At 41.1% G+C, this 57,671-nt stretch carries 59 protein-coding genes and 1 tRNA gene; 36 read left to right on the top strand and 24 right to left on the bottom strand.

Annotated features, from left to right (window positions below; all coding sequences use genetic code 11):
• The first annotated feature begins 159 nt into the window (after window positions 1-159).
• The 4 genes from NCWK1_RS03110 to NCWK1_RS03095 all read left to right on the top strand — a co-directional run bounded on the left by NCWK1_RS03110 (window position 160) and on the right by NCWK1_RS03095 (window position 4,140).
• The gene (locus NCWK1_RS03110; protein ID WP_103123682.1) at window positions 160-1,185 is read left to right on the top strand and encodes a multicopper oxidase domain-containing protein; all 1,026 of its coding nucleotides are present in this window, start codon (window positions 160-162) and stop codon (window positions 1,183-1,185) included.
• 191 nt (window positions 1,186-1,376) lie between these two features.
• Window positions 1,377-2,417 (top strand): ComEA family DNA-binding protein, encoded by a 1,041-nt coding sequence (locus NCWK1_RS03105; protein ID WP_103123681.1) that lies wholly within the window; start codon window positions 1,377-1,379, stop codon window positions 2,415-2,417.
• 223 nt (window positions 2,418-2,640) lie between these two features.
• Window positions 2,641-3,075, top strand: a complete 435-nt coding sequence (locus NCWK1_RS03100) for a ferritin-like domain-containing protein (protein ID WP_096580276.1) — start codon at window positions 2,641-2,643, stop codon at window positions 3,073-3,075.
• Between the two features lie 117 nt (window positions 3,076-3,192).
• Complete coding sequence (locus NCWK1_RS03095; RefSeq protein WP_103123680.1) at window positions 3,193-4,140, top strand: FTR1 family iron permease; 948 nt, start codon at window positions 3,193-3,195, stop codon at window positions 4,138-4,140.
• Window positions 4,141-4,256: 116 nt separating this feature from the next.
• On the opposite strand, the gene NCWK1_RS03090 is transcribed toward NCWK1_RS03095, so the two are convergent.
• The 5 genes from NCWK1_RS03090 to NCWK1_RS29335 all read right to left on the bottom strand — a co-directional run bounded on the left by NCWK1_RS03090 (window position 4,257) and on the right by NCWK1_RS29335 (window position 9,182).
• Window positions 4,257-4,895, bottom strand: a complete 639-nt coding sequence (locus NCWK1_RS03090; RefSeq protein ID WP_096580280.1) for an SMI1/KNR4 family protein — start codon at window positions 4,893-4,895, stop codon at window positions 4,257-4,259.
• Between the two features lie 6 nt (window positions 4,896-4,901).
• Window positions 4,902-5,813, bottom strand: coding sequence for an ABC transporter substrate-binding protein (locus NCWK1_RS03085; protein WP_103123679.1), 912 nt, complete (start codon window positions 5,811-5,813; stop codon window positions 4,902-4,904).
• A gap of 278 nt (window positions 5,814-6,091) precedes the next feature.
• Entirely contained in the window at window positions 6,092-6,697 is a 606-nt protein-coding gene (locus NCWK1_RS03080; RefSeq protein ID WP_103123678.1) for a molybdenum cofactor guanylyltransferase, read from the bottom strand.
• Window positions 6,698-6,763: 66 nt separating this feature from the next.
• Window positions 6,764-8,821 (bottom strand): thioredoxin domain-containing protein, encoded by a 2,058-nt coding sequence (locus NCWK1_RS03075; protein WP_103123677.1) that lies wholly within the window; start codon window positions 8,819-8,821, stop codon window positions 6,764-6,766.
• 205 nt (window positions 8,822-9,026) lie between these two features.
• Entirely contained in the window at window positions 9,027-9,182 is a 156-nt protein-coding gene (locus NCWK1_RS29335; RefSeq protein WP_187308035.1) for a hypothetical protein, read from the bottom strand.
• Window positions 9,183-9,559: 377 nt separating this feature from the next.
• On the opposite strand from NCWK1_RS29335, the gene clpP reads away from it, so the two are divergent.
• A complete protein-coding gene (gene clpP / locus NCWK1_RS03070) occupies window positions 9,560-10,165 on the top strand; it encodes an ATP-dependent Clp endopeptidase proteolytic subunit ClpP (RefSeq protein ID WP_103123676.1) in 606 nt (201 codons plus the stop codon).
• A gap of 65 nt (window positions 10,166-10,230) precedes the next feature.
• Here clpP and NCWK1_RS29330 read toward each other — a convergent pair whose 3' ends face one another.
• Together NCWK1_RS29330 and NCWK1_RS03060 are read right to left on the bottom strand one after the other, a co-directional pair.
• Window positions 10,231-10,947: a hypothetical protein gene (locus NCWK1_RS29330; RefSeq protein WP_187308052.1), complete on the bottom strand. Its 717-nt coding sequence runs from the start codon at window positions 10,945-10,947 to the stop codon at window positions 10,231-10,233.
• A gap of 52 nt (window positions 10,948-10,999) precedes the next feature.
• The gene (locus tag NCWK1_RS03060; protein WP_103123675.1) at window positions 11,000-11,842 is read right to left on the bottom strand and encodes a hypothetical protein; all 843 of its coding nucleotides are present in this window, start codon (window positions 11,840-11,842) and stop codon (window positions 11,000-11,002) included.
• Between the two features lie 1,100 nt (window positions 11,843-12,942).
• On the opposite strand from NCWK1_RS03060, the gene NCWK1_RS03055 reads away from it, so the two are divergent.
• The 3 genes from NCWK1_RS03055 (at window position 12,943) to NCWK1_RS03045 (ending at window position 16,758) form a co-directional block, all read left to right on the top strand.
• Window positions 12,943-15,294, top strand: a complete 2,352-nt coding sequence (locus tag NCWK1_RS03055; protein ID WP_103123674.1) for a ribonuclease R family protein — start codon at window positions 12,943-12,945, stop codon at window positions 15,292-15,294.
• A 19-nt stretch (window positions 15,295-15,313) separates the two neighbouring features.
• The gene (locus NCWK1_RS03050) at window positions 15,314-15,934 is read left to right on the top strand and encodes a flavin prenyltransferase UbiX (RefSeq protein ID WP_096580306.1); all 621 of its coding nucleotides are present in this window, start codon (window positions 15,314-15,316) and stop codon (window positions 15,932-15,934) included.
• Window positions 15,935-16,053: 119 nt separating this feature from the next.
• Window positions 16,054-16,758, top strand: coding sequence for a LapA family protein (locus NCWK1_RS03045; protein WP_103123673.1), 705 nt, complete (start codon window positions 16,054-16,056; stop codon window positions 16,756-16,758).
• Window positions 16,759-16,928: 170 nt separating this feature from the next.
• Here NCWK1_RS03045 and NCWK1_RS03040 read toward each other — a convergent pair whose 3' ends face one another.
• Window positions 16,929-17,138, bottom strand: a complete 210-nt coding sequence (locus NCWK1_RS03040) for a hypothetical protein (RefSeq protein ID WP_096580310.1) — start codon at window positions 17,136-17,138, stop codon at window positions 16,929-16,931.
• Between the two features lie 459 nt (window positions 17,139-17,597).
• Here NCWK1_RS03040 and NCWK1_RS03035 point away from each other — a divergent pair, with 459 nt between their 5' ends.
• The 3 genes from NCWK1_RS03035 (at window position 17,598) to argB (ending at window position 20,855) form a co-directional block, all read left to right on the top strand.
• Complete coding sequence (locus NCWK1_RS03035; RefSeq protein ID WP_103123672.1) at window positions 17,598-19,217, top strand: NB-ARC domain-containing protein; 1,620 nt, start codon at window positions 17,598-17,600, stop codon at window positions 19,215-19,217.
• 42 nt (window positions 19,218-19,259) lie between these two features.
• The gene (locus NCWK1_RS03030) at window positions 19,260-19,820 is read left to right on the top strand and encodes a shikimate kinase (protein WP_103123671.1); all 561 of its coding nucleotides are present in this window, start codon (window positions 19,260-19,262) and stop codon (window positions 19,818-19,820) included.
• 144 nt (window positions 19,821-19,964) lie between these two features.
• Window positions 19,965-20,855 carry an acetylglutamate kinase gene (argB, locus tag NCWK1_RS03025; protein WP_096580316.1) on the top strand — a complete coding sequence of 297 codons (891 nt, stop codon included), beginning with the start codon at window positions 19,965-19,967 and terminating at the stop codon, window positions 20,853-20,855.
• A 195-nt stretch (window positions 20,856-21,050) separates the two neighbouring features.
• Here the strand turns inward: argB and NCWK1_RS03020 are convergent, their stop codons facing one another.
• Window positions 21,051-21,506, bottom strand: coding sequence for a hypothetical protein (locus NCWK1_RS03020; protein WP_096580318.1), 456 nt, complete (start codon window positions 21,504-21,506; stop codon window positions 21,051-21,053).
• A gap of 151 nt (window positions 21,507-21,657) precedes the next feature.
• Between NCWK1_RS03020 and NCWK1_RS03015 the strand changes: the two genes are divergently transcribed.
• From NCWK1_RS03015 to NCWK1_RS29990, 6 genes are all read left to right on the top strand, one after another.
• On the top strand, window positions 21,658-22,188 hold the full coding sequence (locus NCWK1_RS03015; protein ID WP_187308034.1) for a tetratricopeptide repeat protein: 531 nt from the start codon (window positions 21,658-21,660) through the stop codon (window positions 22,186-22,188).
• Between the two features lie 161 nt (window positions 22,189-22,349).
• Window positions 22,350-23,228: a DUF3153 domain-containing protein gene (locus NCWK1_RS03010; RefSeq protein WP_103123670.1), complete on the top strand. Its 879-nt coding sequence runs from the start codon at window positions 22,350-22,352 to the stop codon at window positions 23,226-23,228.
• Between the two features lie 319 nt (window positions 23,229-23,547).
• Window positions 23,548-23,814, top strand: coding sequence for a cation-transporting P-type ATPase (locus NCWK1_RS03005; protein ID WP_103123669.1), 267 nt, complete (start codon window positions 23,548-23,550; stop codon window positions 23,812-23,814).
• Complete coding sequence (locus NCWK1_RS03000; RefSeq protein WP_103123668.1) at window positions 23,811-25,121, top strand: IS701 family transposase; 1,311 nt, start codon at window positions 23,811-23,813, stop codon at window positions 25,119-25,121. The genes NCWK1_RS03005 and NCWK1_RS03000 overlap by 4 nt, the downstream gene beginning before the upstream one ends.
• A 17-nt stretch (window positions 25,122-25,138) precedes the next feature.
• Window positions 25,139-26,950 (top strand): cation-translocating P-type ATPase, encoded by a 1,812-nt coding sequence (locus NCWK1_RS02995; protein WP_245894811.1) that lies wholly within the window; start codon window positions 25,139-25,141, stop codon window positions 26,948-26,950.
• Window positions 26,941-27,159, top strand: a complete 219-nt coding sequence (locus NCWK1_RS29990) for a cation transporting ATPase C-terminal domain-containing protein (protein WP_245894810.1) — start codon at window positions 26,941-26,943, stop codon at window positions 27,157-27,159. Before NCWK1_RS02995 ends, NCWK1_RS29990 begins: the two co-directional genes overlap by 10 nt.
• A 42-nt stretch (window positions 27,160-27,201) precedes the next feature.
• On the opposite strand, the gene NCWK1_RS02990 is transcribed toward NCWK1_RS29990, so the two are convergent.
• The 3 genes from NCWK1_RS02990 to NCWK1_RS02980 form a co-directional block, all read right to left on the bottom strand.
• Window positions 27,202-28,386, bottom strand: a complete 1,185-nt coding sequence (locus NCWK1_RS02990) for a pyridoxal phosphate-dependent aminotransferase (RefSeq protein ID WP_103123667.1) — start codon at window positions 28,384-28,386, stop codon at window positions 27,202-27,204.
• 53 nt (window positions 28,387-28,439) lie between these two features.
• Window positions 28,440-28,775: a hypothetical protein gene (locus NCWK1_RS02985; RefSeq protein WP_103123666.1), complete on the bottom strand. Its 336-nt coding sequence runs from the start codon at window positions 28,773-28,775 to the stop codon at window positions 28,440-28,442.
• A 296-nt stretch (window positions 28,776-29,071) separates the two neighbouring features.
• Window positions 29,072-29,473 (bottom strand): fasciclin domain-containing protein, encoded by a 402-nt coding sequence (locus tag NCWK1_RS02980; protein WP_103123665.1) that lies wholly within the window; start codon window positions 29,471-29,473, stop codon window positions 29,072-29,074.
• A gap of 160 nt (window positions 29,474-29,633) precedes the next feature.
• On the opposite strand from NCWK1_RS02980, the gene NCWK1_RS02975 reads away from it, so the two are divergent.
• The gene (locus NCWK1_RS02975) at window positions 29,634-30,572 is read left to right on the top strand and encodes a putative 2-dehydropantoate 2-reductase (RefSeq protein WP_103123664.1); all 939 of its coding nucleotides are present in this window, start codon (window positions 29,634-29,636) and stop codon (window positions 30,570-30,572) included.
• A 216-nt stretch (window positions 30,573-30,788) separates the two neighbouring features.
• Here the strand turns inward: NCWK1_RS02975 and NCWK1_RS02970 are convergent, their stop codons facing one another.
• From NCWK1_RS02970 to NCWK1_RS02960, 3 genes are all read right to left on the bottom strand, one after another.
• The gene (locus NCWK1_RS02970; RefSeq protein WP_096580332.1) at window positions 30,789-31,283 is read right to left on the bottom strand and encodes a hypothetical protein; all 495 of its coding nucleotides are present in this window, start codon (window positions 31,281-31,283) and stop codon (window positions 30,789-30,791) included.
• 97 nt (window positions 31,284-31,380) lie between these two features.
• The gene (locus NCWK1_RS02965; RefSeq protein ID WP_103123663.1) at window positions 31,381-33,516 is read right to left on the bottom strand and encodes a pentapeptide repeat-containing protein; all 2,136 of its coding nucleotides are present in this window, start codon (window positions 33,514-33,516) and stop codon (window positions 31,381-31,383) included.
• A 59-nt stretch (window positions 33,517-33,575) separates the two neighbouring features.
• Window positions 33,576-33,920 (bottom strand): hypothetical protein, encoded by a 345-nt coding sequence (locus tag NCWK1_RS02960; protein ID WP_096580336.1) that lies wholly within the window; start codon window positions 33,918-33,920, stop codon window positions 33,576-33,578.
• A 377-nt stretch (window positions 33,921-34,297) separates the two neighbouring features.
• Here NCWK1_RS02960 and NCWK1_RS02955 point away from each other — a divergent pair, with 377 nt between their 5' ends.
• Window positions 34,298-34,735: a hypothetical protein gene (locus tag NCWK1_RS02955; protein WP_103123662.1), complete on the top strand. Its 438-nt coding sequence runs from the start codon at window positions 34,298-34,300 to the stop codon at window positions 34,733-34,735.
• A gap of 152 nt (window positions 34,736-34,887) precedes the next feature.
• On the opposite strand, the gene NCWK1_RS02950 is transcribed toward NCWK1_RS02955, so the two are convergent.
• Window positions 34,888-35,325, bottom strand: coding sequence for an RrF2 family transcriptional regulator (locus NCWK1_RS02950; protein WP_096580340.1), 438 nt, complete (start codon window positions 35,323-35,325; stop codon window positions 34,888-34,890).
• Window positions 35,326-35,740: 415 nt separating this feature from the next.
• Here NCWK1_RS02950 and NCWK1_RS02945 point away from each other — a divergent pair, with 415 nt between their 5' ends.
• Complete coding sequence (locus tag NCWK1_RS02945) at window positions 35,741-36,832, top strand: Arm DNA-binding domain-containing protein (protein ID WP_103123661.1); 1,092 nt, start codon at window positions 35,741-35,743, stop codon at window positions 36,830-36,832.
• Here NCWK1_RS02945 and NCWK1_RS02940 read toward each other — a convergent pair.
• Window positions 36,780-37,888 (bottom strand): IS630 family transposase gene (locus NCWK1_RS02940; RefSeq protein ID WP_103123660.1). Its coding sequence is split into 2 segments (ribosomal slippage): window positions 36,780-37,477 and window positions 37,477-37,888, totalling 1,110 coding nucleotides; the frame shifts between segments, so codons are not numbered across the junction. The genes NCWK1_RS02945 and NCWK1_RS02940 overlap by 53 nt on opposite strands.
• Window positions 37,889-38,142: 254 nt before the next feature.
• Here NCWK1_RS02940 and NCWK1_RS02935 point away from each other — a divergent pair.
• Entirely contained in the window at window positions 38,143-38,391 is a 249-nt protein-coding gene (locus NCWK1_RS02935) for a hypothetical protein (protein ID WP_146033935.1), read from the top strand.
• 581 nt (window positions 38,392-38,972) lie between these two features.
• Here the strand turns inward: NCWK1_RS02935 and NCWK1_RS02930 are convergent.
• Window positions 38,973-39,650 (bottom strand): recombinase family protein, encoded by a 678-nt coding sequence (locus NCWK1_RS02930; RefSeq protein WP_103123658.1) that lies wholly within the window; start codon window positions 39,648-39,650, stop codon window positions 38,973-38,975.
• 128 nt (window positions 39,651-39,778) lie between these two features.
• Window positions 39,779-39,937, bottom strand: a complete 159-nt coding sequence (locus NCWK1_RS29325) for a hypothetical protein (protein ID WP_187308033.1) — start codon at window positions 39,935-39,937, stop codon at window positions 39,779-39,781.
• Window positions 39,938-39,988: 51 nt separating this feature from the next.
• Between NCWK1_RS29325 and NCWK1_RS02925 the strand changes: the two genes are divergently transcribed.
• The 14 genes from NCWK1_RS02925 (at window position 39,989) to NCWK1_RS02870 (ending at window position 50,943) form a co-directional block, all read left to right on the top strand.
• Window positions 39,989-40,231, top strand: coding sequence for a hypothetical protein (locus NCWK1_RS02925; protein WP_103123657.1), 243 nt, complete (start codon window positions 39,989-39,991; stop codon window positions 40,229-40,231).
• 29 nt (window positions 40,232-40,260) lie between these two features.
• Complete coding sequence (locus NCWK1_RS02920) at window positions 40,261-40,578, top strand: hypothetical protein (protein WP_103123656.1); 318 nt, start codon at window positions 40,261-40,263, stop codon at window positions 40,576-40,578.
• Window positions 40,579-40,591: 13 nt separating this feature from the next.
• The gene (locus tag NCWK1_RS29040) at window positions 40,592-40,816 is read left to right on the top strand and encodes a hypothetical protein (protein WP_146033934.1); all 225 of its coding nucleotides are present in this window, start codon (window positions 40,592-40,594) and stop codon (window positions 40,814-40,816) included.
• Window positions 40,817-40,982: 166 nt separating this feature from the next.
• Window positions 40,983-41,333 carry a hypothetical protein gene (locus tag NCWK1_RS02915; RefSeq protein ID WP_103123655.1) on the top strand — a complete coding sequence of 117 codons (351 nt, stop codon included), beginning with the start codon at window positions 40,983-40,985 and terminating at the stop codon, window positions 41,331-41,333.
• Window positions 41,334-41,551: 218 nt separating this feature from the next.
• Complete coding sequence (locus NCWK1_RS02910) at window positions 41,552-42,847, top strand: P-loop NTPase family protein (protein WP_146033933.1); 1,296 nt, start codon at window positions 41,552-41,554, stop codon at window positions 42,845-42,847.
• Between the two features lie 48 nt (window positions 42,848-42,895).
• Entirely contained in the window at window positions 42,896-43,162 is a 267-nt protein-coding gene (locus NCWK1_RS02905) for a hypothetical protein (protein ID WP_103123653.1), read from the top strand.
• An 18-nt stretch (window positions 43,163-43,180) separates the two neighbouring features.
• Window positions 43,181-43,390, top strand: coding sequence for a ribbon-helix-helix domain-containing protein (locus NCWK1_RS30565; protein ID WP_146033932.1), 210 nt, complete (start codon window positions 43,181-43,183; stop codon window positions 43,388-43,390).
• The gene (locus NCWK1_RS02895; protein WP_103123651.1) at window positions 43,390-46,440 is read left to right on the top strand and encodes a hypothetical protein; all 3,051 of its coding nucleotides are present in this window, start codon (window positions 43,390-43,392) and stop codon (window positions 46,438-46,440) included. The genes NCWK1_RS30565 and NCWK1_RS02895 overlap by 1 nt, the downstream gene beginning before the upstream one ends.
• A gap of 88 nt (window positions 46,441-46,528) precedes the next feature.
• Entirely contained in the window at window positions 46,529-47,203 is a 675-nt protein-coding gene (locus NCWK1_RS02890) for a hypothetical protein (RefSeq protein WP_103123650.1), read from the top strand.
• Window positions 47,197-47,418 carry a hypothetical protein gene (locus NCWK1_RS02885; protein ID WP_103123649.1) on the top strand — a complete coding sequence of 74 codons (222 nt, stop codon included), beginning with the start codon at window positions 47,197-47,199 and terminating at the stop codon, window positions 47,416-47,418. Before NCWK1_RS02890 ends, NCWK1_RS02885 begins: the two co-directional genes overlap by 7 nt.
• Before the next feature lie 157 nt (window positions 47,419-47,575).
• A complete protein-coding gene (locus NCWK1_RS29320) occupies window positions 47,576-47,734 on the top strand; it encodes a hypothetical protein (protein ID WP_187308032.1) in 159 nt (52 codons plus the stop codon).
• A 181-nt stretch (window positions 47,735-47,915) separates the two neighbouring features.
• Window positions 47,916-50,006, top strand: a complete 2,091-nt coding sequence (locus tag NCWK1_RS02880) for a virulence-associated E family protein (protein ID WP_103123648.1) — start codon at window positions 47,916-47,918, stop codon at window positions 50,004-50,006.
• A 455-nt stretch (window positions 50,007-50,461) separates the two neighbouring features.
• Window positions 50,462-50,746 carry a hypothetical protein gene (locus NCWK1_RS02875; protein WP_103123647.1) on the top strand — a complete coding sequence of 95 codons (285 nt, stop codon included), beginning with the start codon at window positions 50,462-50,464 and terminating at the stop codon, window positions 50,744-50,746.
• A 125-nt stretch (window positions 50,747-50,871) separates the two neighbouring features.
• Window positions 50,872-50,943: transfer RNA gene (locus NCWK1_RS02870), tRNA-Cys, on the top strand.
• A 252-nt stretch (window positions 50,944-51,195) separates the two neighbouring features.
• Here NCWK1_RS02870 and NCWK1_RS02865 read toward each other — a convergent pair.
• The 5 genes from NCWK1_RS02865 to NCWK1_RS02845 all read right to left on the bottom strand — a co-directional run bounded on the left by NCWK1_RS02865 (window position 51,196) and on the right by NCWK1_RS02845 (window position 56,206).
• A complete protein-coding gene (locus NCWK1_RS02865; RefSeq protein WP_103123646.1) occupies window positions 51,196-52,038 on the bottom strand; it encodes a tetratricopeptide repeat protein in 843 nt (280 codons plus the stop codon).
• Window positions 52,039-52,283: 245 nt separating this feature from the next.
• Entirely contained in the window at window positions 52,284-53,204 is a 921-nt protein-coding gene (locus tag NCWK1_RS02860; RefSeq protein ID WP_103123645.1) for a ribonuclease D, read from the bottom strand.
• A 198-nt stretch (window positions 53,205-53,402) separates the two neighbouring features.
• A complete protein-coding gene (locus NCWK1_RS02855) occupies window positions 53,403-53,876 on the bottom strand; it encodes a TspO/MBR family protein (RefSeq protein ID WP_096580347.1) in 474 nt (157 codons plus the stop codon).
• Window positions 53,877-54,218: 342 nt separating this feature from the next.
• Window positions 54,219-55,157: a DUF6174 domain-containing protein gene (locus NCWK1_RS29835; protein WP_222838759.1), complete on the bottom strand. Its 939-nt coding sequence runs from the start codon at window positions 55,155-55,157 to the stop codon at window positions 54,219-54,221.
• 314 nt (window positions 55,158-55,471) lie between these two features.
• Complete coding sequence (locus NCWK1_RS02845; RefSeq protein WP_103123644.1) at window positions 55,472-56,206, bottom strand: phosphoadenylyl-sulfate reductase; 735 nt, start codon at window positions 56,204-56,206, stop codon at window positions 55,472-55,474.
• A 344-nt stretch (window positions 56,207-56,550) separates the two neighbouring features.
• Here NCWK1_RS02845 and NCWK1_RS02840 point away from each other — a divergent pair, with 344 nt between their 5' ends.
• On the top strand, window positions 56,551-57,660 hold the full coding sequence (locus NCWK1_RS02840) for a DNA cytosine methyltransferase (RefSeq protein WP_103123643.1): 1,110 nt from the start codon (window positions 56,551-56,553) through the stop codon (window positions 57,658-57,660).
• Window positions 57,661-57,671: the final 11 nt, after the last annotated feature.

Raw genomic sequence — 57,671 nt, 5'->3', positions numbered from 1 at the left:
TCGATAAACAAGCGATCGCTTGTTATATTTCCTAGCAGCAATAGATGCGATAGATTTTTTAGAAATTATTGACAATAATTCTTACTTATTATATTATCTAAAATGATAGTTGCAAAATATTTGCAACTTTTTTTGTGCTAATTTTTGATTTTTAAGGTGATGCCCAACAACTTCGTTCTGGGTAAAGAGCAACTCTTCAGTCGTCGTCAACTACTGAAACTAGGAATATGGGGTGCTGGATTTGCAGGTACAGCTGCACTTTGGCATACTCTGAATGCACACAGTAAATCGATAGTCAAAGTTCCGCCATTGGAAATAGCAGCAACAAACCAAGCTGTTAAACCTATGCAGATGCTACGAAATTTTGATTACGGTGTAGTTAAACAGGAAAATGGCCGGACTGTCAGAGAATTCCAACTAACGGCGGGGACTTCTGTCATTCAACTCAACAGTGCTGTTTCTTATAACGTTTGGGATTTAAACGGTCGTATACCAGGGCCAACGCTACGAGCAAAGCAAGGCGAACACGTACGGATACTATTTCTCAATAACGCAGGACATTCCCATTCTCTACATTTTCATGGTGTTCATCCCGCAGAGATGGATGGGATTCGTCCCGTCAGCAATGGTAGCGCCACAATCTATGAATTTGATGCAGAACCTTATGGTGTTCATCTGTATCACTGTCATATTGAACCTGTCACCCGCCATATTGCTAAAGGGTTGTATGGAATGTTTATTATCGACCCTCCCACACCCCGTCCCCCAGCGGATGAGATTGTGTTAGTGATGGCTGGATATGACGTAAATGACGACAGCCACAACGAATATTACGCTTTTAACGGATTACCGCATTACTTCATGGATAATCCCATCCCGATATATCAAAATCAATTGGTTCGCTTGTATGTTCTCAACATCATTGAATACGATACGGCTGTGACTTTTCACTTACACGCCAACTTCTTTGATGTTTATCGCAGCGGAATGACCATGACTCCCACGGAGAAAACTGATGTGATCACAATGGGTATAGCAGAACGGCATATTTTAGAATTTGCTTTCCGCTATCCAGGTAAGTATATGTTCCATCCGCATCAAGATGCGATCGCAGAAAACGGTTGTATGGGTCAATTTGAAGTAATTACTGATAAGTCTTCTCAAACCCAGCTCAAAAATTCTTAGCTTCATTAAGCCAGTAAATCTACGTTAAATGAGGCATGAACAGTAATGTTAATAGCCTTGTATCTCAACTATATTGAAAAAAATATTAAAATAAATTCAAAAATTTCATGAGTAGTTGCAAAAGTATCGCATTACCTGCAAAATGAGCATAGCCAAATCTACGACACTGAGTCATACCAACTGTTAAAAACATGAAAAAATTTAAATACTTTTGTTTAACCATTGCAACTGCTGCAATTGTCAGCTTGAGTGCTTGTAACAACACCCCAACCGCAGAAAAGCCATCTGCACCAGATACTAACTCAACATCCACAGCCCAAGTCACAGAAACCACAAATCACAGTGGTCATGGTAGCAAGGACAAAATTAATATAAATACGGCGATATTGTCAGAATTAGATAAATTTGAAGCGAAATTAGGTGTACCAGCTTTATCGAACAAAATTCAGGCCAGCCGTCCCTATGCAAATCCCGAAGATTTAGTTAACAAAAAAGTAATTACGCAAGAACAGTTTGACCAAATTAAAGACCAAGTAACTGTTCAAGAAGTTGTTCTTACAGGTGAAGCCAAAGATGTTGATTACATGACAAAGTTAGGCTTGATGAAAGGCCATCTTTTAGTAGCACAAGAACTATTAGATAAAAATTTACCAAAACAAGCAGAACCACATATTGGACACCCAGTTGAGGAAATCTACGTTGATGTAGAAGAACAATTAAATGAACGCAAAGTGAAAGAATTTAAGACAACTTTGGTAGGTTTGCAAGATTTAGTCAAATCTAATCCTAAGAACGCCAAAGTTAAAACAGATTTTACTGCTTCTGTGCAGTCTGTAGATGGCGCGATCGCAGTTTTACCAGAAGCGCAACGTACAAAACCGGGGTTTGTACTACAAGTAATTAATGAATTGTTAGATTCAGCGAATTCCGAGTATGGAGCAGCGATCGCTGATGGTAAAATAGCCGCAGCCATTGAATATCAAGACTCTCGTGGCTTCGTCCTTTATGCCAACGACTTATACAAAGGTATTTCTAGCCAAGTAGCACAAGATAGTCCAGACGCACACAAAGCCATTGAAACTAGTCTTAGTGAACTCACCAAAGTATGGCCTAGCGCCATTCCACCTGCGAAACCAGTTAAAACACCTGTTGAAGTAACCCAGTTAATCAAAACCATTGAGCAAAATTCTCAAAAAGTTATTGATAAATCAAGTACACAAGCACAACGATAGACTCTAAACTAACAGAAAAGTAGAGAGTCAAAAGCTTAAAATGAGTGAGCTATGAGCAAATAATTAGATGTGAAACACGAAAAAGTTATCAGAAGAGAATTCAGTATGAATTATGTGCTATTTATTGATTCTGAATTCTCGCTTCTGAAGTCCTCTTCAAGTGATTCATACCTAATTTATTACTCATCAGGCTCAATTTGTATATTGCTGAACTTAACAACTGATGCAAGAACTTGACCAAACAAAGACTATTGAACTCCTCAATACCATCATGGAATTTGAGTTAGCAGGAGTAGTACGTTATACACATTATTCCTTGATGGTGACAGGCCCTAATCGTATTCCTATTGTGGGTTTTTTTAAAGCACAAGCCAGTGAATCTTTACTTCATGCCCAACAAGTTGGGGAAATTCTTACAGGCTTAGATGGCCATCCTACCCTGAGAATTGCCCCAATGGAAGAAACTTATAAGCATTCCGTCAAAGACATTTTGGCAGAAAGCTTATCTCATGAAAAGAAAGCATTGGAATTGTACAAAACTCTCCTAGATACTGTCAGCAATGCTAGTGTCTATTTAGAAGAATTTGCCCGTGGCATGATTGGACAAGAAGAACTACATAATCTCGAATTGAAAAAAATGCTGCGAGATTTTAGCTAATAGTCATTAAGTCAATGGTCAATTGTCAATGGTCAAAAATATAGACTTTCAACTATTGACTTTAGACTATTGACTTTAGACTATTGACTTTAGACTATTGACTCTGGACTAAGAAAAATGAATTTTAGTACTGCCTTACCTACTTTTGTAATTACACTCCGAGAAGGAGTAGAAGCCGCCTTAGTTGTGGGTATAGTGTTGGCTTTATTAAAAAAAGCCAAACAATCTCGACTTAATTCCTGGGTGTATGCTGGTGTCGGCGTTGGTATTGCTATCAGCGCATTGATAGGTGTGCTGTTTAGTATTGTCATTCAAGCACTAGGAAAAATAAATCCGCAATATACATCTGTAGTCGAACCAGGACTAGAAGGTATTTTTAGTGTGCTGGCGATCGCTATGCTCAGTTGGATGCTAATCTGGATGACGAAACAAGCCAGATTTATGAAAGCCCAAGTAGAAGGCGCTGTCACAGAAGCACTCACGCAAAATAGCAATGCTGGTTGGGGCGTTTTTAGTTTAATTTTAATCGCCGTAGTCCGCGAAGGTTTTGAAACCGTGTTGTTCATTGCGGCTAACTTTCAGCAAGGTTTAATTCCCACCATTGGCGCTCTTGGTGGTTTATTAGTAGCAGCCACAATTGGCGTATTGTTATTTAAATTAGGGGTCAAAATCAACATCCGCCAATTCTTTCAAGTTATGGGCGTTTTATTGGTGTTGATTGTTGCTGGGTTAGTTGTTTCTGCATTAAAACATTTTGATGATGCTGTCGCTAACTTAGCCCTCAGCAGTCGCGCGACAGAAAGCCTGTGTTTTTACTATGAACACTTTACTAAAGTTCACTCTTGCATATTAGGGCCGATAGTGTGGAATACTTCTAATATTTTGCCTGATGATCAATTCCCAGGGATTATTTTTAAATCTTTATTTGGCTATAGAGAAAATCTCTATATTGTACAAGCTGTAGGATACGTTATATTTTTGCTAACTGTTGGCGGTTTATATTTCCGCAGTTTAGGCGGCGAAGTTCCAAAACCTAATAAAACTGTTTCTCTTTTCCAGAAATAAACTGATAAGTAAATCTATTTTAGGGTGGGTATGACTATACCCACCCTACTATTTATCTGTGGTTAATTCTTCCTTGGTTTACCCAACTAATCTGGTAACTGCTATAAAAATATTTTCTACACATATTTACTTTTAACAATTGCCTTTAAAGCATCTGATAAATGTGTGTTATCAAGTGCAAACATTTCTACCCCATCATCGTTCAATCCATAGGTTACTTGAATATTTTCCTCCAATTTTGTATCTAGCAATTTCAACAATTCTCCCAAATTAGGAGCCAACACACATTTTTCATCTTCATCTCTGCCAAAGTTGATAATTTGCCCAATACATCCATTAACATCAGGTGCTAAATCAATACCAATGTGATTTCCTCCCCCATCGTGCATGAGAGGTATCCATTTTTCATGTGCATATATGCTTTGGATAACTCCTTCTGGATAAGATGTGCAGAAATCATTTAAATCTTCTAAGCCATCTTCAATAATTTCCTTCCAACTTAACCAATTTCGCTCCACTTCAGACAGCGAGAGAAATTGTAACCCATAAAAAATGCCCCGCCCTTCTCTAGATTCTCCATTATTGAGTCGATATAAAGTTTGCATCTCTGCTGGAATTTCATAACCAAGTATCGTTTGCAAATGTAAAATTTCATCTTCACTTGCTGGTGGGTTGAGATACTTATAATATTCAGGAAACCTATTGTTAATCTTTTCTCGATAGCTTAACCAGTATGTACTAACAAGATTATTCATTTTAGATTAATTTGCTGTAAATAAATCTTTTTTAAGCTGCTGGCAAGTCTTTTCAATAGCATTGATACTGCCGGGATTGATTAATCCATAATAGTCAAAAATATAAACTCTGTTATTTTGTGTTGCTTTGAGTTTTTGCCAAAAAGGTTCTTTACTAAAAGATTCCAGAATCTCTTTATTTGAGGTTGCTTGGGGAGGGTTGATGACAATTATTGTGTCTGGATTAACTTCTAAAACTTTCTCTGCTGATAAAGTGACATAACCACCAAAAGGACTTTTACCCTGTAAGTCTGCGGCGACATTCTTGAGTTGAAATTTTTCTAACAAGTTTCCCGCCCAACTGCTTTTATTTGGTGTGAGAATTGGTTGATTACTGACTAACACTAAAGTAGAAATCTTTTGGTCTTGTTTCTCTGGTAAAAAACTTTTGTAGCGAGTTAATAAAGCTTCGGGGTTTGCACTAATTAAATCACCAATTTTTTGAGTCAGATTTTCTAAGGAATCCCATGTTTTAAGTTGAGTCAGTAAAGTAGGAATTTTCAATTCTTGCAATCTTTGAATTACTTGGGTAGAAAAACCCTCGATACCAATGACTAAATCTGGTTTTAGAGCCACAATTTTTTCTAAATTAGGAGAAGTTTGACCTTCACTAACGCGAGGAATATCCTGAAAACCAGGGTCATTTTTAAATAATGAATTTCCAGCGATACCAACTAGCTTGGTCTTATCAAGTTGATAAATAATGTCTGTCGCTAGTGATGAAAGACTAACTACTCTTTTAGCTATTTGTTGATTATTAGATGTTGCTGTAATAGCAGGTGTTTGTGATTGTGGCTGTTGAGTTGTAGCAGTACTACAAGCCATTAAAAATATGCTTATGAGAATTGCTAATACTGATAATATCCAACGATAATACATATAACAATAAACCTATAGTAACTATAAAAATTGCTTAGAAAAAAGGCGAGTGTAGACAATAGTAAAAATTCCCCCAAGAATTCATAGCTACGCTACCCGCCATTAAGTATACAAGGTTTATTGAGAAAAGCTTTACATAATATACATTAGTCTGTTGCAAAACTATTGTTAATTAAATAACATTTGTTTGTTTTTGTAAAAAATTTATAGTAAAAATTTTTACTTGTTATAAAAATTGATAAATACAGAATTAATAGCTGGCTGAAATGTTGTTTTTACTAGAGTGAAGCCCAATCTTCGGGAGTGTTACAGTTAAGTAGCATATTAGTATCAGGCACAGCTAAAACTTGTACAGAATGTTGCTGAAGCCATTGTTGAAACGATCGCCCGCCTTGGTTGATAAAATCTAGTAGTTGCGGTAAACATCGACGGTGATAGAAACCACACAGAGGTTCCCAGCCTTTAGTATGATGCGCCAAGGCGGCGATCGCATCTTCGCTCACATTATCTAATTCCACCGCCCATCCTTGCAAAACTTCAACCTGCAACTTCGGTAAATCGCAAGCAAGTAACAACACCCAATCAGTTTGCACCTGTGCGAGTCCTTGAGCAAGCCCAACCAACGCCCCTTGATTTAATGGCGCTTCTTGAATAAACTGACAACGAGGTAAATATAAGTGTTGATAGCGTTTTGGCCAGGGAGTGACAATATAAACACTATCAGCACAAGCCGCCGCAACATGACAAACTCGCTGCAACAAAGGCACACCTTCAACAGTCAGCAAAGCTTTATCCTGTCCCATACGCGAACTTTTACCGCCAGCCAACACAATGGCAGATAGAAGTGCTGAGTGCTGAGTGCTGAGTGCTGAGTCATTTGTCATTTATTAAAAAGTAGAATACTAAAGAATAAAATTTTAGACTTCATACTTCATACTTCATACTTTCTCTCATCCTCTATTTTGACTTTGTTGCACTTGCTGAAACATCTGCTCAATACTTGTCGCGGGTGCAAGACATTTTAAACCTTGGCAAACTAAAGCAATACTTCCCTCTGGTAAATTTGAGACTATACTGAATGCCGCCACAGGTAAATATTGCGGAATCAGAGATTTAATTTGCTCAATTTTGCTGCGAATTAAGGTAGAGTTACGATACCAATCTAAAGCTGTAAATAAACTAGGACAAGCTTGGGGAGCGCTACTCATGATACTTCTAAAAGCTTTTAAACCTTGCTCGGCTAAATCAAGATAATGCAGATTATCGGTGAGCAGAGACAATCGGACAAGATTTGCGATCGCCACTCCATTAGCTGAAGGTGTAGCATTATCTGCATAACTGCGTTCGCGGATAATTAAATCTTGACTCGCATCGCTAGATGTGTTGAAATATCCTCCTAGTTCTACACTCCAGAGAAATTCGTCGAATTCTTCTTGGATTGCGATCGCTTTTTCTAACCATTGTTTATTCTCTGGGCTACAAGCTTGTAAATCCAGCAACGCTTTAATAAAAGAGGCGTAGTCTTCAGACTGCGCTAACACTGTTGCTTCACCTTGATAATTGAGTCGGTGGAAACGCCCGTCAACAAACTGATGCTCCAGAATAAAGTTAGCTGCTTGTACTGCTAATTCCAAATACAAAGGTTCTTGGAATACACTATATGATCTAGCTAAACCAGAAATCATCAAGCTATTCCAAGCCACAATCATTTTTGTATCCGTCACTGAGGGAATGCGCCCCGGCCAATTATGGGTTTTGGCTTCTTGGTTGTTGCGTGCTGGCGGAAAGGTCTTTAATGATTCTGGTGCATCACCATAACGAGCCGTAAATAATTTAGCTAATGCCGTTTCTAGTTCTGCACTCAATTGTCCTACATTGCGTCTTTGCAGAACATTCAGCCCTTCAAAGTTGCCTTGAGAACTAACTGTAAATTCTTGTTGTAATTGCGTCAATTCTTCTGGTGTTAACAGCTGTTCTAGTTCGCTGTAACTCCACACATAAAAAGCGCCTTCTTCTGGCTCGGCTGCTTCCGCACTAATGAAACTATCTGCATCCTGAGCCGCGTAAAAATATCCTTCCGGGGCAATCATTTCTCGTTGTAGCCATTGTACAGTTCCCGTGATCGCCCTAGCAAAAGCTGGCTCTTGAATACCCGCACTCCATAAATTTGCCAGATACTCGACAATTTGCCCATTGTCATAAAGCATCTTTTCAAAGTGAGGCACTGTCCAAGTGGGATCAACTGTATAGCGATGAAAGCCTCCACCCACATGATCATAAATCCCACCCAACGCTAAATCTAGTCCTCGCTGAGTGCAAGTTTGCTTACCATCATACCGAGATGGCAAATTAAACCGAGTTCCCCGCAGTGCTAATTCTGCGTAAGGCATCATCGGAAAACTATTACCATATTGATTGGAAGTAATGATCCCCGTGCTAGTTTCCCAACCTTTGCCCAGTAATTCATGTTCTTGAACTTCCTGGGGATCGCTATTTTGCAATACCGCAGAGGTGAGCAGCGAGTCTAAAATTACAGCTTTGCGTTGGCGCAAGTCCTCTTTTTCGGTGTCATAGTAACGTCGCAGAGCTTGCAAAACTTGTAAAAAGCCAGGACGACCGTAGCGGGGATCGACCGGAAAATAAGTCCCAGCGTAAAAAGGAACTAAATCTTCAGGAGAGAGAAAGGTATTTAAAGGCCAACCACCTTGACCACTCATCATTTGCAACGCCTGCATATAAATGCTGTCGATGTCTGGCCTTTCTTCTCTGTCTACCTTGATAGGCAGAAAATTGGTATTCATGTAATCTGCGATCGCAGCATTAGAAAAAGCCTCACCTTCCATCACAGTACACCAGTGGCAACTGGAGTAACCAATCGACAGAAAGATTGGCTTATTTTCTGCCTTTGCAGTCGCCAGCGCTTCATCACACCAAGGCCACCAATCAATCGGGTTTTCGGCATGTTTACGCAGGTAGAGACTCTTAGCTTGGGCAAGGCGATTAGTCATGATCTTGTTGTGTGAGGATAGTTGCCTTCTTTGCCCAGTCTACATTCTGAAAGCGAGAGTAGAACTACTCCTTACATAAAAAAATAAAACTTACACCACAGGTTTTCAACAGTCAGGTTAGTAAAGCGTGTGAGAAGAGTCGAACAGCTAAATCAAGCAAAAATTCTTGCTTTTGCCTTTTACCTTTTTACTTTTGCCTTTTTAATTAGGGCAAAGAGCGCCACAGAAAACTGATAATTGTTGTAGAGATTTCTGATGTGGGTGGTTTAACGCTGGCTTGAATTTTGGTATTGTAATTAATTCCTGCTATCAGATGGAGCAAGAAAGTAATGATGGCGGCTTGCACAAGTTTTTCGAGCATGGCAGGTCTCCCTCAAGTGATAGCACTGCAAGTAAAATCCGTTTTTCTAAATACACCCCGTACTCATACATTTCCTAATTTGCCGGGATTTTCTGGAAAATTGCCTGAAAAATTAGTAAATAAACCTTGACAAAATGCCAGTTTATAGATGATCGTATGGCATTTTCATTGTCAGAGCGATCGCTAGATATTTTGTAGTTGATCCTCTCTGGTACAACGGAAGTCATATTCTCAAGACGCTTTTTCTTATAGAAAGTGCCTGGGTTATAATTTACATCTGCCAAATATCAGAGAAAATTAGCTCTCTTGTAGGTGATGACAGCCATTAGCGGGTTGTCATCGATAAAATAGATGTAAATTAGCTATAAGAACGCTGCATGATTCCTATCGTTATTGAACAATCGGGTCGAGGTGAACGCGCCTTTGATATCTACTCACGACTATTGCGTGAGCGGATCATCTTCTTGGGTCAACAGATTGACAGCAACTTAGCTAACTTAATAGTTGCCCAAATGCTGTTCTTGGATGCAGAAGACCCAGAAAAAGACATTTATATGTACATCAATTCCCCAGGCGGTTCGGTAACTGCTGGTATGGGTATTTTTGACACTATGAAGCATATCCGCCCAGATGTCTGTACCATTTGTACCGGATTAGCGGCAAGTATGGGAGCTTTTCTTCTCAGCGCGGGTGCTAAAGGTAAGCGGATGAGTCTACCCCATTCCCGCATTATGATTCACCAACCTTTAGGCGGCGCACAAGGCCAAGCCACCGACATTGAAATTCAAGCGCGGGAAATTTTGTATCACAAGAAGCGACTCAACGACTTTCTCGCTGACCATACAGGTCAGCCAATTGAGCGCATAGCAGAAGACACCGAACGCGACTTTTTCATGTCACCCGATGAAGCCAGAGAATACGGCTTGATTGACCAAGTTATTGACCGTCACGCTGCTGGTAGCCGTCCGATGGCTGTGGTTTAGTCATTGGTCATTTGTCATTAGTCATTAGTTGTAGGGTGGGAATTATAATTCTCACCCTACTAATTTTATGTAGACTCATCTATAGGTGTGGGTTGCGATTCAAGGTAATGGAGAAAATCAAGTAATTCTTCTTCAGTTAATAAATAGCGTCCTCTCTTACCGTAAGTTTTAACGAGATGATCTCTTAACCACTGTTCATTTAAACCTAAACGCTGCATTTGGACATCAGTTTTAGCTATGTCTTCAGACGATGGCTTATTTACTGCTTTGCCTAATTCTTCTGTGTATGTATCTAAATCTTCGGCTTCTCCATACTCATCATCAATATCAAATTGAAACTCTTCATAGTCATTGTCAATATCATAGGGGTTGACTATTTCAGGTTGAGATTTCAAATATCTGAAAAAGTTAATTAATTCTTTTTGGGTAAGCCCAGTAAGACTTGGCTGATTATAGGTTTTGGTGAGATATTCGTGTTCGTCCTCTTCTGTCCACCATAAACGTTCAAGTTCGGTGTTGATTTTAGTAATCAGAATTTCCTCTATTGGTGGCGTAGGTTGAGCTTCCAGTGGCGTAGGTTGAGCTTCCAAGTATCTGAGGAATTCTAGTAACTCTTCTTCGGTTAATAAAACTCGCGATCGCTTACCATAAGTCTTAATCAGATAATCTCGACCCCACTCTACATTCCAACCTAAACGGTAAATTTCGATGTCAGTTTTAGCAATTAACTCAGATAAATTTTCCGGTTCCATAAATGTCTTAATATTAATACTCCACATCATTAGTCATTAGTCCTTACAAATGACTAATGACTAATGACAAATAACTAATTTATCAAAACCCAGCTATCGGATCAGGTTGAGATTGTAGATATTGTAAAAAACTGTACAATTCATCTTCTGTTAATAAAGTACGCCCTCGCTTATTGTAAGTTTTAATCAGATGTTCCCTTCCCTGTTCTGGTGTCCAGCCTAAACGTTGCAATTCAACATCGGTTTTAGCAATCACATCAGATAAATCAACTGCTTCCGCTTTCTTTTTTCTCTTACTAGTTCCTGTTGGAGTAGTGTTAGTTTCCGAAGAATTATAATTGCGGGGTGTAAATGGTGTGACATTACTTGCATTTATCCCCGAAAAAGTTGGCGTTTCTGGCTGATGGGGAACTTCGATTTCTAAATTATCTGGCGGGGGAATAAATGCTGGTTCTCGACTAGTAGTTAAAGGTAAGCTAGGACTTAACTCTGGAGTGTAAGTATTAGTGCTGAGTGCCTCTGTTGCAAATAAATCTGGTTCAATACTTTTACTAATAGAAGATACTGGAGATATTTCTGTCTTACTAGAAACTAATTCCAAATCCTGATTTTTTGGCGGTGAATAAGTTGCTTCATGTATAGCAACTGTTGTGTTGATGACAGGAGTAGCCTGTACAGGAATTGTTGGTTTGGGAGATGATTCGGCCTGAGTTTGTGGTGAACTTGTCACCCCTAAAACCATTAGCGCCCTATTTCGTGCTTGGTCTTCTGCTGCTTCTACTGTATCGGCTGCTGCCAAACCAGTAGCGCGGATGACACCATCAATTTGCACACTAGCTCTAACAATATATTTGCCTTGAAAAATTTTTACTAATTCGGAAATTAAACTGCCGTTGGGATACAAGCTCTGAAATTGAGCCAACATAATACTGCCACCAATAATCTAATGTCTGCTAAATATCTATAATCAAGACTTACGCATAAAGATGATCTGTCGAAACTGGGTTTAGGAGTGTAAGGGTTTGGGAAACTTACACCTCTATACTTTTACACCCTTGTGCCAACCTTTGATTTTCCGTCTTCATACGTAACTAACTTTGTTTCCATCGCCCTAGTTTGAGAAATTTGCCAGTGTGAGTGGGAGATAACCGAGTTTGTCCACAGTGAATTTATGGAAATATTTTAATTTTAAGTCCCAAATTCCTTTGTCGGTAGAGAAAAATTTAATTAAATTTAAGTTTTTGCTAGATTTATTGATCATCCCAATAAATGCGATCGCCTTCTAAAACTGCCACAGCGCTTGAGTGCCAATTTTTCTGGTATCTTAAACTGCAAGGTAATGTTTTTGCTGTGTTTGTGTGTTGTAATTGCGGCAGTAGCTATTTTTATGGCGAAATTATTGACTACTGTCCCTATTAAGTAAGTGATCTCACCTTCAATGCTATACTATTTACCTAATTCTCTATTTAGAATTATTTCTTAGAAGTACGCTCTAAATCTACAATAATGGAGATAAGGTTCGCCCTCACTGCTTGTATGACTGCTGGCCTAATTGTTACCGATTCTACAGATGGGAAAGTTAGGTTTATCGGCAGTTTCTCCTAGTTAAAAATCAGAGTCTGATGGCGTAAAAGCACCTTCAAGCTAGACAATCAAACACCTGTGGTTTTTCCTACCTAGCGCTTTTGGGCAGTGTGGAGAGTAATCCTAAAGCCAGCCTCTCAAAAACCCTTAGCGTAATCACTGAGTAGGTAAAACCCCCTTATCAGGCGTACTTTATCAGTTTGGTTAAGTGAAGGGGCAAAAAGCGCCAGCTAACTCTGAAATGGTCGTGCAGTGAGAAGTTCCAAGATTTCGGGAGTGGCTTTATCTCAAGGTAGGTTGACTTCCAGGGCGTGGAACTTCACAGAACCATGTCTCAGGGCAATTCGTTTCGAGTTAGATAGTGTCTGTAGACCGTGAGGGTCTACAGAACAGAACCAGATTAAACCAACATGATGTTTTGACCAAAGGTCGGTTCACTGCATGGAATTTTCAATCGCTACACTCCTTGCCAATTTCACCGATGATAAATTGGTAGCTCGGAAAGTTTTAGAAAAGAAACTTGGCTGCGAAGATGAAGATAGTTTACAAAAGCTGCATATTGCCTTAGAAATACTCGAAAAAATCGGGATTTTGGTCAAAGAACGGGGCAAATATCGCCGCGTGTTTGAGGAAGGGATGATTGAAGCCAAACTCCGTTGTTCTAGTAAAGGCTTTTGCTTTGCAATACAAGATGTAGAAGGTGCAGAAGATATCTACATCCGCGAAAGTCACTTAAGTAATGCTTGGAATGGCGATCGCGTTTTAGTCAGAGTTCTCAAAGAAGGTAGTCGTCGCCGTTCTCCCGAAGGAGAAGTCAAGTTAATTTTAGAACGTTCTAATCACACTTTACTAGCGCGGATTAAACAAGTAGAAAGCGGTTTTCGGGCAGTACCTTTAGATGATCGGCTGTTGTTTGAGCTCAAGTTGCAAACCAATGGCATGACTTTTGCTGAAGCTATCGACCATCTCGCCCATGTGGAAGTTCTGCGTTATCCGTTAGCCCAATATCCACCCATCGGTAGGGTAGTACAAATTTTAGGTAGCGATGCCGAAGCCGCAGCCGATATTGATTTAGTTACTTGTAAACACGATTTATCCCGCAATTTTTCAGAACCAGTTCAAGAAGCAGCGGCTAAGTTACCTAAAAGAATACTCAAAGCTGACCTGAAAAATAGATTAGATTTACGCGGTTTATTTACCTTAGCAATTACTGGTGTCAATGCTGATGCCAAGCTGGTAGAAAATGCCTTGAGTTTGGAAAAAACCAACAAAGGCTGGCGCTTGGGCTTTCACATTACCGATGTTTCCCACTTTATTCACCCAGACGAAATCTTAGACAGAGAAGCCTTGAAGCGAGGACGTTCTGTGTATTTGGGCGATTTAGTATTGCCTATGTTACCAGAAACAGTTGCCGATCGCTGTTCTTTAGTTTCAGGCAGCGATCGCCTGACTCTCTCATTTTTAATTACTATCGATCCTACATCGGGTGAACTGCAAGAATGGGAAATTCAGCCGAGTGTAATTAATGTAGACACAGCCATTAATAAAGACAAAGCAGAAGCAGTTCTCAGTGGTCAACCATCTAAAGAATCTGAGGAAGTAGTACAGCTATTCCAAGACCTAGAAAGCCTACACCAAATTGTCAAACAAGTGCGCTTAGGGCGTGGTAGTTTGCAGTTAAATCTGCCCCCAAATCAAAATCCTTACTTTGATGAAGGAATGTTAGGCGCAGTTATCGTCAACGATTTAACCGTGCGATCGCTCCTAACAGAGTTTGTGCTATTAGTCAACCAACTAATGGCAGAACATTTAAGTGCTTTAGGCATTCCAGCGATTTGGCGAGTTCAAGGCGCACCTGATCCCGAAGATGTCCAAGAAATGCTGAAACTGGCCATCAATTTAGGTGTAGAACTCACATTAGATCCCGAAACGGATATTCAACCCTTAGATTACCAGTTATTAACAAGAGCATTTGCAGAATCTCCCTCAGAACAAGTGTTAACTTATCTGTTGCAAGATACCCTCAAACCAGCGGGATATACCACCACCAAAAGCAATCATTTTGGTTTGGCACTAGCACAATATACTCACTGTACTTCCCCCTTGCGCCGTTATCCCGATTTGCTATTGCAACGAGTGTACTACAGACTGTTAGAACACGGACGCGATCGCCGCAATACCCGTGTCAAAGACCGCATTAACCTGCGTCACTCCTCTTCCCACCTCGAAGTTAACTGGAACGTCTTACCCCCAGAATTGCAACAAGAACTGCAAAGCGATTTAACCAGGGTAATTATTCAACTCAACGACCGCGAAAAAGAAGTCCAAGAAGCCGAAGCTGACTTAGCCGGGTTGCAAAAAGCCCAACTGATGAAACAGCGCATCGGCCAAGTCTTCCAAGGTGTAATTACTGGTGTGCAATCCTATGGTTTCTTTGTGGAAATTGAAGTCCCAACCACAGATACACCCAAACAAAAACATCCCAGCGCCCCCCTACGGGTGGAAGGTTTAGTTCATGTCAGTTCCCTCAAAGATGACTGGTATGAATATCGCGCCAGACAACAAGCTTTGTTTGGTCGGAAAAATCGTGCTTCTTATAGATTAGGCGATCGCGTCGCCGTCCAAGTGAAAAGTGTTGATTACTACCGTCAACAAATCGATTTAGTCACCGTTGGTAGCGATGGACTACCTAAAGGGTTAGGTAACTCTGGTATTAACGATGACAGAGACGATATTTATTTGTCTCGTGAACTTGAACCTAACGATTTAGAACCATACACTGATGATGAATAAGTTTTGTTAAGAAAACCGCGTGTCACATCACACCAAGCCTTTAATCATTGGCGTAACTGGAGCCTCTGGACTAATTTATGCCGTTCGCGCTCTCAAATATTTGCTTGACGCTGACTATGAAATTGAATTAGTTGCCTCTAAATCAACTTACATGGTTTGGCAAGCAGAACAGGAAATTAAAATGCCAGCTGAACCAACTCAACAAGAGCAATTCTGGCGCGAACAAGCAGGAGTAGCCGTTGCAGGTAAACTACGCTGTCACCCTTGGAGTGATGTGGGAGCCAACATTGCCAGTGGCTCCTTTCGCACTTTAGGGATGATCATCATCCCATGTAGTATGAGTACAGTTGCCAAGCTCGCTGGTGGTTTGAGTTCCGACTTACTCGAACGCGCCGCCGATGTTCAACTCAAAGAAGGACGCAAACTAATTATCGTTCCCCGCGAAACTCCTTTTAGCCTGATTCATCTGCGTAACTTAACCACCTTGGCAGAAACGGGGGTGAGAATTGTCCCAGCCATTCCAGCTTGGTATCATCACCCGCAAACCATCGAGGACTTAGTAGATTTTGTCGTCGCCCGGACTTTAGATCAATTAGAGATTGACTGTATCCCCATTCAACGCTGGCAAGGGAGGAAGTAAAAAGGTAAAAGTAAAAATGTAAAAGTAAGATAGACTGTCTTTTACTTTTTTACTCTTACCTTTTGTTTTCATTGACCTAAATAACTTTTAACTTTTGCCTTTTAACTTTTGCCTTGCTTATGGCTGTAATTCGCTTAATCTTATTGGTGGCAATACTAGGAGGACTAACACTGTTGTTAGTGCAGAACTGGTCGCCTGCTATATCGTTAGTATTTTTGGGTATGCGTACTCAACCATTACCCCTAGGGATGTGGATTTTATTTATTACTACTGCGGGTGCATTGACATCTGTATTGATCACTACTTTATTTAAATTGTCGAATTATTTTGCAGGGCAACCACGACAAACTCCATTGAAATCAGCCCCAACTTCCAGGCGTGTCAGAACACCCCGCCGAGAAGAACCGACATCTGCACCTTTTACACCTCCATCATCTGCTAGTGCCAATAAAGCTGCTGCAACTGAAGAATTTGATGATTGGGAAACCAGCAATACAAATGATGACTGGGACTTTGAGGAACAGCCAGAACAAACACCTCCTCCCAGACCAAAAACTGAACCTGTACGCAACTTTGAACCAGAAGAACGCCAACCAGAACCTAAAAGTTCCTCTCAGTCTGGTTCAACTTACTCTTACAGTTACCGCGAACCGAAAAATACTGCTGTAGGCAAGACAGAATCTGTTTACGATGCTGACTACCGCGTGATTATTCCTCCCTACAAACAGCCTGACGAAGAACCCGCAAATGCTAATGATGACGATGACTGGTCATTTTTTGAGGACGATGAATCTGGGGATGACGACAATAAGCCCCGGAAGTGATGAGTCAATAGTCAATAACAATTTACCCTTTGTCAAAAGGATACAATTTCAGACTAGCCTGCGGCAAGCCCTTCGGGTTCAGCAGTCGCTCTTGGGGGAAACCCCCTACAGCCCTTTGGGCATCCTACGGCGGGCGTTAGCCTCTCCCTTTGGGAGAAGACCGCGCTGCCTCACCGCTGCGCGTCTACACACTTCATACTTCTCTCACGGGATTCTTGCTTGACTTTGCCGTTCATCGCAGCTTCCTGCAAAATCATGAAAGCATTGAAGTCTTCCAAGTCATAGTGGGTACTTAATAAATGCCGTAATTGGTTTTCTGCTTCAACTGTGAGATAACCAGTTGCTAAAGCTTGTTGTACAACGTCACGAATTCGAGTCATGGTTGATGCCTCTTAACACACCACATTAATTTGGGCTGAGTCTGGTAGAATACGCATCGGCTTTTGTGTTTAAACCTTTAATTTTGCAAAGCTTGCTTCTGACAAACTCCAAAATTCAGTCATTTTTTACACCTGGCTTGGTAAAAATTGTTGATGAGAGACTAGTTTCAAAGAATTTTAGGATTCCGATAATGTGATGTTAAAAACACAGTGTGATGCCAATCTAAAATTCTCACAGCACAGACCAAAAGCTACGTAGATTTGTATTGACTGAATTTGTTTGCTTAAAGTTTCAAACAAGCTTTATAAAATTTCCGTTAAGTCTAAAGATATCTAAGCAATAACGTCCAAGTCACCTAACAACAGTTAGCAAATTCGTTATAAATTTACTTTTTATTTATTCTGACTTCATCGAATAATAGTTAGGATATTGCCGGGGTTATATTAAATACATAAATTATGGTAATAGCAACACCAGATTCAAACCAAATAGAAGAGGAATTTGTTGAGGCTAAAAATAATTGGGAGTTAGAAAAGTTATACGTAGATTTAGCCTCAACAAAAGGTAAAGCTTTAACACCTGTAGAAAAGAAATTTCTTCGAGGTTTACTCTGTGGTTGTAGTCCGGCGGAAATTGCCAGTATAGTTTATCAAAGTCGGAGTAGTAGTACCGTTAGAGTCTATTTGTCTAATGGATTATACAAGTATATAGAAGAAATGCTGAGTAATGCAGCTGGCTACTCAGTGAAAGTGAAAAATTGGAGCCGTGTAACTTATTTACTTGAAAAAGCTGGGTATAAAAAATATAGATTTCCATTACCAGCAACAATCATTCCCAAACAAGTACAAAAAAATCAAGAGACAGAGTTAGTAAAAATGCAATCAACCTCAATTCAAGATTGGGGTGAAGCAATTGATGTAAGTGTTTTTCACGGACGAACAACAGAACTCACCAAAACTCAACAGTGGATTTTGCAAGAAGGCTGTCGCTTACTCTTACTATTAGGTATGGGTGGTATTGGCAAGACTGCTTTTTCGGTGAAGTTAGCACAAGAAATCCAAGAGCAGTTTGATTATGTTATCTGGCGATCGCTGCGTCTTTCCCCTTCCCCAGAGCAGATAATAGAACAACTAATTCAGACTTTATTGCCAAAATCAGACACAGTAATTTCAGAAACCATAGAAGGGCGCATCTCCCAATTGATAGATTTTTTTCGGAATAACCGATGTTTAATTGTTTTAGATAATTTTGATGCAATTTTAGCTAGTAGCGATAATTCCCCTACATTCACAACCAGCCATCAAACGATCAAAAATTCTTTTCCTCCCTTTCTCCTCCCAAAAATTCAATATCGTCCAGGATATGAACTATATGGAGAATTAATTCAACGGGTTGGAGAATCTCAACATCAAAGCTGCTTAATATTAACCAGCCGAGAAAAAACTCCAGAAATAGCAGCCTTAGAAGGCCTTACACTACCTGTGCGTTGTTTGCGATTAACTGGCTTAAATCAATCAGAAAGTCTGTCAATTCTGAAATGTAAAGGGTTATTTAACATCTCAGAAGATAAATTCCGCGTTTTGTCAGAACAATATGCCGGGAACCCGCTATTTCTCAAATTGATAGCCACGACGATTCAAGAGTTATTTAATGGCAATATTGATGAGTTTACTGCCCAGGGAACTGTAGTTTTTGGCGAGATTCGCGCCATATTAGATCACCAGTTCCATCGTTTGTCGCAATTAGAAAAGCATCTTATGTACTGGTTGGCAATGAATCAAAATGCTGTTTCTGTGAAGCAATTGCAGAAAAACACCATACCGGGTTTATCACCTAGATTGTCGCAAAGGTTAATCTTAGAAGCGGTGGATTTATTACACAAGCGCTCCCTCATAGAACAACAGGCTTCTAGCTTTTCGCAAACTCCAGTGTTGCGGGAGTATATGATTGAGCGCTTAGTCGAAGAAAACTTGACATTAAGCGAAGAACAAGAAAGCTACTTTTTGATGAGTCAGAAAATTTTTGCCGCCCATTTAAAAAACCATATTAAACAGAGTCGTCTGAATGCCGAGATTTAAAGTAAAGTGAGGAGTTGAGAATTTACTGGAGTCAAGGGACTGGTGAGCAGCTTATTGCGGGGAGTCAGCCTGTACTTAATTGGGATGATGGGCGCTGGGAAAACAACGGTAGGGCGGTTATTGGCACAGCAGTTGGGTTATGGATTTGTTGATACTGATGATGTGATTGCTCAAGCCACAGGTAGAGCCATCACTCAGTTATTTGCTGAAGAAGGGGAAGCAGCATTCCGCCAGTTAGAAAGTGATGTTTTAGCACAAGTTAGCGCCCATATTAATTTGACAGTAGCTACAGGCGGCGGAATTGTACTGCGGCGAGAAAATTGGAGTTACTTGCGTCACGGTTTAATAGTGTGGCTAGATGTGCCAGTGGAGCTACTCTATAATCGTTTAGCTGAGGATACTACACGACCACTGCTGCAAGATCCTGATCCGCGAGGTAAATTGCGATCGCTCCTCGAACAACGCCAACCACTTTACTCTCAAGCTGATTTGCACATTATGGTATATGAAGGGGAAACACCAGAGCAAATCGCTAACAGAGTCATGGAAGCAATTCCTAGTGTGCTGAAAAACCCTACATCTCACCAGCACAAAGAAAATTGAGCGATCGCGCTGTTGATACTCAGCACGCTGCTCAACGCCCTGCTACCGCTAACAGTACTCAGCACTCAGTACTTTCAAAGCAGAGATTGTGAGTAGTGTGAAAGTCTTTTACACTGACTGCATAAGTTTTAAATCTCAACCACGATGGTCAACGATATTGAGTATATCAGGCAAGCTGAAGCTACTCGTGTGCGGGTACTCAGCGAAGCACTACCTTACATTCAACAATTTGCAGGACGCACTGTAGTTGTTAAATATGGTGGTGCGGCGATGAAAGACAGCACCCTCAAAGACAAAGTTATCCGCGATATTGTTTTTTTATCTTGTGTTGGCTTGCGGCCAATTCTGGTGCATGGAGGTGGCCCCGAAATCAATAGTTGGTTAGATAAATTAGGCATAGAAGCCCAATTTAAAAATGGTTTGCGAGTTACTGACGCACCCACAATGGATGTGGTGGAAATGGTTTTAGTCGGTCGAGTGAATAAAGAGATTGTGTCTTTGATTAACCAAGCTGGTGGTATGGCTGTGGGACTATGTGGTAAGGATGGTAATTTAATTACCGCTCGTCCTCAAGGTCAAGAAGGCATCGGCTTTGTGGGGGAAGTCAGCGGTGTTAATATCAAAATTTTAGAAACCCTTTCGAGCAATGGCTATATTCCGGTAGTGTCGAGTGTCGCTGCTGATGAGACGGGACAGGCTTATAACATTAACGCAGATACTGTTGCTGGAGAAATCGCTGCGGCGTTGGGGGCAGAAAAGTTAATTTTGCTCACCGACACGAGAGGGATTTTAAAAGATTATAAAGATCCGTCTACGTTGATTCCGAAAGTAGATATTCGGGAAGCACGAGAACTGATTGTGAGTGGTGTAGTCAGTGGGGGGATGATTCCCAAAGTTAATTGTTGCGTGCGATCGCTCGCGCAAGGAGTCCGGGCTTCACACATTATCGATGGTCGGATTCCCCACGCCCTTTTACTGGAAATCTTTACCGATGTTGGGATTGGGACAATGATTTTGGGTTCGCAGTTTATTTAAATTTTTGTCCTTGGTCATTAGTCCTCTCTTACAAAGTTCTAAGCGGAGGCTTCCTCCGATCAACGCCACTTGTTTTCCGACGCAAGGCGACACGCCACTCCCTTCAACGGGGGGAACCCCCGCACAGGGGTGGCTCAGGAACGCAGTGGCTCGACTTTGCGCTTTGTCATTTGTTGAGACAAAGGACTAATAAAATTACCAAGGACTTCTGATGATTACCCGCGATCGCCCTCTAAATGGTGTCCGCCGCCAGGAATTATTGATGATTACTGGATTGACTATGGTTGAATCCTTAATAATGGGATTGATTAAAGTCGGGTTTACCAGTGTGGAATTATTGAACCTGTTATGCCTAACTTGAGGATAATAATCAGGATAGATAGTGCTGGGATAGATAGCCTTGGGATATATAGGCTGGGGGTATATAGGCCCACTCGGTATTAATCCTGTTGAGGGATCTACGGGCATGGGTGTGGGAATCGGACTACCATAAATAAAAGAACCAACAGCAGGTTGCTGACTCACACCAAATGGATTGCTGCGATCAATCACAATATATTGGGCTGAAGCTGGAGCAATTGCGGTACTCATCAATACCAGAGTAATTCCTGCTCCTAGCCAATTGAGTTGAGAAAGCTTGATACTTACCATATTTTGCTCACCTGCATTGAATAATTAGGGGTTTTTACAGATGACTACTAGTTAAAATTTTAAAAGTTTATTTACTGGAAGAGAGCCAGCTTTTAAAAAGATTACAAAAAGATTACTGGCATTGGCAAAATTAAAGCAGTGCTGATTTAGTATGCAAAACGTGAGTGAACAAAGTTTAGAAATTGCCAGCAAGCGTTACCAAGCCGGGAGACTTGCCTTTGAAAATGGGCAATATCGAGAAGCTGTAGACAATCTGGAAAAGGCCAGTGCCTTGTTAGTTCGCAATTCCCGCCTAGGGGGTGAAGTGCAAATATGGCTAGTAACAGCTTATGAAGCTGCTGGCAGAAATGAAGAAGCGATCGCGCTTTGCAAACAACTCCAACGACATCCCCACTCAGAAACTAACAAACAAGCTCGGCGATTGCTTTACATTCTTCAAGCACCAAAGCTGAAACGACCAAGCGAATGGATGACCGAAATTCCAGATTTAGGTGCATTGTCAGATAATGAATCCAAAGTGCGTATTGCTGCTAATCCCCCCAAATCTTCAGCCAAGAAAAAACCTGCTGAAACCGAATTTGTTGATCTTAGTCAAGTGAATACTAAAGATAATCGCTTTATTTGGGTAGCAATAACTGCTATTGGATTAATTATCTCATACTTAACTTGGTTGGCTTTTTAAAGTACTTCTAGTAAAAATAAAAAGTCAAGATTAGTTAAGTTATTTGACTAAATCCCATGAATAAGGATAAAGGATGAAAAAAGGGAAAAAATAAAATAGGAAATTGTAATTTCCTCCTTTGAACTTTATCCTTAATCGACTTTTTTAGGAGAAATATAGTGATGAATTTTTCTAAGTTGGTAAAGATGTTGATGTGGTTAATTCGACCATTAGGCTTGTTAAACCGAAACATAGGACACAGTGGAAACAAGCGTTTTGCCCCTCGCAAGCCTTTGCTGTGGCTAGTTGTGTTAACATCTCTACTGCTATCTGGTTGCGTCAAGTATGATGTCGGCGTGAACTTTAACCACTCCAATAGCGGCGAACTAGTGCAGCATATTAAGTTAGGTGAACGACTCACTAGTTTTAGTGGTGATTATATATATGCCTGGTTAGATAGTATAGAAAGCCGTACCCGTAAACTGGAAGGGAAAGTCCGCAGAATTTCTCAAGAAGAAGTTATAGTGACAATTCCCTTTAGTAATGGTCAAGAATTACAAACTAAATTTAATGAGTTTTTTAATTCTCACAATAATCAAAAAGTAGCAGCTACAACCAGCGAAACTGATTCTGAATTACCAAAGATTGAATCAAATTTGCTGTTATTTCAGAATAATTTTTTACTGGTAGTTCGGAATCGATTAATTTATGATTTAGACTTGCGATCGCTGTCCTTAATTGCCAGCAAAGGTAACGTTCTCGCAGATACAGGTGCAATCCTTGATTTGGAATTTAGCTTAAACACTCCGTGGGGTGCGAAAAATATTCAACTCACCGAAAATGCTGTCGAACCAGAAAAACAAGGAAATCAACTGCTATGGCGACTCCAACCCGGTGAACTCAACCATATAGAAGTAGTATTTTGGCTACCGAGTCCTCTTGGTATTGGTGCTTTGTTAATTGTCTTATTCGTTTGGGGCGGACTTTACCTCAGATATACTTTTATGCCAGATCCCCGAATTCAGTTTGCGCCACAGCCAACTGCTACAGAATCACAGTAGCATTAGCTGAAGCTAACTGGACTTTGCCTCGAATTACAACTGATCAAGGGGCAACTTTGCGACCAGTACAACAAAGTTGATGATGTCGTAAAACAGCAAAAGCCTGTTCAATGGTCTAAATTACTTCGAGGTAAACCTTCAACCTTTTAAATTGTCATAACGCATCTGACTTCCGCTATAAAAAAATCTTTAAATAAAAATGCGATCGCATTTGCGTATAATTTTTTTTCAAAAGTCCTCTCAGGCAGATGAAGCAGTGTAGACTCAGCATCTAGGATACGAAAACCGAATTGCTACTGAGAGTAGGAACGGGTTTAGGATGAATGCAAATTCTCATGCAAACTCTCATATTTGGACGCTGACACCTACAGATGTCTACAAAACTCTCACAACTACTCCCCAAGGTATCAGCGAAGCAGAAGCTAATTTAAGATTAAAACAATCTGGTTATAACGAACTCCCTGAACCGCAAACACGCCCTTTGATTCTGCGTTTCATTGACCAATTAACGCACTTTATCCCTTTGTTGTCACTCCCAGGAGAGAATAATAGAAGAAAAACGCCGAAAGTATTTCAGGGAGTATGATAGAGCCACGAAAAGGTGCAAAAACAGTCAAATTCGTAGATGAATATTGTCAGTGGTATAGAAAGCTGTTTTCAGATGTTAGAAGTTTTGAAGCATTTAAATACTTACATATTGGTTGTATTTCTGAATTAAAACGAAAAACTTTACCAGAAATAGCAAAATTTACAGGGTTAGATAATCAGCAGGGACTACATCATTTCTTAACTACATCACCTTGGGAGGTAGAAGAGTTAAGAGCCAAGAGGGTAGAGTTAATTCTTCAAGTAATAAAAGATAGACCAATCATTTTAATCATTGACGAAACAGGAGATAAAAAGAAAGGTTCTAAGACAGATTATGCCAAAAGGCAGTATATAGGAAACTTAGGAAAAGTAGACAATGGAATTGTAGTAGTTACAGCATACGGTGTATTCTGTGGAATGACATTTCCATTACTGTTTGAAGTCTATAAGCCTCATGAAAAATTGAAGCCAGAAGATAAATATCTAACTAAGCCACAAATAGCCGCAAATTTAATCAGAAAACTCAAGTCAATGGGCTTTAGATTTAATCTGGTACTAGCAGATAGTTTATATGGTGAGAGTGAGCCTAATTTCATATCAGTGTTAGATGAAATGAATCTAAACTATATAGTTGCGATTCGCTCAAACCATGATGTGGATTTGCTTCCGAGACAGCATACGCAATATTTAGATTGGCAGAGATTTAAACGTGTATTCTCTGACCTCGACAGTGAAAATCGCTATATTAGAGAAATAATTCATGGCAAACGACAAGACAAAAGGTACTGGCAGATTACTACAGACTTTGAGAAGCTACCGGATAACTCTACTTGGTATGTGATGACTAAATTCCCAGATATTACACCAAGAGAAGTTGGAAATTTTTATGGTTTAAGAACCTGGGTTGAATATGGCTTGAAGCAAAGTAAGAATGAATTAGGTTGGGCTGATTATCGCTTTACTCGCTATGAAGATATTGAGCGATGGTGGGAAATTATTTGTAGTGCCTACTTAATGGTTAGTCTTCACTCTGAACAAATGCACCCTTCTCCTCCAATATCTCCATCAAAATTAGCCCAGCATCCCTGGTGGGATGATAAGAAAGGCTGGAAGAATATTCTCAATAATCTTCGTTTAATTCTTCAACCTTTTATCTTATTTAACTTAATACAGCCTTGGCTGACAGTCTTTCCTATCCCTCAACTTTCCTTGGGATTCGTTAAACTTCAATCTATTGTTTATAGGCTCACATCCCCAATTTTTATATTCCTGACTCATTCTGATTTTGAATTTTCCTCTGCTTAGAGTGACAAATGAGGGTTATGGCGTTGCTGTTGTGGGTGGCGGGGATTTTAGCTTTTATTTCTCAAACACCAGAATTAGGTTGGGCAATTTGGGCAGTTATTTGGATTAACGCGATTTTTAGCTTTTGGCAGGAGTTTCAAGCCGAAAAAGCTTTATCAGCCCTGAAAAAAATCTTACCGTTGCAAGCCAAAGTTTATCGTGATGGCAAATTAACTGTGATTCCTGCCCGTGAGTTAGTTAGCGGCGATGTGATGCAGTTAGAAGAAGGTGACAAAATCTCCACTGATGCCAGACTCGTAGAAAGTCAATCTTTATATGTAGATGTCTCCGTTCTCACAGGGGAATCTATGCCCGTTCCCCGAATTAGTAAAGCTGTCAGCACAGAAAATATCCATGCTTCCGAAGCCAGTAACTTAGTATTTGCAGGTTCCACCGTTGCAGCCGGTCGGGGACTGGCGGTGGTATATGCCACAGGGACACATACGGAATTTGGTCAAGTCGCCCATCTCACCGCCAATGTGCAGCGGGAAGCCAGCACTTTAGAAGTGCAGATTTCCAGAGTAGTTCACATCATTACGCTCATCGCTTTGAGTATGGGTGTGGTAATATTTCTCCTCACTAAGTTGCTGGTGGGAATGCAACTGCGCGAAAGTTTCATTTTTGCCATTGGAATTATTGTGGCATTTGTCCCAGAAGGTTTACTCCCTACCGTGAGTTTAGCCTTAGCCATTGGTGTCAGGCGTATGGCAAAAAAGAATGCTTTAGTGCGGCGTTTATCTGCGGTGGAAACTCTCAGTGCAACAACAGTAATTTGCACCGACAAAACTGGGACTTTGACAAAAAATGAAATGACTGTCCGCCAATTGTGGGTTCCCAATACGCAAATTAATGTGACTGGGGTAGGTTATGAACCCAAAGGAGAAGTCGAAATTTCATCTCCTGAATATGAATCTCAGGTGCGGCTAATGTTGGCTGGTGCGGCGCTTTGTTCTAATGCGCGGTTAAATCATCCCCCTAATTCTCATCAATGGCAAGCAGTCGGCGACCCGACAGAAGCAGCGTTATTAGTGGCAGCAATTAAGGCTGGGTTGAATTTAGAGGAATTGCAACATCAAGTACCCAGAGTTCGAGAAATCCCTTTTGATTCTCACCGCCGGATGATGACGGTTTTGCTAGAAGGACAGTTGTCTTGGGAAAATACAGAAAATTCCCAGTATCTCATTTTTACCAAGGGCGCACCATTAGATGTATTGCAACATTCGCGCTATTTATGGCACAAGGAAGAAAAACCAGAACTAACAGAAACTCAGCGCGAGGAAATTGTCGCAGCAAATGATCAACTAGCAAGTCAAGGTTATCGCGTTCTGGGAATTGCCACAAGACAAGGTAGTGCAGAATTAAACCAGCCAGATAATCATTTATTAGAACAAGATTTAACTTTTTTAGGATTGGTGGCCATGATAGACCCACCACGTCCAGAAGTTGCCGATGCGATCGCTCTTTGTCATCGTGCTGGGATTCAAGTCACAATGATTACAGGCGATTATGGGTTAACCGCAGCTGCGATCGCTCAACGCATTGGTTTAGTTAATGGTAAAGTTAGAACCATCACAGGCGAACAATTAGGACATCTCTCAGATACACAATTAAGGCAAATCCTCCACCAACAAAAAACTGGCTTAGTATTTGCCAGAGTCATGCCAGAACAAAAACTCAGATTAGTCGAAGCATACAAAACCCTTGGTCATGTCGTTGCTGTAACTGGTGATGGTGTCAATGATGCCCCCGCTTTACGCGCTGCGAATATCGGCATTGCAATTTGCGCTTAGGCTTTTTTACCAACCGCTTAATCTGGATAGGAATTGCAGTGGAATGGTTCTTAATTCTCTCAATTATTTATTCTCCTACCCTGCAAACAATCTTTTCAACTGCACCATTACAACCTTCTTACTGGCTAATATTGCTGTTATGTCCGCCGTTCATCTTAATAGCTGACGAATTACGAAAGCGAATTATGGTCAAAATTAACCATAACTAGTTTATGCCTCACGCTTTGCGCCTTTGCGCCTTTGCGTGAGAATTAAAATTCTGGTTTGCCAATGATATTCTTCAAACCTTGAACTAATCTTTCTATCCCTGCTTTGGCTGTATTTTCTTGTAATGCCCCATAAGCAACACGCAAATAGCAGCCATTGTCCATCCCAAAAGTTGTACCAGGAATCACCGCAACTTTGTATTCTTGAATTAATCGTTTCACCAACTCAAACGCATCCATTTGAGTATGCACTTTCAGAAAGAAATAAAACGCACCATCAGCTTGAGCAATAGTACATAAACCTTGGAGATGATTTAGCGAGTCTATCACTAACTGACGTACTTTAGCGATCGCCCCAATATTTTCCTTTAAATAACCATCTTTTGCCTGCAATGCACCTAAAGCGGCATACTGCGAAACCACAGGCGGACAAATCAAAATTGTATCTTGAACTTTTTTGACAGCCACAAGTAAATGTTTGGGAATTACCATATAGCCAATGCGCCAACTCGCAAAACCATAGGCTTTAGAAAGGCTATAAAGCGAAATTGTATGATTGTTAATGCCAGCAAATGCACCTGGTGAAACGTGTTTGACACCGTTGTAGGTAAAGTATTCGTATGCTTCATCGCTGATATGGTAGATATGGCGATCGCTACAAATTTGATTTACTTGGCGCAAAGCAGCTTCGGAATAAACAACACCTGTAGGATTATTGGGAGAAATTGTGACAATTGCCCGTGTTTTAGACGTAATTGCTGCTGCTAATGCTTCTGGACGCAATTGGTAATTTTCATCCGTCTCTACCAACACCGGACGACAACCCGCCATCGTAATTGCCATTTCATGGTTGAAATAATATGGCGTATTCAGAATAATTTCATCACCAGGACAAGTAATTGCCAAAATCGCGTTCATAAACGCCATATTGCTTCCAGCTGTCACGACAATACAGTTGTCCTCATTAATTTCAATACCGTTAAAAGCTGACAATTTTCCTGTTAGTGCTGTTAATAAAGGAGGAATTCCCTCAACTGCTTTGTAGAGATTGTTCGTAGATTCAGCCAGAAACTTGGGTAAAAGTTCAATCGCTTGTGGTGGTGGACTGTAGGAGACTACACCCTGTCCGAGAGAAATGGTTCCCGGAGAATTTTGAATCAGTTCCCCAACCACAGGAATTATGGGCGACTGAACCGCCTGCATCCGAGAAATCAACTTATCATCAGTCATTTGTGACTTCCTATCACCCCATCTCTCATCTTGACAGGTGTAGGTTATTAACGTTAGTAGGTTTTGGAAAAACTAGGATGATGGACAAAGCGTTTGTGGAAAATCAGCGCCGCAAAATTAACCACCAAACAAGTAATTGCTAGAGATAACAATATATAAGTAGGAGCCAGCACAACACCAATCACAAACCAACTAAATACGTGCAGTGCCATCACAACAGCAAAAATAATGGCAATTCCTACAACTAGTTGCAATTGAGATATTGGTCTACGTAATGCAGTTAAGATGATGGTTAATAGTGTAGCAATTAAATTGGCTGGTACAAGAAAAGCACAAATACCAATACAATTGGTGCGAGAAAATTCTGCTAATGTATGAAAATCGAGCATTTATTTAGTTAGATTTAGGATTAACATTTTAAATAAAACAAATTAAATATATTTTTATGTATCTCAACTAACACTAGCACTAATTAAAAGTGAATACTCCGCCAACGTAACATAATTTAAACAATATCCATCCTAATTGATTCATCAACTATTCATAAAGCCATAGAATAGAGAAGATGGCATAGATTTATTAAAAATTTATTTAGGATTGTTATATTTAAACAAATTAAAAATTATTAATAATTAATATTAAAAAAATTAAATAATTTAGGTGGGTACACCCCACCTAAAGTAAATTAACCTGGCAAAATCACTGTATCAATAACATGAATTATTCCATTATCAGCATCGATATCTGCGGCTAAGACAGTAGCATTTTTGATTTCAAATCCTTCAGAACAATCTATTTTAATGGTTGAACCTTCTACAGAGGTAACTGTACCGAGTTTTGCTAAATCATCTTTGGTCAACTTCCCTGAGACGACGTGATACTTTAAAATTCTTGTCAGTTGTGGAATATTCTGCACTAGAGTTTGGATTGTTCCTGGTGGTAACTTGGCAAAAGCCTCATCATTTGGGGCGAAGACTGTAAACGGCCCTGGACTTTTTAATGTCTCGACTAAACCAGCCACTTGTACAGCAGTTACCAAAGTTTTGAAAGCATCGTTACCTACTGCAATATCAACAATATCAGCCATATTATTTTACCTATTCACTGTTAAAAATTTTAATTTATATTAAAGCTGTTTAATTTTTTTTGCAAAAACTTAAGTGAGGAAAGTAGAATGCCATAGGTAAAAATCAATATAGTTAATAGATATGACTCAATAGTTATTAGAAAATTTTGTAGGATAAAAAATGTGCGATCGCAAATACGCCATCATCGGAACAGGTGCATTAGGTGGGTTTTATGGCGCTAAACTGCAACAAGCGGGTTTGGATGTCCATTTTTTACTCAATAGTGATTACGAACACGTCAGCCAACATGGTTTAATCGTCGAATCTAAAGATGGCGACTTCACCTTACCACAAGTTAACGCCTATAACGACGTGACAAAAATGCCACAATGTGATGTGGTAATCATTGCCCTGAAAACAATCCAAAATTATTTATTATCCAAGTTATTACCTCCAGTTATTAAAAATAATGGTGTGGTATTAGTATTACAAAATGGATTAGATATTGAGCCAGAAATTGCTCAGATTGTTAGTAATGTCAACATTATTGGCGGCTTATGTTTTTTGTGTTCTAATAAAGTCGGACAAGGGCATATTCGTCACTTAGATTATGGACAAATAGTTTTGGGTGAATATATCCTTAACTACGAAGCTGTGGGAATCACCAATAGAATACAGCAAATTGCCAACGACTTTCAAAATGCTGGTATAGCGATTGAATTAACAGAAGACTTACTATTGGCCCGGTGGAAAAAATTAGTCTGGAATATCCCTTATAATGGTTTGTCTGTAATTCTTAACGCCAGAACTGATGAATTAATGGCAGATTCATACACCCGCCAATTAGTAGAACAATTGATGTATGAAGTAGCCGCAGGTGCAAAAAGTACTGGACGTATTATCGCTGATAGCTTCATTCAAACAATGCTAGATTACACAGTCAAAATGAAGCCTTACCGCACCAGCATGAAAATTGACTATGACGAACATCGCTCTTTGGAAGTAGAAGCAATTATTGGAAATCCATTACGCAAAGCCCAAAATGCAGGTGTGTTTTTACCACAAATTAGCTGCTTATACAATCAGTTAAAGTTTTTGGATAACAGAAATAAACACTAATTGAGCTTTAGCCATTCCTAATTAAAAAGGCAATATTCAGTCACAAAATTCAGAAATTTTTCTCCTCAAATATTGCCTATTGCTATTGAATTATTGCAAGTATTTGTAGGGTGAGCATTCGTTACTTTATTCTAGATTAATTCAGCGTTTTGCTGAAAATGCCCACCCAACATATTGTTCAAAAATAAAATTAGATTACTGTATTCAATTTGCTCATTAAAATCTCAAACCTACACCACCTTGCACAGCTACCGCTGCACCACCTCCATCACGATAAGCATCAAAAGCAATAATCGCGTTGCCAAAAATTACAGTATTGCTATTAGGAACAACGTAATCAACCCCTGGCTGTAAAGCAAAACTAATCTTGTTACCAACAGGAGAAGGACTATCACCACCAGTTAACACTAATCCTGCACCCAAATAAGCATCTGTTTGCCAGTTGAGTGGCAAGTCATAAGATACAGTCGGGACAACAGCTGTATTCTGACCAATCAATGCTTGAGCGCGAAAAGAAACTGGTGCTTCTAAAAGCTTGTAGCGAAAAGCTAAAACGCCCCCGACTTGGATACCGTCAGTCAAGCCGACAGTTGGGCCGACACCAACATAGCTACCATAAGCAACTTGAGCTTGTGCAGGTTGATAACTTATTAGCAAACTAAAAACTGCACTGGCTGCTATAAATGAACCTAAATTAGGCAGATACTTCATTGCCCGACTCCTCACACCATACTTTGGATGTTTTTGATGCCATTTATTGTTAGTGAGGAGGTAGGATTAAGTATTCTCCTGACTCCCCATCTAAATTTTACGGGCAACGGGGATGAATGCCACCTTGGGTACAAATGTATGCTAGTTGCTTCGTATCTAAATTTTTCGCTTGAGAAAAATCCACACCTTTGACTACAGCAGATACTGTACCAGTGTCTGGAGTTTGCACAAATTGATCTGCGGGATCTTGTTTGCTAGGAGCTAGAATTGTGTCTTTAAAATCTGCGCCAGCGACGTTTGCACCGCGTAAATCTGCAAAACTTAAATCAGCGTTGCGTAAGTCAGCATTTTCTAATTGAGCAGAACGTAAAACTGCACCAGTTAGACGGCTAGTACTCAAATTAGCATTGCTGAGATTGGCACGATCTAAATAGGCTCCAGATAAATCTGCGCCTTGCCAATCAGTTTTACTTAAGTTAGCAAATGATAATTGTGTACCGATCGCAATTACTCTACCTAAACGTGCAGCATAGAGATTGGCCTCGTTTAATTTAGCATCGCCTAAATCTGCCCCAGTTAAGCTGGCATTTTCTAAAACTGCTCCTTGCAAATCGGCTCCTACAAGTTGGGCGCTGCTGAGATTTGCACCAATTAAACGCGCACTTTCTAAATTAGCTCGGTTGAGAGTTGCACGACTTAAATCGCTCCCAGTCAATAACACCCTACTCAGGTTAGCATCGGTGAGATTGGCTTGTTTCATTTGTACTTGGGTTAAATCAGCGATCGCATCATCAAAAGTATCCCAACGGCCATCTTCACCAACACTACGGAAACGGCTACCCTTGAAACTCGCTTGGTTGAGATCAGCCGATTTTAATTTAAGTCCTGATAAATCGATGTTCTCTAACACCAAATTGAATGAAGAATTTCCCGTTGTACTGGTTTGACTCAAAGTTGTGCGAGTCAAGTCAAGACCATTGATTTTGCCACTATAAACATTCAAAATTTTGTTAATTGTCTGCTGGTTGAGTTGTAGCCGCTTTTGCCACAATTCACGCTCTTGAGGTGCTGCTGATTGCAGTTCGTTACCTAGAAACTGATTCTTATTTTTTAATTCTGGGATAGCTGGAATGCCCACAGTTGTTAAAGCTTGTTGAATCGAATTCAATAGCACTGGGTTGGTTTCATTAACTAACAAATCAGCCAAAAATTGAATAGATTGGGCATCATTCAAACCGCCCATTGCCAGAATTGTACTTTGGCGCTCTTCCAAACTTGCCCCAGAGTTAGGACTTAATTGTTTGACGAGTTCCAAAAACTTTTGACTGTTAACTTGTGTGGTTTCCCGCTGATTTTGCTGTTTTTGGATATAGATTTGAGTACCAATTAAAGCCGCCAACACCGCAGTCATGCTGGCCAGTGTGACTACAAATAAAGTTAAGTTGGAATTTTGTCGTACTTGCCGCCACAATGTCGGGAATTTGGTTTCTCCAGCTGTTATTGGTGCTAAGGTAGCTTCGGTTGCAGCGGCTGGGGCTTCTGGTTCATTGGTTTTGGCTAATGCACCCCGACCATTGGGGCGTTTTGCGTCAATAGCTTCCGTACCTGCTAACCAATCATGCAAAGCACGACGACCTTGGCGAGATGGTAAAGCTATACTTTCGCCTAACACCATCAATACTGCTAAAAATGTAAACAATCCCAAATTAGGAAAAGCAAAACTATACCGCCAGAGGATGTAAGCAATAGAAACTGGTACAGACCATCGACCAATGCCTTCTCTAGCGATCGCTCCACCTAAACCTGGAGCTTTACCTTGCTCGTTGACAACCCGCACACCAAACCACCGTTTCGGCAAGGTACTACCAGTTTTTGCCAGTAAATATAATTGCCACCACGATAAAGTTACAGGTGCAATTAAAGCCAACATCCATAAATAATTAGTCGGCCAGGCGACATTGCGGATACCGTAGCTTACAGGTAAAGCCAAAGGCCGAGCGATCGCTCTTTCTGTCACGACTAATACCGGATTGAGTGGTAAACGGTTGATATCGCTTCTTGAATTGACATAAGCTCCCAATCCAAAGGGAATGCAACCACTGGCGACCACCAGCGTCATTTCAACTGTCCAAGCCGCCAAGCGTCTAGTTACTAACGGCAGTGAATTAACTTTTGTTGGTGTTTTTGATTGACTAGGTTGACTATCATTTCTCCTCACAATTGGGGTCGCCATTGAATAATTCCCTTTAAATTTAATAGTTTTGCCATAAATGGCGTGATTAATATAGAGTGCTACTGCTTATTGGAAAAGCTATCAGAAACAAAAAATTTGTATCCAAGATACACTAACCCAGCCAACACTGCCAGACTAATTGCAGAGGTAACAAGTTTTAGAACTGCTTGCAATACTGCCAAACCCAACAGCACAGTTACACCCACAACTACCAATTTCCTAGTCCCTGATAAACTTTGAAACCAAAGTTGCGAACGAGTGAAGTAAGGTTTAAAGTTGAGAAAATTAAACTGAGATTGCTGTCTGGCTGCTTTGGGTTTTTCGGCTTCTACACTCCCAGCATTAATCTCTGCCTCTAGCTTTTGCAGGCGTTGTTGCCAATCTTCTTCAGGTTGAGGATTCATAAATCTTATCTACCTCTGCTAAAACACTTGTTCAACAGGTGAGCAATCACATCCGAACTTTTTGCGGTTGTGTTTGTGATTTTAACTAATGTTTGGTTTTGACAAGGCTGATAATGGCAGAAAATAGAAAACTTTGTCAAAAAGTATATATAAGCATAATGAGAATATCAGTCTAAATTTTTTTACCATTAAGACTAATTCTCTGTCTATTCCTAACCAGCGACTTCATCCCTTTTTTATATTTAGCCATATAGCCATACAACATCATTAATAAAATTTTATACTTCGCTTTAGGAACACTGAGGGATTGCTATCGTCTATTGATTCAGACTATTTATATCAACATCGCTCTACAAATAGTCGGGAGCATAAAAAATATGAAAATTCCGAGGCTATGGCAAATTGTTCCCGTCGCTGTTGTACTGAGTATGGGAATTATCCAGCCTAACTTGGCCGAAGCACCATCAATTCCAATTCCCGCCAAACTCAAATCAGACCCTCTAGTGTTAAATGGCAAGTCTGGCGGAACTGTCCAAAGTAACTGCGGCAATATTTCTGCTGTACCTAGTCAAATTATTCAAGTTACAGAGTCAATGCCTTATATGCGGCTAACTGTTGACAGTCCAGGACAGCCAACATTACTCATTGACGGGCCTAGCGGACGCTTTTGCGTGTTAGCAGATAGCTACTCTCAAAGCAAGCCAGAATTATCCGGTTACTGGCAAGCTGGCAAGTACTCACTACATATAGGCCAATTATCTAAAGAGCAGTATAACTATACTATTTCGATTTCGCAACAAAAAAAGCCTAAATAAATAGGACTTACGCACAAAGAATGTTGTTTGAGATTGGGTGTAAGGGTCTAAGGATATAGGGTGTAAGGGTTTTAGGATATATACACCGTTCGACTGACGCTCACGGCAAAGCCCCTATCTACACCCAGTTTTCATAGACTACTTTCGTGAATCTAGATATAGTACATCAGGTCTTTCTGCCTATGGTTATTTCGCCGTTCGCACAAATCTTGTAGCGTGTGTTGTTGTAAAACAGCATTGGCAGCTTGACAAGCTTCTTGCCAAACCTCCTGAATTACTTGATTTTCAGCATTTTGAGAATTTTGATGGGATACTGGAGCGATCGCATCTAATCCTTCAATACAGGTCAAACAATCTAAGAGCGTTATTGTCCGCGGCTCTCGTGCCAAAACATAGCCACCTTTCGCGCCGCGAATACTTTTAATGATTCCTCCACGTCTTAAAGTTGCCAGCAATTGTTCTAAATAACGAATAGGTATATTTTGTAGCTCTGCCATCTGTCTGATTTGCAAAGATTCACCTCTAGAGTAGCAAGATGCCAATTCCAACAGGGCTAAAAGAGCATATTCCGATTTGTTAGAGATTTCCACAGGCGTAAGATTTTGAAATTCACACCTAAAGCTTTTCAAGTTGTTGACTTTACTTGACTCAGTTCATCCTGAGCAAAACTGATCACACAACTTTGATATTTAAAGGCTTGATTTTACTGTAATCAGCTTTATCAATAAGAGCAATTGTTTTTATTTTTCATTTCAATAAAAATAACTGATTGATAATTGTCAGTTACAAATCAGCAAAATGTCCAATCTTCCGCTTCTTCGATGATTGCGGCTGAGAACCCTTTCAATTTTAATAAAATATTGCTATGATAAATAATCGTGGATACGGCGACATAGCCAAGTGGTAAGGCAGAGGTCTGCAAAGGTTAAGCTTAGACCAACGTCCACGCCAGAATGAGCCTTCCAAGCACTAGCAACTAAGACAAAAGTGCTAGTTAGCTCCTGTATGGCTCCTGAAATTGGGTTAGAAAACAAGCAAGGAAAACTAAGGTTAAGGCTACCCAGAGTAATCGCAGACGGTAGCCTTCGTTATATTTACACAGGTCTACCGGACACGCCAGAGAACAGAAAGAAAGCTCAGGTGATAGCTTGGCAGATAGAGGAAGACATTAGAACTGGACAGCTTGACCCAACACTGGAGAGCTACAAACAAGAGTTTAAACCAAAGACAACGGTAAACAAGCGAGAACCAGACCTACTAGAGTTATGGGTAAGGTTTGCTGAATACAAACGTCCACAGTTGGCTGTCACTACATACGAGAAAGACTATATACGAAAGATACCTAACCACATTAAGCAACTGCCAGCCAAGAAGTTAACAGATGCGATCGCAATTCGAGACTACTTATTAGTCAACCACAGCGCCAACACAGCCAAACGTGTGCTTATTCATTTGTCTGCGTGTTGCAAGTGGGCGAAAGACTCAGGGCTAATAGTTCATAACCCGTTCACTAGCATGGCTTCCACCATTAGACAACCAAAGACTGAAGTAGACATAGACCCGTTTACCACAGCCGAACGAGACGCAATCTTAGAAGCTTTCCGCCAACATAAGCCGCACTACTTCCCTTTCGTTCACTTCCTGTTTCTCACTGGCTGTCGGACTGGTGAAGCTATTGGGTTAAGGTGGCAGCACGTAAACGTTGACTGTAGCCAGATAACCTTTTGTGAGTCATTCGACAGTCAACTGAAGATAAGGAAGACAACAAAAACAGGCACTACCAGAAAGTTTCCTTGTAACCAAAAGCTTAGAGAACTACTGCTGTCTGTTCGCCCAATTAACTCTAGTCCTGATTCTCTTGTCTTCTATAGCCCTAACGGTTTACCAATAGATAACGGCAAGTTTACTAATCAGGTGTGGCGAGGATGTAGAAGTGGTCAGAAGGTTTACAAAGGCTTAGTGACAACACTTGTAGACGAAGGCAAGGTTAGCCGCTACAGATGTCCTTACAACACTAGTAGTCCACCAAGGCAATTTTGCTGGGTTAAATGCTTGGATATAAACGCTGCATTTTTTTACGTGCATCCTTGGTTTTAAAACCCCAATAAACACTGGCTTTTTGTTGATTACGCTGTGATTCCCAAGCAGCAATTTCAGAAGATAATATTTCTACATTGGGAATACGCCGTTCCAAACATTGGCGAGATAAAACGGATAATTCAATTTCTACTTGATTCAGCCAAGAAGCGTGTTTGGGAGTATAGTGAAACTCTAACTTTTGAATAATACGGCGTGCTTCCTGTGGAGAGAAAACTTCATATAATGCACTGGGAGTATGAATATTTAGGTTATCAACAACTAAACGAATCACATCAGCCTGGGGGTAATAAATATCTACTAAATCTTTTAACTGTTTTGCAAAATCCGCTTTTGTACGACGTTGTGTGACTTCAATATGTCGCCACCCAGCTAAAGGTTCAAAAAAGGCAAATAGATTCACAACACCGTTGCGTTTATACTCATAATCATAACGTTCAGGCTGATCTGGTTCTGGTGGCAAAGGAAGTCTTACTTCTTCTACTAATTGATATGGGCGTTCATCCAGACATAGTGTAGGTTTTTTTGGATCATACGGCTCATTATACAAATCCAAAACATCTTCCATTCTGAACACATACTCTGCGTTAACTTCGGGAATACACCACTGTTCTTTTAACCACGGTTTAATTTCATTTTTTTTAGCGTTTGGCGTATTGTTTCGTCGGAAATTGAATCTATAATACCAACTTTTACTAAATGATCTGCTAATAATTGCATTGTCCAACGCACTCTTCCTTCTGGTGGATTAGAACAAGCAGTCGCAATCAGAAATGCTTCTTGTTTTTCATCTAATTTTTTGGTTTTTGGTGGATGTTCCCCATCCTTTAAAGCAAACTCCAATCCGCCAATCACAAACTTTTCTCTTGTCCTTTCCACCGTGGCAACATGAACTCGAACTGCGGCAGCGATCGCCGTGTCCGTTTCTCCCTCAGATGCCATTAAAAGAATGTTTGCACGGGTGATAGTTCTTGCTTTGTGCTTTCCTTTTTTCAGGATTGCTTGCAATTGTAAAACTTCCTCTTCTCTTAAATCTACAATATACTTTTTCGCCATGCTCAACCCCTTTTTTGACTAGTTTATCAATTAGAGGGTATTACCCAGCAAAATTTCCTTGGTGGACTACTAGGCATACTTTCATCACTTGTTGTCTAGAAGCAGGAGTACCCATAACAACAGTTGCTCGTTGGGTGGGCAACAGTCCAGAGGTTATACTTAAGCACTACGCAGGTTCTCTTAGTAGCATAGAAGTACCGTTGTTCTGAGTGGTTGACTGTGCTTATAGTAGAGAAAACACAGCAGGTATTTCTGTGGATAACAAAGACCAAGCACCAGCGAAGGTTAACGAAACCAGCGACCACATTAAGTTAACTGATATTTCTGGTAATCTTTGGTTGGCTATTGCTCACTTAGAAGAATACAAAAGTGAACTACCACAGTGCATCGAAAAGCATAGGATTACGAGAACAATAGCACAAATAAGAAAGGCATTAGTTTTCTATGGGTACACACGCCACTCCAATGTTGACCTTAATAATGACAATACTAAGGCTGACTAGGGCTAAAAGTTATCCTCTGGTCAGAGAATATAATTACCAATTCACCCAAGTAAACACACCTCCACAGCGCGAGACTACACGAACCTCTGTTTTACACAAGGTTTACAGACGTTAGCTGTCATAAGTGGGGAAACTGTAGCCTAAGATAGTGGGCGAAAACAACAGCTAGTAGAGCCTGCGATTACTGTGAGCAAGGTTGACTTTAGTAGGCTTTCTTGCAGCACCGAATACGTTTGTTAGCTAAAGTGGTGTATATTTACTAGCGAAGGCTTCCAACCCATGCCAGCAGAGCCATTCCCCCCTTTCGCTCTACGATAGTTCGCTATTGTCGTTGTAAGCTTTATACCTTAGTCTTTCTACAGAATACTGAGGCTTGACGCACACTTGTTATCACTGCTTAGATAAGCTCACCTCAGCGCACTCACAACAGACACACGCTCACATCTGGGTACAAACAAAAGCAGCCCTCTCTTTAGAAGACTGCTCTTGTTTGTTTACCTATGTGTGTGTTCACTGTTGTCTAGCTGTGTGTTTACCGTGTGTGTGTTCTTAGATAATCATACAACTTACTTCAGCTTGTGTCAACCTACACTAAGACGCTTACTCAGAGCTTGCTTTGTCCACGGTGTGCCTTTGCTCGTGGTAAAACCTTCAGTGTTCAGCGTGTCAGCGATTGCTTGTAAGGTGTACCGTTGTTGTCTGAGTTCACTAGCTCTCTGTATGGCTTCTTCTGTAGCGTCTCTCTTAGCTTGGTTTGCGGCTTCTCTACCTTTGTCTCCTAGTCTCACGCCTTGCTTCTTAAGTTGGGCTAATGCGTCTTTGGTGCGCTTGCTAATTAGTTTTCTTTCTTCCTCTGCCACCACAGCCCTTAAGTAGACTTCCATCGGAGAAGCGTTAGGAGAGTCAGCCGCTATGAGTATAGGAGTGTTAGAGCCAAAGAAGTAATTGTTGACGTAGCCGCTAACATGGAAGACTTCACGGCTGAACCTATCTTGTTTACTGACCAGAAGACTTGCGCCATGCTGTTGTGCCTCTGTCAAAGCTTGCATGAACACTGGTCGCTCTCTAGGGTCAACCTTGCCTGAGATAACCTCACTGTAAACACCAACTATAGTTAACTGTCGTTGCTCACACAGCCGTTTACAAGCGTCTAACTGTGCGTCCAACCCAAGACCAGACTTACCTTGTTCATCTGTGCTGACTCTTAGATAGATTACTACTGCATCTGGGTTGACTGCTACACGTTTACGGGTTGACATAGGTTTTACTCCTCAGCTTATGTTTCACCAAGCAAGCGTTATCTTGTGAAACTTGCTTATGTCTTCACTTTACACTGAGGTAATCTGCTTTGTCAACTACCATCGGTCAGTGGTAGGCTACAGCGTAGTCAGTCCGCTTTTGTATTCTGCTGTCTTAGCCAGTCTTCTATTATGAGGGTGACTAAGGTTTGCAGAGTGGTGTTACGTTCTAAGGCTTGCCGCTTCAGGTCTTTGTGTAGGTCAGCCGGAAAGTTTCTTATGTATAGCGTGGTTGTCTCTTGCTCCAAAAGTATTCTCCTCTCTGCTAACGTTGCTAACAAAGCTAACAAGGTGATAAGATGAAGCCAGCTAACGTAGCTAACAGAGCTAACAAAGCTGGCATAACTAACAAACACAATCAGTCTAGCACTATGTACACATCAGACAGTTCACTTATCGATGACCCTAGATTAACTATCAGCGATACAGAAGTGAGCCTGACAGTAACCAATGGAGAGACTAGGGAAGTTTACTCTACAAACACTGGAGACTACGCAGACTCATTAGCAATCCAAGCTGTAGTTAACACCGTTCTTAAGTAGACAAACACAAGTAAACAGAGGACAGACACATGGTAGAAACTATGACAACCAACGGTAAGACCACATCAGAAACCAGTAGCAAGGCTAGACGTAAACGTGAGCGTAAGCTTCCTACTCTGATAGCAACAGGTCAGCAGGAGCGCAAAACACTTAAGCTATCTGGTTCTATCTCGGCAAACGCTCAGGAAGTAGCTAACACCAAGTTTCCTTTGCTCACTCCCTTTGTAACTTCTCCTGAGTCTAGTGAACTATTTGTGAAACTCAGTAGACATGAGGTGGTTAGCCTTCTAAGTCAACAAAGGTTCTCTACGGCTGGTGTTGTTGGGTATCTCGTAAATCTAGCGTAAGGAGACAAGGTAAATGTATACAGCAAGCTTTAGCTCAGTTTGCAAAGGCAGTGAACTCATCAGCATACTTTACATCTACAGAAACTTGGGCGAACGTCACGAATGTAGAACGCTAGAGGGCAAACTCGCACAAACTTTCTACTCTGCTTTGGTCGGCTCACATAGTAAACAGCAGGTTCTTTCACTAGCGTTTACTAAAGCCACACCTGTAGAAGACAACCCAACTACGCGCAGATAGCTAAGGAGTAGACAAAGTGAATCAGTTAGCAGCAGGTAGTCTCATGGTTATGGGTGTTCTGCTGCTTTTGTTTTCTTCAGCAGGAGAACAGAAGAGTAAGACAACCATAATTAACATTTGCATTCTCTGTACGAACACACAGCAAACCAACCAGAGGTAAACAAACGTGAGTGAGACAACTATAACCAAAGACCAACTAACTACTACAGCCAACGGGAACCAGATAATAATAAGCCTAGACAGCAAAAGAGAACAACTGCCACAGCCAACAACAGCAGAGACAGCGTTAGGTGATGTTATCTTTGGCTCTCTGTTGTGTACTTTCTGTAGTTCACTTGTTACTCAGATAATTTTGTACCTACCGTTGCCAGAGTTAACTAGTGTTCGTTTGTTATCTTCTGTAGTTGGTTTGTCTCTATTTGGTGCGGGGCTACAGTGGACTCTCAGCAAACGTTTACAACCTACAACTGTGATTAACTTGTCTTCTGTTTTTGCTGGTGTTGTCTTAGGTAGTTAACTAATCTAATTTGTCTGTAACTCAGTAAACCTAAGACCACATCAGCTAAAGCTAGAAAGTGTACTCTTGCCGGAGTTAACACGGGATGAAGACAAGCAAGAGACAGCAAACAATAGGCAAGAAACTTAACTCTTGTTAACGCTTTAGTCTTTCTGAACAGCGAAAGATACCACCAGTTTACCAGACTCTTAACATAAGTAAACCGTAGGAAGACTACAGTGAGTAACCAAGAATACCCAATCTCATTCACACGTAAACTAATGCAGCTTACCCAAAATACAGCAGTTAGCACAGTTAGCTTAGGTTTGGCTGGTTGTCTATTGCTTCCTGTAGTTGGCTTACAGAACAAAAGCTTAGGTAAACTGCTCTCGTCTGCGGTAGGTGTAGGCGTAGTGGCAGTTGGCTATAGGAGCTACCTAGATAACCGCAAGCTAACAGCACTATCTGAGGATTTGGGTATAGTCGAACGTAAGCAGAACATTAGCTGGTACAACAGTTTACTCAGCCGCAAACAGCAGCTAACCATCACCCAATCTACACCAGTAGACTCACAAGTTATCTCTGACGTAGTTAACTACTGGCAACAGCAAGACAAACACCTTCTCATAGTCGGCGGAACTGGAGCAGGTAAAAGCACGTTCATACAGGCGTTTGCTTCTGTGTTGGGCGTTGGTTGGCACTACAAAGTTTACGACACAGATTGCACTATAGATGACTGGGCTTACTTGCGCTCACTTCCTAGCTGTCAGATGTACGAGTCTTTCTCAGCCATAGGTGAACAGATGCAGGAAGACTTAGAAGTTATCGAGAGTAGAACAGTAGAACGCAAGCAAGCGGGAAACAAGTGGACGACTGATAACACTATTATCGTGGCTGAAGAACTCCCAATCTTAGTGGACGAACTAGAAGACGCTGGACTATGGTTAACTCGTCATGCCAAACGTGGACGTAGGGTTAAGAGGTTCGTGGCTGCTATTGCTCAGAATGACACAGTGAAGAATCTTGGGCTAGAAGGCGATAGCAAACTTAGAGATAACTGTTTTGTTCGAGTTTACTTAGGTAAGTCAGCTATCGAGAGAGCAGAGCAACTGAAGAACCAAGTATTAGTAAACTGGCTGAAGGCTGGAGGTAAACAGGTGTGTCTGGTAGATGACAGACCAGCACTTCGCCCAACCTCTGTACACTCGCAGTTCACACCGACAAGCCAGTTCACTCTAAGTTCACCTGTGAAAACGGCTGAAAGCTTTACAGAGAGCCAGTGTTCAGACGTTCACGAACGTTCGGAAGACTACCAAAATCAGCAGAAAACCCAAGAAAACAGCATTAGTGAACTGCTGAACGAACAACCACTAACCAACGTAGAACTAACACAGCCAGCTTTGGAGAGCTTAAGAAGGTTGTATGCAGATGGTTGGAGTGTGGCGCAGATATTGGAACAGAAGTTAGGGCAGAAGCGCGGCGGAAGCTGGCAGAGAAAGAAAGACTGGCTAGAGGCTCTACTTAAGTCTGACTAAGGTTTGTTTGCTTTTCTGTAACACGAAAGCTAAAGAGGAGGCATAGACTTGGGTAGAGGCGGAAGAAGACCCAATCAGACAGGCAGACCGAAGGGGACAACAACAGCACCTAAGACTAAAGTTGTCCGCATTCCCGCTTGTCTAGATGAGAAAGCTTTAGTGAGCCTGAGAGACGACTTGGAAGCAGTGGTTAGCAGTTGGGAAGCTGAAGTAAACGACCCAGAACACAAGACCAGCCCAAGATATGACGCAGCTAAACGATTGTTGGCAGAGCTTAGAGGGCTGTTAACAGGGACTAAAGCAGACCTACCGTAATCCCACTATTACTTATGTATGCCCCCAAATAACAGGAGACACATGGAAGACAAAAGTAATCACGTTGTGAAAGCTTACGTTAACGACGAACTATACAAGCTGATAACTGAAGAGAGTGAGAAAACAAAGATAAGCGTGAGTTCACTTCTAACCATAGCCATAGTCAAGTTGCTCGAAGATTACGAATACAGACCAGCTAACTTCACACAAAAGAGAGGTGCTATCTAATGGGTCTGATTAACGAAAGCCAGCGAGACAAAGCCCAAGTGCAGCCAACTCAGGGCAAACTACCAAAAGTTAACGCTGCACAAGTAGAAAAAGAAGTGCCAGTAGTAGACGGAGTACAGCAGCCTGTAGAGTTTTCTGCTGAAAGCGCAAATGTACAACCACAGCCGCAACCGACAGAAGGACTGAGTAATGCTGTACCAACAGAAGCTAACCTACCAGTACCAGCAAACATAGGTTTATCTGAAGACACGCTACAAGAGCAGTTCGCCAATACTTCAGACACACCCCTTAGCAATCAGCAGTTCAGAAGTGAACTTAACCCAAACCCTAGGACAAGTGAACTCTCTCCGCTAGAGCAAACTATCGGTTCACCATTCGGCACACAGGAGCCTCCAGAACTCCCAGGCTTAAGCACACCACCAGTTAACCAACCCATAACTGTACCAGAGCTAACTAGCCTGTACTCTCCTGTAAAAGAGCAAGGCTTATCTCCGTATGCTCCACAAGTAGTAAACTCACAATTGCCTACTATATACGAGACAACACCTAGTTCTAACGCGTTATCTGCCGCTAACAGACTGTTTGCCCAAGAAGTTAACCGTTACACAGCGGAACAGCAGCAAACTGAAGTAGACAATCTTTCTAAAGTAAAATTTGCACAACAAGCTTTAGACACTTTAGCTAACACACCCGACGTAGATAAACCTTGGCGTAGTTCGTTTACTGGGTTCTTAAGTGATGTGTTCTTTGGCAGTGAACAAGCGAGGAAGAGAACTGAGCAAGGTAACTTTAGCCCACTAGCTGGGGAGTTTGGTAGACAAGGCGCGGGTGTAGGTGGTTTTCTTAAGTACGCCCTTAACTCTACGATTAACATTCCTCTAGCAATCTACGGTGAGAAACGTAAGCAAGACTACCAAGCCATAGAAGACTTAAGAAAAGCAGGTGTTAACATTGCTCGGTACAGCCCAGATAGAGACCCGTTAGTTGGCTTTAACGTAGACGCAGCTAACCAACAAGGTAATCTGATAGGGAGAGCGTTAACTGGTGATGATGTTGGCGATACAAACGACCCGAAAGCGAGTACTAGCACCAACACAGGCAGAGTTTTCTATAGTCCACGCAGACAAGAAGGGCAGAAGTTCTACGAAGACCCGCTTGGTTTGGCTATAGAGGTCGGTGTGAACCTGTTTAACCCTGTCGATGAAGCTAACCTAGTTGGGCGGGCTATCGGCGAGGGCGTAGGGTTTGCTGCAAAGAAAGCTGGACAAGTAATCTTCAGAAGGAACGCACCCAAGATTACAGGACTATCGTCCGCGCAAAGCGCCACACAGGAAGTCACACAAGCAGTAGTAAAAGAAACACCAGAGATAGCACCAGTTTACAGAAGCATTCCTTCTGCACCAGCAGCAGCAAACCCAGTCAAGATTACTAGAGTCGAGAACGGAAGTGCAACAGTCAGCCAACGTCTAGTCCCTCCAGTGTTCGACCCCTCACTCGTACCTCCAGCTAACTTAAAGCCCGTGTTACCAGTACCGAAGTCTAACCCTGCTTCTGTTGTCTTAGAAGTTGGCATTGGTTCACCTGGGTTAAGGTTATCTGAGTTAGGTTCTCTAGAGTTAAGACCGTACAAAACTATAGTCAACCAACTCCAGACCAGTAAGCCACAGCTACTAGAGACATACACAGGCAAAACTTGGGAAGAACTTAAAGACCACCTAGCCCAGTTCTCGGACGTTGACGTTAGTGAGCTTGGGGTAGTTGGTAGTAAGTTAACTGATGAAGCAAACGTACTTACTAAAGACGATTTGGCAACCGCAGCAGAAGAACTAGCAGCATACAAGCAGTTAACAGAAGTACCACTCCAGCGACTAGATGATTACTTCGGAGAGACTGTTGACTTTGGAAGGAAAGCAGATGAAGGCTTGGGCTTAAGAAGATACACACTAGATGAAGTGGACGACATTCTTTCTAACGGTGGCTTACCTAACTTCCACCCAAAAGCACTAGACAGCTTACCAGAAGCTTTCAGTAAACTATTGCGGGCTGGAGACTATGAGAGGTTTACTGAAGCTTTGGGCAGGGCTGGAGAGAACGTAGGAGAGACATTAGCCAAGCTGACGGATGCTCACAACCTTATCTTAAGTACACCAGTGCCAGTTAACGCGGTCAAGCCTACCAAAGCTCTCACTCAGTTACCTTCAGATTTGTATCACGGTACAGCTTTAGCAGACTTTAACCCTAGCTATAACTTATCTATCTTTGGTAGTCGTGGTGAACTAGGCAGTGGACTCTATCTAACCAACAGCAAACAGATTGCCAGTGATTATGCTCTAGCTCGTGTGTCTGAGAACGTTAACCCGCAAACTCTTGACCTAGACTTATCTCCTGGTGTTTACCAACTTCAGTCAACGTTGGAGAGAACGCTAGACGCTAGAGCAAGTATACCAAGTAACGATGTGTTCTTCAGAGAACTGAGTGTTGGTCTACCTGAAGAATTGCAAGCACCACTGAAGCAAGCCCTTAGTAAAGGCAAGACGACCACTTACAACGGTTATCTAACCAAACTAGAGGCAAGTCTACCCAAAGCTAACTTACAGCCTTCAGAAGACACGCTACAAAGCTTACAGACAACCGTTAGCAATAACTTAAGGAGACTAGGTTACGATAGCGTCTACGACAGCAAGTCTGGGTTCGCTCTAGTGTTGGATGAAACTAAGGTTAGCAGCACAAGTGTACAGAAGCTACCTTCACCGACCGCAGACTTAGCAGCTATCGCCCGCTACAACGCCGACGCTTACGCAAGTAAATACTATCCCAACAGGTTAACTACAGACGCAAACTTAAGGGACAGTACAACTAAGGTTCTAAACCAACTGAGAGCCAGAGTTGACGAGAAGTTAGGTGAAGTTCAACAGCAGCTAATAGACAGGTTAGATGAGGTTGACGGAATACTGCCTAAGTTAACTGAAGATGTGGCGCAAACAACCAGTAAACCAAAGTCAGCACAAGAAGCCTTACAAGAGTTGGGCGATGACTTTGGGTGTGGCTAAAAGATTACACACACAGAAAACAATAGTCCACGCTGCTTGTAGGCAAACGTGGACTTAAGTAAAACAAGAGGAATGAGGAGGACACAAAGTGAAAGATAGTGGGCAAGAAGAAATCACAGTAACGTTTACAAGAGTAGACAGCCGCGTGAACATCATCAGTAGAGAACAGTTTACCGAAGACCAGAACAAGCGCAAGATTCCAAGTTATCTGAAGTACAAAGACCTACAACGTTATGCCCAAACCTACCAGCGATCGCACAGGCTCGAATGTTATCTAGCACACCAACTTAGAAAACTTGGCTTAGACGCTGAAGTTCTCCCAAGCAAAGCAGATGGTAACACCAAAGCAAAGCAAGCAGACATAATCATTAGCACACCAAACGGGCAGAAGTTAGCTTTAGAGGTAAAAGAAGCTAGATACAAAGGATGCACGCTTGGCTTGCCAATATCTGATGGAACGGACGGTTACAGTAGATTACCAAAGTCCCTCATCATAGACAGCTGTAGCAGTTGGGATGCAAAGGTTAGAGCCTGCGAGAGAAGAGGTGAGGTTCTCTTAGGCTGTGTTGTCTTGGCTCCCATTGGCAGAATTTCAGACGATGAGTTTACAGTTCTTGGCTCTGTCTACTGCCCGGCAGACTTAAGCGATGGCTGGGTGATAGAAGAGACGAGCAACCGAGGACGTTGGTATGAAGCTTATGTGTGCGAAAGAAAAGACATGAGAACGTTATCTGATTTGGTAAACGAGGTGAAAACATGGTGAACAGAAGCAGACCAAGCCAAAAGTTAACCGAAGAAGCTAGGCAGGAATTATCTTTACACCTAGCAGCCAACCCTACACCTAATAACAGTGCGTTTGCATTTGCTTCTTGGCTTCTGTGGTGTGTGCGCTGGAGTGAATTAAGCAAAGAGCAAGCAAAGGCAGTGTTAACAGAAGCTATTCAGCAGTTGACAGAGGTGAGAGATACGCTGTGCTGACTTTGGGTGAGAGGCTGAAGTTAGAGTAAGCGTGTGCCAGTAAACAAAGTGTCCACCATAAGTACATTTCAGCCTTTAAGCCTACTCTAGTCGTCCCACTATCTATCTAGTAGCAGCCTCAGAAGGCTAGACACACTCACAATGGAGAACCCAAGGTATGAAGATTGACAAATGGAGATACGGCACAAGAATGCAAGTCTACATGAGAACGCAAGAAGAAGTAGATAGCTACAAGCAAGCAGCAGCCGCAAGACAAATGACTCTCAGCCAACTTGTACGAACAGCACTCGATGAATACTTAGCCAAAGCTAACTAGCACAAAGGAGAACACGAGGATGGAAACACTAGTTATTTGTCTACTTTTAGTTAACTTCGGTCTATCTTTTGTCTTCGACAGATAACCAAACCAAAGCACACAAACCAAAAAGTCAGCCAAGGCTGCAACCAAAGCTGACTTCTACACAAACTACACAAGCTGGCTTAAAGGAGCCAAACTTATGACAACTATTACTACAATTGTAAACCAAACTCTAGAATACCTGCAAGCAGAGGCTTTCATTAGTCTTATTAGTGGGTGCGAGTCGGCTGAAGTAACCTTCCAAACGTTCGATGACAGCGCACAGAAAGACCGTAGTTTAGCTCATAGTTGGCACGATACTTTAGCGAACAGTTGGAACAGATTACAGAGGTTAAACGAACAGGGCGCGGGTGTATTCGTAACCGTGCAAACCACAGACGGCTCAGGCAATCGTAAGCTAGAGAACATAACCAAAGTAAGAGCGCTCTTTGTTGACTGTGACAATGGCACACCTGAAAGCTACCATTTGCAACCCAGCCTGATAGTCTCTACCTCTGCCAACAAATGTCATGCTTATTGGCTTATGTCTGAACCTCTGGAAGCGTCAGCCGAACTATTCAGAGGTTTGCAAGAAAGACTGATAGCGCACTACAGAAGTGATAAGGCAGTCAAGGATTTGCCTCGTGTAATGCGTCTACCTGGGTTGTTCCACAAGAAAGGAGAGCCTAAGTTAGTAACTATCAGTGAGGCTTCAGGCACTCGGTACACAGTAGACGAAATCATGTCTGGGCTACCAGAGTTAGCAGTAGCAAAGCCAAAACCAAAGCCAACCACCAAACCACAATACACTCTAGATTTCTTGGGTGAACAACCAACAAACGGAGACTTCAGAGAAACTCTAGAACGCTTTGCAAACAAACTGAAGCAAGCTAAGGAAGGTGAACGTAATAGCACACTGAACACCATTAAGTACACGCTTGCTGGCTTGTTCCCAGATAAGTTAGCTGAGATTGACAACTGTCTGTTTACTGTTGCTACTGACTGCTTAGGTCTGTCTGAAGAAGAAACCAGAGCAACGTTAGCAAGCGCGAACGCAGGAGCCAACAAGCCGATTACACTGAACTTAGGTAAAGGAGGCAGGAGCAAAGGCAATCAGATGAGGCAAGAGCTTGCAGAGTTCTTTGGTGATGATTTGCAGTGGAACGAAATGGAGAACAAGCTAAGGTTTAGGGGTCAACACATGAGTATGCAGAAGCTACAGGAGTTAGCAGAGCAGGAGTTAGACAGAGATTACCCCGATAGTAAGTTCGAGCGTTTTACCGTTGTCTATGCCGAAGAACGTCCTTATCACCCAGTTAGAGTTTACTTGCAGAGTCTCACTCCTGTTGCTGATGCTTACTCTGTCAACCCTATCTTAAGCGCGTTTTTCCAAGTTATCGGAGTTGACAACAAGCTACACAGGACTTACTTCACACGCTGGTTAATTTCTGCTGTAGCTCGTGCGCTTAACCCTGGCTGCAAGGCGGATAATGCTTTAGTTCTCCAAGGACGACAAGACCTTGGTAAGACCACACTATTTCAGGATATCTTTAGTAAACCGTTTTTCCAGACAGTAGGTGAGCATAAGAGCCAAGTAGACGAAATCCTTAGTATGCACAATAGTTGGTGTTGTGAATACGGAGAAATAGAGAATTGTTTAACCCAAAAAGATATCGCAAGTGTTAAAGCCTTTCTTAGTAAAGAAGACGACTTGTTCAGACGACCGTATGGTGACGCAAGCGAACGTTATTCTAGGTCTTTTGTTATCGCTGGCACTACTAACAAGACTGAATTTCTGAAAGACAGCACAGGCAACCGAAGATTCTGGGTAGTGAACATTAATCAGCAAGTAGACAGGAAAGCAGTACAGCAGATGCGAGATGACATCTGGAGTGCGATTCTAAGGCTGTACTTGGATGGTGAACAATGGGAACTGACAGCTAGTGAAAAGCTAATGTCTGCTGATGATACAGCCCAATATGAGCAAGAATCTCCGTGGACAGAACGCATTTCTGCTTATATGGCTGGTTACAATCCCTGTACCTTAGCTGACATTATGGAAAACGCACTAGGCTTTGACACAAGCAGGCTGAACGACCGAAAGGCACAGATGGAGGTAGGCGCAGTGTTAACCAAACTAGGAGCGACTAAGCGCAGAGTTGGGCAGAAGAAGACAACGTACTGGTCTTTGCCTGGGTTAGAACAGCTAACCAGTGACGACGTGAAGACCACATACGAAGAAGTTTACTAGAATCACACCCAAATAATCAGACACCAGTTGGCGCGAGTTGGCTGGTGTTTCTTTTGTCTACTTAATTTCCTCTGGTCAGAGGATAACTCTAGCCCTGACTAAGGTGGACATACCTGACGTACCTATAGAGGTGTGTCCACTTAGGTATGCCAGCCTGAAACGTATGTATAGCAAGGGTTTTACTAAGGTAGACATACCTGGACATACCTGACGTACCTTTGCACACATTTCTATGAAAACCTAGGATGACAACAACAACAGTAGACATACAGTGCTTTCCCAAATAATCTTCTAAAAGGTATGGGGAGGTATGTACGTATGTCCACCTTGGGTTAGAACGTAGACATAGCAAGCATTCCAGGGTGGACATACCTTAGCAAAGTGGACATACCTTAGCTTCACCGAACTCAGCAGTATAATCAGATGGTTACACCAAAGCAGGCTTAAGCATACCTATGAAAACCTTAGCTTATGTTGTTACTACTGCTATCGTTGTTCACTTAACTACGGTCTACGTCATAACCAAGCAAGCACAGGAGGAAACAAAACCAGAGTTTGCTTCTACTTTAGAGATGTGTAATCTTATCTACGGTAAAGAAACCAAAGAAAGATATGGTGAATTAACTAAAGAAATACAAGCTGAACTTATTTCACGGATGAGAACAAATTCTACTGCTGATGAGTGGAAAGACTTTAACAAGCATTGTCTCACTCAGCACATCCAGCAACCAACAAAGTAATCTCTCTGGGTTACTTTGTTGCAAGGTGAAATTTGGTGAGCTATATTAGTTAAGCTAGTGTTTTGACTCCTAGTTGGCTCCTGAAAACTCAGAAGTAAACAAGGAAAACGCCAGATAACAAGTACGGCGACATAGCCAAGTGGTAAGGCAGAGGTCTGCAAAACCTTTATCCCCCGGTTCAAATCCGGGTGTCGCCTTTAAGGCTTTCAGCCTTCAAAAGGGAAACTAAATAACCAGACTTAGGTAACTTGATATTAAAACTGAAAGTCAGAGGGTAGGACTAGACGTTGTTCTAGGGTAAGCTAGACAAATCTCTCATTACCTTGTTATTTATATAACCCTAAAGTTTACCCTAGATGATGAAGTGTATACCCTATACTCTTGCGGAATTGGAATATACGCAACAGGTCAAGTTGGCGGTTGTCCTGGTTATTTTGGGTTAATGTATCCTATTGCCCAAGTTCCTGAATGTTATTCATTACTTGTTGATACAAGTCGTTATTACCTTGACGTTGTAATATGGCTGCGGCTTGTTCTAAATCTTTGATTGCACCTTGTTTATCTCCTTGGGCTGCACGAGCATTACCTCGATTATTGTAAGCAGGTGCAAAATTAGGATTCAGGCGTATAGCTTCATTATAATCTGATATGGCTCCCTGTTTATCTCCCTTGGTGGCGCGAGCGTTGCCTCGGTTATTATAGGCGATCGCATATCTGGGATTTAAGATAATAGCTTGGTCGTAGTCATCAAGGGAACCGTCTTTTTCGCCGATGGCTGCACGGGCGTTGGCGCGGTTATTATAAGCTTCTGCATAGTTGGGTGAGAGCTTAATCGCTTGGGTATAATCGGCGATCGCACCTCGATTATCTCCGAGGGAGGCGCGGGCGTTTCCTCGACTGTTAAAGGCTTCCGCATCGTTGGGAGATAAGCGCAGCGCATCGTTATAATCGGCGATCGCTTTTTGCTTGTCTCCCGTATCAAAATAGGCGAGTCCTCGTCCTTTGTAGGCAGCACTGTAGTCAGGGTTGAGGTTTAGTGCTTTAGTATAAGATGCGATCGCTCCTTGTAAGTCGCCTTTGAGGTGTTGATTTTGTCCTTGAAGATACAGTGTTCCAGCTTGTGAGGTTTTAATGGTACGGCGGCTAGGTGGAGTGAAGCCTATTTCTGTCACCAGCACATTCTTGTCTCGATTACAAGAGACAAGAGTCATTGCACTCAAGACAGTCAGCACAACTATAGTCAATGTTTTTTTCACCTTCACCCGCTTTTGCTCCCATAACCGCAGCTTCATAAGTTGCTTTCCACCAGCATTCCACCTAGATTTAATTAGCACCCGATTTAATTAATTTTGGAATTTAGATGTGTAATGTCAATTAACACACTTTACTGATATTCCCTAGGTTTAATAACGGTTATCTCTGGACTTAACCGGGAAATTTATTAACTTTTTGTCTTCTATGGGGTGATTTAAGGGTAATTAATTATACTTAAAAATGTTATTATTAATAATAATTATGTGAAAGTTAGCGCTCTACTTTACTCATCCTCACTATTACTTTCCTGATTTTTAGGAGTTAGTCTCAAAGAATTAGATGTATCTATTTCTACAGATAATTGTTCTAAATTTTCACCTAAATCTTTCTGTAGCTTCTGAGTTAAGGTAATCGGAAAATCAAAATTTAATCCTTGATTTTGTACCAGTCTTGCGAGTTCTAAAAACTGTGCTTTTACGGTTTTACGTTCATAAGCAGTCAACTTAAAGAAAGATGTTTCTGATACATTTTGAGCCTGCATAGCTTTTTTAATTCGCTCTTGCAAATGCTCAAATTCAGAATTTAATAGCTTCCACTGCTCTTCTATTTGTGTATATCTTACATTGAGAGCTATTAAATCTTCTGCTTCTGGATGCGGATTACCTGCTGATTGTAATTCTAACAAACGTTTATGCACTTGAGCAAGATAAATGCAGTCGAGATAAGCGTAATCTATTTGTTCTTCGGTTAAAGGTCTTTGTCTCCAATCGCTAGTTTGTGCTTGTTTATCAATATAGTGAAAGTTACACAAAACAGTCGCTAGAGTTTTTAGTTGATAGTTAGGTACTGGCAAAAGATAGTAAGGTATTTTTTTCGCTAGTTCTAACGTACAAGTAATATTTTCAGCTTTTTTATTGCCGAGGAACTTTACATCATAACTTGCATTATGAAATACTTTTTCTATATCTGGATTGACCATAATTTGCTCAATAAAATTAGCTACCAAATCAGGCTGATCTAGGACATCCAAAAGGAAAACGCGCTCGCCACTCATATCTTCAGGATCATCTAATACTTGAATCAGCGATAATCTGGGCTTACGGCTGTTATAGTCAGCTACTTCTGTATCTATCCAGATGGTTTTAGCCTTGGTATATTCAGCAATGATTTGATAAATTTTATTGGCGGTAGTCAGGTAGGGCATTATTAAGATTTATTTTAGTTTTTCTTGAATATTTATACTATTAATTAAGGAGGGTGGGCATTTTTAGTCAAGTACTCAGTTAAACTAGAATATCGGAGTAAATGACTCTCTTTAACTGTAGTTTAATCCCATCCTCACGAGCAAAAGCTACGATTTTACGCACAGATTCCTGCCTAATTTTTTTGAGAGCATTTATACTTAGGCATCTTGAGGATTAAGATTGATCATCTCCCAAGTAGTATAAGTACCAATGGGACTCCAAAGTAGAAAGGGTACTAATAACAATGCTGCCCAACCAGAAACAGGTAAGACAGCAAGAGTTAATATAATTCCAATAATAAAACCTGCACCACCGATAATTGTGCCGGCTTGAAGACTCCGCAGCCAAAACATCACAGGTGTATAGGCAATAATAGCAATTTCTAAAATTAAATATAAACTCATCAACAACCAAGTGGCTCTGCTTCCTGGGTTAGTTTCCCAGACAATATAAGCCGACCAAGCACCACAAATAAAAATCACACTCCAGATAATAGGAATTGCTGCTTCAAAAGTTAGCCATCTCGGTCTTTGTAAGCGCTTGAACCACTGGCGATCGCGCGGCTGAATTAAATTAGCACCCAAAGCAACTAATATTGCCACGCCCCCAATTATCATCCATGATTTAATCATGACCTTATTCCTTGTAATTACTGCATATCGCTGAGATATGACCGTTTATAGTGTGATTTTGTCAATCTAGTTACTCAATACTCATCATCCCTGAGTCTGATATCGTATCCGGTTAAAGGCTTATCATTTAGACAGCAGGGGAGAGGATTTGACTATTTATGCACACTTACCTGGAATTATGACCGATCGCTCAGAGATATTTTTGTTTATCCAGGCTTGATGGCAAAATAAAAGGGACGTAAATTTATACGTCCCTAATGATCATAAGAGCAGAGTGTAGGGATGCAGAACCCCTATACTCCTATATCCAGTCTCAACAGATAATCTACTCTGTGCAAGACCTTACTTCAATGGTTCTAGATTACTAATAGTGAGATATAGTTCTTCATCAGCAACTTGTTGGTTGTAATCAATATTGATTTGGGTTGGGTAGCCAAATTTAGGATCATATTTGACGGTGAGACTAGATGCTTTTTTGGCGATCGCGTCGTCAATTATCCCAAACAGTTTCGGAATTGAATTATATTGTCGGAATAATTCTGCATCAACTGGTTCATTGTTGTTGACAGGCGTAATAGAAGCAACTTGACCATTCCGGACTGTAATGACTACTGGCTGAGTTGCTTTAGGTACGCAAAAACAACTCCTGCTAAATGTAAAGCGATAATTAGTCAACCTTTGCTGATTCCATAATTGGCGGTTAACTTTTAGTTGCGTGGAATTTGAGTCATTTGGATTTGGTGTTTGTTCATTTTTTGATCCAATCCAGCGCTGAGAATTCACAACAGCATCTATTTTATTTTCTAATGCTGTTAGTGCTTGCGGCGCATTAGGTGAACCGAGATAATGATTCACAGTTTTCTGCTGTCTACCAAGAGTGAGAGAAGTAATTGCTGAAGGTAAATCTGTCGGACCACCTTGATAGTTACTGGGTAAAGAGAAATAATTGACCTTATCAAATTCTGCAACTAATCTTCTCACAGCTTGCGGACTAATTTTAGCAGTTCGCTTACCTACAACTTTCACAAAACGCTCTCCTTCGTAGACAACTCTACCATCAGGAAATATAGTAATTGTATAAATTGGGCAAGCACCAAAACACGCAGTTCTCTGCAAAGTAATAATACCTGAACGCAGCTTTTTAGTATTTTTATTGAAGATTTGTTGTGAAGAGTTCTGTGCAGTTAGTTGTGGTAACTGTACTGTAGACTGCGCTAAAACTTGGGCATTAAAAATTAAAGATACAAGTAATCCTGTACCGATTACGATAGGCGATCGCATATAAATTCTTGATAAACTAATGTATTAGTCTTACAGACAGGACTAATTACAAAAAGTTTCCTATGCTGGGTTATGTACCTAACATCAACAGGTAATAGCATTATCTGAAAATAGACAGACTTAGCTGTCTGACTCTGAGATAATTTGAGTATTTAGTAACGGGAACATCTCACTTTTTTGAATGTCATTGCGTAGGCGTTAGCCTTCCCATTCGCGTAGGGGATACGCAATGACAGTTATTATCTCGTTGCTAAATCAAAACTGGGATGCACCTCAGCGCAAGGACTTGCGCCCCTACAGTGTGGCTTCACTTACTATTTTTGTAAGTTCCCTAGGTGCAGACCGCACTCTTTAGCCGTAGCTTCTTCCCACCACCAGCGACCTTCACGTTCATGCTGGTTTGGTAAAACAGGTCTGGTACAGGGTTCGCAACCAATACTGATAAAACCGCGCTCGTGTAATTTGTTGTAAGGTACATCTAAAGCGCGAATATATTCCCACACTTGGGCGGAAGACCAGTTGGCTAAGGGGTTGAACTTAATTAACTGATGGTCTTCGGTAGAAAATGCGGTATCAAGTTCAATTACAGGAATATGGTTGCGTGTGCTGGGACTTTGGTCTTTACGCTGTCCTGTCACCCAAGCATCAAGAGTATTTAGCTTGCGGCGTAATGGTCTAACTTTACGAACAGCACAGCATTCTTTATGCCCATCTTGATAAAAGCTGAATAATCCTTTTTCTTCTACCAAGGCTTGTACTTCTGCGGCATCGGGGAACATTACTTCTAACTTAATGCCATAATGTTCTCTAACTTTATCCAAGAACTGGTATGTTTCAGGGTGTAAGCGCCCAGTATCGAGGGTAAAAACCCGGAAGTTTTTGGTGATTTTGGAAGCAATATCAATTAAAACAACATCTTCAGCACCACTGAAGGAAATTGCCATATTGTCAAAAGTGTCCAAGGCCAATTTCAGAATTTCTCTTGGTGATTTTTGACTATATTCTGCTTCTATAGCAGCAATATTTAAATCTGTATGGGCGGCTACCATGTCGGAATATTCTCTTCTCTCTGAACCTGAATTTTACCAATTTAAGATGCTGTTATACCAATTCTCTACAACAAAATACGGAAATCACTCCAGCGAGTTGAGACAAAAATGATGCGATCGCCTCAAATAATACAAGCTAAATATCTATAACAATCCTAAATTGAACGAGTTAAAGCCGTGCATTTACTATATAATTAAGTATTATACTTTACTTAGTATCAAGTACTTTATCTCTTTATTTAGCAACCCCAGAGTATTTTAGGCGATCGCTCTAGTTAGAATAATTCATTAGCCAATAATCTACCTTCAATTGGTTCATACTCATCTTGTAGTAATCAACTTCTATGGTAAAAGCACAACCTATCGCTATTGATTTGTTCTCTGGGGCTGGTGGTTTTGGTTTAGGATTCGAGATGGCAGGTTTCTCTGTACCTCTATCTGTTGAAATCGACGCTTGGGCTTGTGATACTCTGCGCTACAATCACCCTAATATGATGGTGATTCAACAAGATATTCGTGAGTTAAACACAGCAAATAGTATTAAAGATATTTTTATTTTTCAGCCTGATGTAGTTATTGGTGGGCCGCCATGTCAAGGTTTTAGCATTGCTGGCCCCGCACAAAAAGATCCTAAAGACCCTAGAAATAGTCTTTTCCTTAACTTCGCTCAGTGGATTAGTTTCCTCCAACCTACAGCTTTTGTGATGGAGAATGTTAAAGGACTACTCTCAAGAAAAAATATTGAAGGCATAAAGGTAATAGATATTATTAAGAAAACTTTTGAAGAAGTTGGATATTTTGTGGAAGTATGGTTAATAAATGCGGCTGAGTATGGTGTACCGCAAATCAGGGAACGTATCTTTATTGTTGGCAATAAAAAAGGTAAGAAATTAGGTATTCCGCCAAAAACACATTCTTTGGATTTATCTAATGTAAATAGCATTCAGTTATCAATGATTGATACTATAAGCTTGCATCCAGCCCTAACTTTATGGGATGCAATCTCAGATTTACCACCACTTAAAACCAGTGAAGGTGTAGAGGAACAACCATACATTTCACAAGCCCAAAATGACTATCAAAGATGGATACGACATGATAGTCAAACTCTTTATAATCATGTAGCAATGGAACATTCTGCGAGACTTGTAGAACGTTTCAAACATATCAAATGGGGCGAATCGAGTTCAGATGTGCCAAAAGAGCATAGAGCTAGACGGCGTAATGGAAATGGTGAAATATCTGAAACAAGTTATGACCAGAATAACCGAAGGCTAAATCCGTATAAACCGTCACACACAATAGCAGCTTCATTTTATGCCAATTTTATTCATCCTTTCCAACATCGTAATTTGACGGCTCGTGAAGGCGCACGTATTCAATCTTTTCCAGACAATTATCGTTTTTTAGGGAAGAAGACGGTGGTATCTCACAAGTTAAGTAGAACGACTTAAAAAAACCAAAC

This window comes from Nostoc cycadae WK-1 (assembly GCF_002897135.1).
Taxonomy (GTDB): domain Bacteria; phylum Cyanobacteriota; class Cyanobacteriia; order Cyanobacteriales; family Nostocaceae; genus Nostoc_B.
Note: the sequence above shows the minus strand (reverse complement) of the source record. Positions and strands in the feature narration are given on the sequence as shown.

Coding starts and splice junctions, on each gene's coding strand:
- NCWK1_RS03110 (WP_103123682.1), top strand. CDS start 160: ATGCCCAACAACTTCGTTCTGGGTAAAGAGCAACTCTTCAGTCGTCGT.
- NCWK1_RS03105 (WP_103123681.1), top strand. CDS start 1,377: ATGAAAAAATTTAAATACTTTTGTTTAACCATTGCAACTGCTGCAATT.
- NCWK1_RS03100 (WP_096580276.1), top strand. CDS start 2,641: ATGCAAGAACTTGACCAAACAAAGACTATTGAACTCCTCAATACCATC.
- NCWK1_RS03095 (WP_103123680.1), top strand. CDS start 3,193: ATGAATTTTAGTACTGCCTTACCTACTTTTGTAATTACACTCCGAGAA.
- NCWK1_RS03090 (WP_096580280.1), bottom strand. CDS start 4,895: ATGAATAATCTTGTTAGTACATACTGGTTAAGCTATCGAGAAAAGATT.
- NCWK1_RS03085 (WP_103123679.1), bottom strand. CDS start 5,813: ATGTATTATCGTTGGATATTATCAGTATTAGCAATTCTCATAAGCATA.
- NCWK1_RS03080 (WP_103123678.1), bottom strand. CDS start 6,697: ATGACAAATGACTCAGCACTCAGCACTCAGCACTCAGCACTTCTATCT.
- NCWK1_RS03075 (WP_103123677.1), bottom strand. CDS start 8,821: ATGACTAATCGCCTTGCCCAAGCTAAGAGTCTCTACCTGCGTAAACAT.
- NCWK1_RS29335 (WP_187308035.1), bottom strand. CDS start 9,182: ATGCTCGAAAAACTTGTGCAAGCCGCCATCATTACTTTCTTGCTCCAT.
- clpP (WP_103123676.1), top strand. CDS start 9,560: ATGATTCCTATCGTTATTGAACAATCGGGTCGAGGTGAACGCGCCTTT.
- NCWK1_RS29330 (WP_187308052.1), bottom strand. CDS start 10,947: ATGATGTGGAGTATTAATATTAAGACATTTATGGAACCGGAAAATTTA.
- NCWK1_RS03060 (WP_103123675.1), bottom strand. CDS start 11,842: ATGTTGGCTCAATTTCAGAGCTTGTATCCCAACGGCAGTTTAATTTCC.
- NCWK1_RS03055 (WP_103123674.1), top strand. CDS start 12,943: ATGGAATTTTCAATCGCTACACTCCTTGCCAATTTCACCGATGATAAA.
- NCWK1_RS03045 (WP_103123673.1), top strand. CDS start 16,054: ATGGCTGTAATTCGCTTAATCTTATTGGTGGCAATACTAGGAGGACTA.
- NCWK1_RS03040 (WP_096580310.1), bottom strand. CDS start 17,138: ATGACTCGAATTCGTGACGTTGTACAACAAGCTTTAGCAACTGGTTAT.
- NCWK1_RS03035 (WP_103123672.1), top strand. CDS start 17,598: ATGGTAATAGCAACACCAGATTCAAACCAAATAGAAGAGGAATTTGTT.
- argB (WP_096580316.1), top strand. CDS start 19,965: ATGGTCAACGATATTGAGTATATCAGGCAAGCTGAAGCTACTCGTGTG.
- NCWK1_RS03020 (WP_096580318.1), bottom strand. CDS start 21,506: ATGGTAAGTATCAAGCTTTCTCAACTCAATTGGCTAGGAGCAGGAATT.
- NCWK1_RS03015 (WP_187308034.1), top strand. CDS start 21,658: ATGCAAAACGTGAGTGAACAAAGTTTAGAAATTGCCAGCAAGCGTTAC.
- NCWK1_RS03010 (WP_103123670.1), top strand. CDS start 22,350: ATGAATTTTTCTAAGTTGGTAAAGATGTTGATGTGGTTAATTCGACCA.
- NCWK1_RS03005 (WP_103123669.1), top strand. CDS start 23,548: ATGAATGCAAATTCTCATGCAAACTCTCATATTTGGACGCTGACACCT.
- NCWK1_RS03000 (WP_103123668.1), top strand. CDS start 23,811: ATGATAGAGCCACGAAAAGGTGCAAAAACAGTCAAATTCGTAGATGAA.
- NCWK1_RS02995 (WP_245894811.1), top strand. CDS start 25,139: ATGGCGTTGCTGTTGTGGGTGGCGGGGATTTTAGCTTTTATTTCTCAA.
- NCWK1_RS02990 (WP_103123667.1), bottom strand. CDS start 28,386: ATGACTGATGATAAGTTGATTTCTCGGATGCAGGCGGTTCAGTCGCCC.
- NCWK1_RS02985 (WP_103123666.1), bottom strand. CDS start 28,775: ATGCTCGATTTTCATACATTAGCAGAATTTTCTCGCACCAATTGTATT.
- NCWK1_RS02980 (WP_103123665.1), bottom strand. CDS start 29,473: ATGGCTGATATTGTTGATATTGCAGTAGGTAACGATGCTTTCAAAACT.
- NCWK1_RS02975 (WP_103123664.1), top strand. CDS start 29,634: ATGTGCGATCGCAAATACGCCATCATCGGAACAGGTGCATTAGGTGGG.
- NCWK1_RS02970 (WP_096580332.1), bottom strand. CDS start 31,283: ATGAAGTATCTGCCTAATTTAGGTTCATTTATAGCAGCCAGTGCAGTT.
- NCWK1_RS02965 (WP_103123663.1), bottom strand. CDS start 33,516: ATGGCGACCCCAATTGTGAGGAGAAATGATAGTCAACCTAGTCAATCA.
- NCWK1_RS02960 (WP_096580336.1), bottom strand. CDS start 33,920: ATGAATCCTCAACCTGAAGAAGATTGGCAACAACGCCTGCAAAAGCTA.
- NCWK1_RS02955 (WP_103123662.1), top strand. CDS start 34,298: ATGAAAATTCCGAGGCTATGGCAAATTGTTCCCGTCGCTGTTGTACTG.
- NCWK1_RS02945 (WP_103123661.1), top strand. CDS start 35,741: ATGGCTCCTGAAATTGGGTTAGAAAACAAGCAAGGAAAACTAAGGTTA.
- NCWK1_RS02930 (WP_103123658.1), bottom strand. CDS start 39,650: ATGTCAACCCGTAAACGTGTAGCAGTCAACCCAGATGCAGTAGTAATC.
- NCWK1_RS02925 (WP_103123657.1), top strand. CDS start 39,989: ATGAAGCCAGCTAACGTAGCTAACAGAGCTAACAAAGCTGGCATAACT.
- NCWK1_RS02920 (WP_103123656.1), top strand. CDS start 40,261: ATGGTAGAAACTATGACAACCAACGGTAAGACCACATCAGAAACCAGT.
- NCWK1_RS29040 (WP_146033934.1), top strand. CDS start 40,592: ATGTATACAGCAAGCTTTAGCTCAGTTTGCAAAGGCAGTGAACTCATC.
- NCWK1_RS30565 (WP_146033932.1), top strand. CDS start 43,181: ATGCCCCCAAATAACAGGAGACACATGGAAGACAAAAGTAATCACGTT.
- NCWK1_RS02895 (WP_103123651.1), top strand. CDS start 43,390: ATGGGTCTGATTAACGAAAGCCAGCGAGACAAAGCCCAAGTGCAGCCA.
- NCWK1_RS02885 (WP_103123649.1), top strand. CDS start 47,197: ATGGTGAACAGAAGCAGACCAAGCCAAAAGTTAACCGAAGAAGCTAGG.
- NCWK1_RS29320 (WP_187308032.1), top strand. CDS start 47,576: ATGAAGATTGACAAATGGAGATACGGCACAAGAATGCAAGTCTACATG.
- NCWK1_RS02880 (WP_103123648.1), top strand. CDS start 47,916: ATGACAACTATTACTACAATTGTAAACCAAACTCTAGAATACCTGCAA.
- NCWK1_RS02875 (WP_103123647.1), top strand. CDS start 50,462: ATGAAAACCTTAGCTTATGTTGTTACTACTGCTATCGTTGTTCACTTA.
- NCWK1_RS02865 (WP_103123646.1), bottom strand. CDS start 52,038: ATGAAGCTGCGGTTATGGGAGCAAAAGCGGGTGAAGGTGAAAAAAACA.
- NCWK1_RS02860 (WP_103123645.1), bottom strand. CDS start 53,204: ATGCCCTACCTGACTACCGCCAATAAAATTTATCAAATCATTGCTGAA.
- NCWK1_RS02855 (WP_096580347.1), bottom strand. CDS start 53,876: ATGATTAAATCATGGATGATAATTGGGGGCGTGGCAATATTAGTTGCT.
- NCWK1_RS29835 (WP_222838759.1), bottom strand. CDS start 55,157: ATGCGATCGCCTATCGTAATCGGTACAGGATTACTTGTATCTTTAATT.
- NCWK1_RS02845 (WP_103123644.1), bottom strand. CDS start 56,206: ATGGTAGCCGCCCATACAGATTTAAATATTGCTGCTATAGAAGCAGAA.
- NCWK1_RS02840 (WP_103123643.1), top strand. CDS start 56,551: ATGGTAAAAGCACAACCTATCGCTATTGATTTGTTCTCTGGGGCTGGT.